Annotated in this window: 51 protein-coding genes and 1 pseudogene (1 of these 52 cut by a window edge); 28 read left to right on the plus strand and 24 right to left on the minus strand. The window is 73.4% G+C overall.

All coding sequences use genetic code 11. From position 1 onward, the window contains the following. Positions 1-105 precede the first annotated feature (105 nt). Positions 106-1,560 carry an amidase gene (locus O2V63_RS10860; protein ID WP_269167540.1) on the minus strand — a complete coding sequence of 485 codons (1,455 nt, stop codon included), beginning with the start codon at positions 1,558-1,560 and terminating at the stop codon, positions 106-108. A 47-nt stretch (positions 1,561-1,607) separates the two neighbouring features. Here O2V63_RS10860 and O2V63_RS10865 point away from each other — a divergent pair, with 47 nt between their 5' ends. Together O2V63_RS10865 and O2V63_RS10870 are read left to right on the plus strand one after the other, a co-directional pair. Next, positions 1,608-2,276: an MBL fold metallo-hydrolase gene (locus O2V63_RS10865; RefSeq protein ID WP_269167541.1), complete on the plus strand. Its 669-nt coding sequence runs from the start codon at positions 1,608-1,610 to the stop codon at positions 2,274-2,276. Between the two features lie 42 nt (positions 2,277-2,318). Further along, complete coding sequence (locus tag O2V63_RS10870) at positions 2,319-2,705, plus strand: VOC family protein (protein ID WP_269167542.1); 387 nt, start codon at positions 2,319-2,321, stop codon at positions 2,703-2,705. A 15-nt stretch (positions 2,706-2,720) separates the two neighbouring features. Here O2V63_RS10870 and O2V63_RS10875 read toward each other — a convergent pair whose 3' ends face one another. Both O2V63_RS10875 and O2V63_RS10880 read right to left on the minus strand, forming a co-directional pair. After that, on the minus strand, positions 2,721-3,737 hold the full coding sequence (locus tag O2V63_RS10875; protein WP_269167543.1) for a DUF2891 domain-containing protein: 1,017 nt from the start codon (positions 3,735-3,737) through the stop codon (positions 2,721-2,723). Further along, positions 3,734-5,782 (minus strand): S9 family peptidase, encoded by a 2,049-nt coding sequence (locus O2V63_RS10880; protein ID WP_269167544.1) that lies wholly within the window; start codon positions 5,780-5,782, stop codon positions 3,734-3,736. Before O2V63_RS10880 ends, O2V63_RS10875 begins: the two co-directional genes overlap by 4 nt. Positions 5,783-5,857: 75 nt before the next feature. Here O2V63_RS10880 and O2V63_RS10885 point away from each other — a divergent pair, with 75 nt between their 5' ends. Next, a complete protein-coding gene (locus O2V63_RS10885) occupies positions 5,858-7,102 on the plus strand; it encodes a metal-dependent hydrolase family protein (RefSeq protein ID WP_269167545.1) in 1,245 nt (414 codons plus the stop codon). Between the two features lie 40 nt (positions 7,103-7,142). Here the strand turns inward: O2V63_RS10885 and O2V63_RS10890 are convergent, their stop codons facing one another. The 3 genes from O2V63_RS10890 to uvrB all read right to left on the minus strand — a co-directional run bounded on the left by O2V63_RS10890 (position 7,143) and on the right by uvrB (position 11,867). Next, on the minus strand, positions 7,143-8,240 hold the full coding sequence (locus tag O2V63_RS10890) for a TerC family protein (protein ID WP_269167546.1): 1,098 nt from the start codon (positions 8,238-8,240) through the stop codon (positions 7,143-7,145). 112 nt (positions 8,241-8,352) lie between these two features. Further along, entirely contained in the window at positions 8,353-9,477 is a 1,125-nt protein-coding gene (locus O2V63_RS10895) for a TerC family protein (protein WP_269167547.1), read from the minus strand. Between the two features lie 257 nt (positions 9,478-9,734). Next, positions 9,735-11,867, minus strand: a complete 2,133-nt coding sequence (uvrB, locus tag O2V63_RS10900) for an excinuclease ABC subunit UvrB (protein ID WP_269167548.1) — start codon at positions 11,865-11,867, stop codon at positions 9,735-9,737. 581 nt (positions 11,868-12,448) lie between these two features. On the opposite strand from uvrB, the gene glgX reads away from it, so the two are divergent. Together glgX and treY are read left to right on the plus strand one after the other, a co-directional pair. Next, complete coding sequence (gene glgX, locus O2V63_RS10905) at positions 12,449-14,557, plus strand: glycogen debranching protein GlgX (protein WP_269167549.1); 2,109 nt, start codon at positions 12,449-12,451, stop codon at positions 14,555-14,557. Beyond that, positions 14,554-16,902, plus strand: coding sequence for a malto-oligosyltrehalose synthase (gene treY / locus O2V63_RS10910; RefSeq protein WP_269167550.1), 2,349 nt, complete (start codon positions 14,554-14,556; stop codon positions 16,900-16,902). The genes glgX and treY overlap by 4 nt, the downstream gene beginning before the upstream one ends. 47 nt (positions 16,903-16,949) lie before the next feature. Here the strand turns inward: treY and O2V63_RS10915 are convergent, their stop codons facing one another. Genes O2V63_RS10915 through O2V63_RS10925 form a run of 3 tightly spaced genes read right to left on the minus strand, consistent with a single transcriptional unit; the run spans position 16,950 to position 19,908 of the window. After that, positions 16,950-18,161 carry an ABC transporter permease gene (locus O2V63_RS10915; protein WP_269167551.1) on the minus strand — a complete coding sequence of 404 codons (1,212 nt, stop codon included), beginning with the start codon at positions 18,159-18,161 and terminating at the stop codon, positions 16,950-16,952. After that, a complete protein-coding gene (locus O2V63_RS10920) occupies positions 18,158-18,886 on the minus strand; it encodes an ABC transporter ATP-binding protein (RefSeq protein WP_269167552.1) in 729 nt (242 codons plus the stop codon). The genes O2V63_RS10915 and O2V63_RS10920 overlap by 4 nt, the downstream gene beginning before the upstream one ends. Continuing rightward, positions 18,883-19,908: an efflux RND transporter periplasmic adaptor subunit gene (locus tag O2V63_RS10925; RefSeq protein ID WP_269167553.1), complete on the minus strand. Its 1,026-nt coding sequence runs from the start codon at positions 19,906-19,908 to the stop codon at positions 18,883-18,885. The genes O2V63_RS10920 and O2V63_RS10925 overlap by 4 nt, the downstream gene beginning before the upstream one ends. 217 nt (positions 19,909-20,125) lie before the next feature. On the opposite strand from O2V63_RS10925, the gene treZ reads away from it, so the two are divergent. From treZ to O2V63_RS10965, 8 genes are all read left to right on the plus strand, one after another. Beyond that, a complete protein-coding gene (treZ, locus tag O2V63_RS10930; RefSeq protein ID WP_269167554.1) occupies positions 20,126-21,877 on the plus strand; it encodes a malto-oligosyltrehalose trehalohydrolase in 1,752 nt (583 codons plus the stop codon). 2 nt (positions 21,878-21,879) lie between these two features. Next, complete coding sequence (locus tag O2V63_RS10935) at positions 21,880-22,590, plus strand: dihydrofolate reductase family protein (RefSeq protein ID WP_269167555.1); 711 nt, start codon at positions 21,880-21,882, stop codon at positions 22,588-22,590. A 57-nt stretch (positions 22,591-22,647) separates the two neighbouring features. Continuing rightward, complete coding sequence (locus tag O2V63_RS10940) at positions 22,648-23,178, plus strand: putative immunity protein (RefSeq protein WP_269167556.1); 531 nt, start codon at positions 22,648-22,650, stop codon at positions 23,176-23,178. Between the two features lie 86 nt (positions 23,179-23,264). Next, entirely contained in the window at positions 23,265-24,812 is a 1,548-nt protein-coding gene (locus O2V63_RS10945; RefSeq protein ID WP_269167557.1) for an HNH endonuclease signature motif containing protein, read from the plus strand. 218 nt (positions 24,813-25,030) lie between these two features. Beyond that, complete coding sequence (locus O2V63_RS10950) at positions 25,031-26,104, plus strand: ATP-dependent DNA ligase (RefSeq protein ID WP_269167558.1); 1,074 nt, start codon at positions 25,031-25,033, stop codon at positions 26,102-26,104. Positions 26,105-26,226: 122 nt separating this feature from the next. Continuing rightward, positions 26,227-27,786: an alpha/beta hydrolase gene (locus O2V63_RS10955; protein WP_269167559.1), complete on the plus strand. Its 1,560-nt coding sequence runs from the start codon at positions 26,227-26,229 to the stop codon at positions 27,784-27,786. Between the two features lie 56 nt (positions 27,787-27,842). Then, entirely contained in the window at positions 27,843-28,910 is a 1,068-nt protein-coding gene (gene ligD / locus O2V63_RS10960; protein WP_269167560.1) for a non-homologous end-joining DNA ligase, read from the plus strand. Between the two features lie 30 nt (positions 28,911-28,940). Then, positions 28,941-29,753 (plus strand): hypothetical protein, encoded by an 813-nt coding sequence (locus tag O2V63_RS10965; protein ID WP_269167561.1) that lies wholly within the window; start codon positions 28,941-28,943, stop codon positions 29,751-29,753. Between the two features lie 24 nt (positions 29,754-29,777). Here the strand turns inward: O2V63_RS10965 and O2V63_RS10970 are convergent, their stop codons facing one another. Beyond that, positions 29,778-30,716 carry an EamA family transporter gene (locus tag O2V63_RS10970; protein WP_269167562.1) on the minus strand — a complete coding sequence of 313 codons (939 nt, stop codon included), beginning with the start codon at positions 30,714-30,716 and terminating at the stop codon, positions 29,778-29,780. Positions 30,717-30,784: 68 nt separating this feature from the next. Here O2V63_RS10970 and O2V63_RS10975 point away from each other — a divergent pair, with 68 nt between their 5' ends. The 3 genes and pseudogenes from O2V63_RS10975 (at position 30,785) to O2V63_RS10985 (ending at position 32,555) form a co-directional block, all read left to right on the plus strand. Next, entirely contained in the window at positions 30,785-31,639 is an 855-nt protein-coding gene (locus O2V63_RS10975; protein WP_269167563.1) for a LysR family transcriptional regulator, read from the plus strand. Between the two features lie 104 nt (positions 31,640-31,743). Beyond that, a pseudogene (locus tag O2V63_RS10980) lies at positions 31,744-32,202 on the plus strand (hypothetical protein); the annotation flags it as partial. Between the two features lie 149 nt (positions 32,203-32,351). Continuing rightward, a complete protein-coding gene (locus O2V63_RS10985) occupies positions 32,352-32,555 on the plus strand; it encodes a cold-shock protein (RefSeq protein WP_014741881.1) in 204 nt (67 codons plus the stop codon). A gap of 98 nt (positions 32,556-32,653) precedes the next feature. Here the strand turns inward: O2V63_RS10985 and O2V63_RS10990 are convergent, their stop codons facing one another. Beyond that, a complete protein-coding gene (locus O2V63_RS10990; RefSeq protein WP_036338783.1) occupies positions 32,654-33,112 on the minus strand; it encodes a hypothetical protein in 459 nt (152 codons plus the stop codon). A 221-nt stretch (positions 33,113-33,333) separates the two neighbouring features. Here O2V63_RS10990 and O2V63_RS10995 point away from each other — a divergent pair, with 221 nt between their 5' ends. Together O2V63_RS10995 and msrB are read left to right on the plus strand one after the other, a co-directional pair. After that, positions 33,334-33,888: a hypothetical protein gene (locus O2V63_RS10995; protein WP_269167564.1), complete on the plus strand. Its 555-nt coding sequence runs from the start codon at positions 33,334-33,336 to the stop codon at positions 33,886-33,888. A gap of 90 nt (positions 33,889-33,978) precedes the next feature. Further along, entirely contained in the window at positions 33,979-34,398 is a 420-nt protein-coding gene (gene msrB, locus O2V63_RS11000) for a peptide-methionine (R)-S-oxide reductase MsrB (RefSeq protein ID WP_269167565.1), read from the plus strand. Between the two features lie 265 nt (positions 34,399-34,663). Here the strand turns inward: msrB and hemQ are convergent, their stop codons facing one another. Beyond that, a complete protein-coding gene (gene hemQ, locus O2V63_RS11005; protein WP_269167566.1) occupies positions 34,664-35,380 on the minus strand; it encodes a hydrogen peroxide-dependent heme synthase in 717 nt (238 codons plus the stop codon). Positions 35,381-35,543: 163 nt separating this feature from the next. On the opposite strand from hemQ, the gene O2V63_RS11010 reads away from it, so the two are divergent. Further along, positions 35,544-36,014, plus strand: a complete 471-nt coding sequence (locus O2V63_RS11010; RefSeq protein WP_269167567.1) for a Dps family protein — start codon at positions 35,544-35,546, stop codon at positions 36,012-36,014. 76 nt (positions 36,015-36,090) lie between these two features. On the opposite strand, the gene hemG is transcribed toward O2V63_RS11010, so the two are convergent. Further along, entirely contained in the window at positions 36,091-37,464 is a 1,374-nt protein-coding gene (hemG, locus tag O2V63_RS11015; protein WP_269167568.1) for a protoporphyrinogen oxidase, read from the minus strand. Continuing rightward, complete coding sequence (hemE, locus tag O2V63_RS11020) at positions 37,461-38,507, minus strand: uroporphyrinogen decarboxylase (protein ID WP_269167569.1); 1,047 nt, start codon at positions 38,505-38,507, stop codon at positions 37,461-37,463. The genes hemG and hemE overlap by 4 nt, the downstream gene beginning before the upstream one ends. A gap of 156 nt (positions 38,508-38,663) precedes the next feature. Between hemE and O2V63_RS11025 the strand changes: the two genes are divergently transcribed. The 3 genes from O2V63_RS11025 (at position 38,664) to O2V63_RS11035 (ending at position 41,378) form a co-directional block, all read left to right on the plus strand. Then, positions 38,664-39,281, plus strand: coding sequence for a DUF3000 domain-containing protein (locus O2V63_RS11025; RefSeq protein WP_269167570.1), 618 nt, complete (start codon positions 38,664-38,666; stop codon positions 39,279-39,281). A gap of 127 nt (positions 39,282-39,408) precedes the next feature. Further along, positions 39,409-40,119 (plus strand): LuxR C-terminal-related transcriptional regulator, encoded by a 711-nt coding sequence (locus O2V63_RS11030; RefSeq protein WP_269167571.1) that lies wholly within the window; start codon positions 39,409-39,411, stop codon positions 40,117-40,119. Beyond that, the gene (locus O2V63_RS11035) at positions 40,116-41,378 is read left to right on the plus strand and encodes a ribonuclease D (protein ID WP_269167572.1); all 1,263 of its coding nucleotides are present in this window, start codon (positions 40,116-40,118) and stop codon (positions 41,376-41,378) included. Before O2V63_RS11030 ends, O2V63_RS11035 begins: the two co-directional genes overlap by 4 nt. 3 nt (positions 41,379-41,381) lie before the next feature. Here O2V63_RS11035 and O2V63_RS11040 read toward each other — a convergent pair whose 3' ends face one another. The 4 genes from O2V63_RS11040 to O2V63_RS11055 all read right to left on the minus strand — a co-directional run bounded on the left by O2V63_RS11040 (position 41,382) and on the right by O2V63_RS11055 (position 45,250). Then, a complete protein-coding gene (locus O2V63_RS11040; RefSeq protein WP_269167573.1) occupies positions 41,382-41,918 on the minus strand; it encodes a DUF1697 domain-containing protein in 537 nt (178 codons plus the stop codon). A gap of 93 nt (positions 41,919-42,011) precedes the next feature. Then, positions 42,012-43,295, minus strand: coding sequence for a sugar ABC transporter permease (locus tag O2V63_RS11045; protein ID WP_269167574.1), 1,284 nt, complete (start codon positions 43,293-43,295; stop codon positions 42,012-42,014). Between the two features lie 9 nt (positions 43,296-43,304). Then, positions 43,305-44,111 carry an ATP-binding cassette domain-containing protein gene (locus O2V63_RS11050; protein ID WP_269160459.1) on the minus strand — a complete coding sequence of 269 codons (807 nt, stop codon included), beginning with the start codon at positions 44,109-44,111 and terminating at the stop codon, positions 43,305-43,307. 71 nt (positions 44,112-44,182) lie between these two features. Continuing rightward, on the minus strand, positions 44,183-45,250 hold the full coding sequence (locus O2V63_RS11055) for a sugar ABC transporter substrate-binding protein (protein ID WP_269167575.1): 1,068 nt from the start codon (positions 45,248-45,250) through the stop codon (positions 44,183-44,185). Positions 45,251-45,515: 265 nt separating this feature from the next. Here O2V63_RS11055 and O2V63_RS11060 point away from each other — a divergent pair, with 265 nt between their 5' ends. Continuing rightward, positions 45,516-46,709: a thiolase family protein gene (locus tag O2V63_RS11060; RefSeq protein WP_269167576.1), complete on the plus strand. Its 1,194-nt coding sequence runs from the start codon at positions 45,516-45,518 to the stop codon at positions 46,707-46,709. Continuing rightward, entirely contained in the window at positions 46,706-48,784 is a 2,079-nt protein-coding gene (locus tag O2V63_RS11065) for a 3-hydroxyacyl-CoA dehydrogenase NAD-binding domain-containing protein (protein ID WP_269167577.1), read from the plus strand. Before O2V63_RS11060 ends, O2V63_RS11065 begins: the two co-directional genes overlap by 4 nt. 121 nt (positions 48,785-48,905) lie before the next feature. Here the strand turns inward: O2V63_RS11065 and O2V63_RS11070 are convergent, their stop codons facing one another. From O2V63_RS11070 to O2V63_RS11080, 3 genes are all read right to left on the minus strand, one after another. Next, positions 48,906-49,196, minus strand: a complete 291-nt coding sequence (locus O2V63_RS11070) for a thiamine-binding protein (RefSeq protein ID WP_269167578.1) — start codon at positions 49,194-49,196, stop codon at positions 48,906-48,908. Beyond that, on the minus strand, positions 49,193-51,112 hold the full coding sequence (dxs, locus tag O2V63_RS11075; protein ID WP_269167579.1) for a 1-deoxy-D-xylulose-5-phosphate synthase: 1,920 nt from the start codon (positions 51,110-51,112) through the stop codon (positions 49,193-49,195). The genes O2V63_RS11070 and dxs overlap by 4 nt, the downstream gene beginning before the upstream one ends. Before the next feature lie 103 nt (positions 51,113-51,215). Beyond that, positions 51,216-51,584 (minus strand): hypothetical protein, encoded by a 369-nt coding sequence (locus tag O2V63_RS11080; protein ID WP_269165192.1) that lies wholly within the window; start codon positions 51,582-51,584, stop codon positions 51,216-51,218. A gap of 96 nt (positions 51,585-51,680) precedes the next feature. Between O2V63_RS11080 and O2V63_RS11085 the strand changes: the two genes are divergently transcribed. Beyond that, positions 51,681-52,334 (plus strand): class I SAM-dependent DNA methyltransferase, encoded by a 654-nt coding sequence (locus tag O2V63_RS11085; protein WP_269167580.1) that lies wholly within the window; start codon positions 51,681-51,683, stop codon positions 52,332-52,334. On the opposite strand, the gene O2V63_RS11090 is transcribed toward O2V63_RS11085, so the two are convergent. After that, on the minus strand, positions 52,310-52,579 hold the full coding sequence (locus O2V63_RS11090; RefSeq protein WP_269167581.1) for a hypothetical protein: 270 nt from the start codon (positions 52,577-52,579) through the stop codon (positions 52,310-52,312). The two genes, O2V63_RS11085 and O2V63_RS11090, sit on opposite strands and share 25 nt — an antisense overlap. 209 nt (positions 52,580-52,788) lie before the next feature. Here O2V63_RS11090 and O2V63_RS11095 point away from each other — a divergent pair, with 209 nt between their 5' ends. After that, positions 52,789-52,926, plus strand: coding sequence for a hypothetical protein (locus tag O2V63_RS11095; RefSeq protein WP_269167582.1), 138 nt, complete (start codon positions 52,789-52,791; stop codon positions 52,924-52,926). A 9-nt stretch (positions 52,927-52,935) separates the two neighbouring features. Here O2V63_RS11095 and O2V63_RS11100 read toward each other — a convergent pair whose 3' ends face one another. Together O2V63_RS11100 and O2V63_RS11105 are read right to left on the minus strand one after the other, a co-directional pair. Beyond that, on the minus strand, positions 52,936-54,225 hold the full coding sequence (locus O2V63_RS11100; RefSeq protein ID WP_269167583.1) for a class I SAM-dependent RNA methyltransferase: 1,290 nt from the start codon (positions 54,223-54,225) through the stop codon (positions 52,936-52,938). After that, positions 54,218-56,248 (minus strand): APC family permease, encoded by a 2,031-nt coding sequence (locus O2V63_RS11105; RefSeq protein ID WP_269167584.1) that lies wholly within the window; start codon positions 56,246-56,248, stop codon positions 54,218-54,220. Before O2V63_RS11105 ends, O2V63_RS11100 begins: the two co-directional genes overlap by 8 nt. 190 nt (positions 56,249-56,438) lie before the next feature. Here O2V63_RS11105 and O2V63_RS11110 point away from each other — a divergent pair, with 190 nt between their 5' ends. Next, positions 56,439-57,107 carry a potassium channel family protein gene (locus O2V63_RS11110; protein ID WP_269167585.1) on the plus strand — a complete coding sequence of 223 codons (669 nt, stop codon included), beginning with the start codon at positions 56,439-56,441 and terminating at the stop codon, positions 57,105-57,107. Beyond that, positions 57,107-57,671, plus strand: partial view of a potassium channel family protein gene (locus O2V63_RS11115; RefSeq protein WP_036338825.1) — the 5' portion only. 104 nt of this gene lie beyond the right edge of the window; only the first 565 of its 669 coding nucleotides appear in the window; the start codon lies at positions 57,107-57,109; its stop codon lies off the right edge, out of view. Before O2V63_RS11110 ends, O2V63_RS11115 begins: the two co-directional genes overlap by 1 nt.

A 57,671-nucleotide genomic window follows, 5' to 3' on the forward strand; every position in this document is an offset into this window, starting at 1 on the left:
CCGGTGCGGTGCATCGGACCGTGGAACGGTGGCCCGGACGGTGCGCTTCCCGGCTCGGGTGTCGGCTGGGTCTCCCCCACCGCCGGCCGAGGCGACGCTGCCCAGTCAGCCGGCGGGGCCGCCGACTGGTCCGGCCGGGTCGAAGACCGGCGCGTGCCGGCGCCAGGGCAGCCGGCCCTCGAGCTCCCCGGCAAGCCAGAGTAGCCGCGTCTCGGCGCCGGCCGGGCCGACGAACTGGACGGAGCTGGGGAGCCCCTCCCGGCCCGGGCCGGCGGGCAGGACGAGCGCCGGCAGGCCGGCCACGTTCCACGCCGACGTCCACGGCGCCCAGCGGGCGTTGGCCGTGATGTTGGCCAGGAAACCCCGCTCGTGCCAGGGCCGCGCAGCCAGCGGCGGACCGGAGACGACCGGGCTCAGCAGGAGGTCGACGTCGGAGAAGAAGTTCGCCATCCGGGCCCGGAACGCCGCCGCCGTCTGCGGCCGGACCAGGCCGGCCCGGCGCACCCAGCGGCCCAGCCGGGCGTGGGTGCGACTACGCGGCTCCAGGGCGTGGCGGTCGAGCCCGAGGGCCTCGGCATCGGAGTCGGCGCCGGCCAGCCACCGGGTGATGGTGCCCAGCGCCGCAGCCGGGGTGATCAGCGGCTCCTTCTCGACCACGACGTGCCCGGCGCCCCGCAGTTCGGCGACCACGGCGTCCAGCGCAGCGCGGCCCGCGGCGTCCAGCCGGACGCCGGGCACGGGCGACCGGGTCGACACCGCGATCCGCAGCGGGCCGACCGGGGCCGCCGGCGGGGCCGGCTCGGTGCCGGCCAGCACGGCGAAGCCGACGGCCAGGTCGGCGACGGTGGTGGCCAGCACGCCGTTCTCCGCCATGCCGGACCAGCTGTCGGCACCGATCAGGGCCGGGACCACGCCGGAGCCGGGCTTGAGCGTGACCAGCCCGCAGGCGGCGGCGGGCAGTCGGAGGGAGCCCATGCCGTCGTTGCCCTGGGCCAGCGGGACGACGCCGGCGGCCACCGCGGCGGCGCTGCCACCGGAGGAGCCGGCGGCCGAGCGTGCGGTGTCCCACGGGTTGCGGGTGACCGTGCCCGGACCGTCGGTGGCGCAGTAGAGGCAGAGCTCGGGCACCCGGGTGATGCCGACGACGACCGCCCCCGCGGCACGCAGCCGGGCCACCACCGGGTGGTCGGCGCTCGCCGGCGCCGGCAGGTGGGCCGAGGACCCGTCGGTGGCCACCTCGCCGGCGACCGCGACGTTGTCCTTCACGGCGATCGGGACACCGGCCAGCGGCAGCCGGGCCCGGTCGGGGCGGGCGTCGACCGCGGCGGCCTCGGCCAGGGCGGCTTCGGTGCGGACCACCCGGAACGCCCCGATCCGCGCCTCCACCGCGACCAGATGCCGCAGATGGGCACGGACGACGTCGACCGCGTTGAGCTCACCGGCGCGGACCCTGGCGGCCAGCTCGGTCGCCGGCAGACCGACCACCCCGTCGAGCGTCGGCTCGCCGGACCCGGCCGCGGCCGGCGCGCCGGAGGGCCCGGAACCTGCACTAGCGTCCATGCCGACGAACCTAGACGGCGGCACCGACAGTCTCAGACGGGAGCGGGATGAGCGGGCAGACGTACACCGGGGACGTGCAGGTCGGTGGCCCCGCCGACGTCCGAGAGCTCCCGGGGCTGACCATCCGGAAGCTGGCCGTCAGCGAGATGGCGAACAACGTCTACCTGCTCACCAGCACGGCCACCGGGGAGTCGCTGCTGGTCGACGCGGCGGCCGAGCCGGCGGCGCTGCTGGAGCTGATCGGCGACGCCGACGTCCGCACGGTGGTGACCACGCACGGCCACTGGGACCACCACCGTGCGCTCCCGGAGGTGGTGCAGGCGACCGGCGCGGGGACCGTCGCGCACCCGGCCGACGCAGCCGACCTGCCGGTGCCGGTCACCCGCCCGGTCGTCCACGGCGACACCGTCCCCGTGGGCGACCAGGTCCTCGCGGTGGTGCACCTGCGCGGGCACACGCCGGGAAGCATCGCGCTGGTCTGGCGCGGCCCCGAGGGCGCCGGCACGCACGTCTTCACCGGCGACAGCCTGTTCCCGGGCGGCGTGGGCAACACCCAGTCCGACGCCGCCCGGTTCACCAGCCTGGTCGACGACGTGGAGAGCCGGTTGTTCGGCGAGCTGCCCGACGACACCTGGGTCTACCCGGGCCACGGCGCGGACACGACGATCGGCGCCGAGCGCCCGGACCTGCCGGAGTGGCGCGCCCGCGGCTGGTGAGCGCGGCCGGGACTGTCACCGGGCGGCCCTACCCTCCCGCGCATGACCACAGGGACAGCGATCACGCTGGGTGCCGTCAATGTGGAGGCCGACGACCCGCCCGCTCTGGCGCGGTTCTGGGCCGCCCTGCTCGGTACGCGCATCGCCGGCGAGGAGCAGGGGCACGTCTTCCTGGCCCCCGGCCCGGACGGCGGCTTCGCCATGTTCTTCCAGCCGCGGAGCGGGGCGCGTCCCGAACGTCAGGGGCAGCACCTCGACCTGACCGTGCCCTGGGAGACGAGGGTGGCCGAGGTGGAGCGCGCCGTGGCACTGGGCGCCGTCCACCGCTGGGACGTGCTGGACGAGGTGCCCTGGGTGCGGTGGTCGACGCTGGCCGACCCCGAGGGCAACCTCTTCTGCATCGCCGAGCACCCGCCGTCGTCGGACTAGCTGCCGCGCGGGGTCTCAGTACGCGGGGTCGAGGTACAGCAGGGCGTAGGCGGCCAGCCAGTGCTCGACCATCAGGTCGCTGCCGCTCACGTGCGGCAGCGCCGCAGCGGCGTGCTCGGCCGCGGAGTCCAGGAGCTGCCGGCGGCGGACGTCGCCGTCCGGCAGCACGGCGGCCAGCCGTCGCAGGCACCAGGCGCGACTGAGGTTGAGGCCGTGCAGGTGGGCGGTCTGCCCGTCGCCGGCGTCGCTGACGACCGCAGGGGTGAACAGCGGGCCGTCGGCCAGGCCGGGCAGGAAGCGCCACAGCCACGGCCCGACGCCGGCGGGCAGGAGCACCCTCGTCATCAGCACCGCCTCGACCAAGGAGGGCGACAGGAAGTCCGAGCCCGACGGCTCCCAGCGCACCGGCGCGTCGGCGTCCTCGGCGAACCAGCGCACGGCGGTGTCGGTCAGCACGCCGTCGACCCCGGCCCGCCGCGCTGCGGGCAGGGACATCAGCAACCCGAAGGCGCTGGACGGGTGCAGCCCCGACCGCACCGGGTAGGTCGCCAACGGCAGCCAGCGCTGCAACGCGCCGAGGAAGTGGTCGGCCAGCGGCTGCAGGGTGGCGGCCCACGCCCGCACCTCCACCGGCGCCCCCGGCTCGGCCGCCCAGGACGCCGCCTCCTCGACCAGGGTGAGCGCCCACGCCCAGCCGTACGGGCGCTCGTCCCCCGGCGAGCCGGCGAAGTGCGCGACCTCGGCGCTGATCGCCGGCGGCGTCCAGTGCTCCGTGAACACCGCCCGGATGTCGCCGGCCGGCACGGCGTCCGGCGCGATGCGCAGCAGCCGGAGCAGGACCCAGTGCATCTCGACCGAGGAGTGCCAGTCGAAGCTGCCGTAGAAGGCGGGGTGCCGGTCCCGCGGCCGGTACGGCGCCTCGCCGGGGCGCCGGTAGTGCACCCGTAGGAGATTCGGGAACTCCTCCTGCACCATGCGCAGCGCGGTCGCGGCCAGCTCCGGCGCCGCGGCGAGCAGACCCGGCGTCGTCATGACAGCCGGGTGGCCTCGACGGTCAGCGGCTCGCCCGGCGTTGACCCGACCGATGCACCGGCCGGCAGCTGGGCCACCGCCGAGGTGTTCTGCGGCGTCGGCAGCCACCGGCTCCACCAGCGCAGCACGTGCTCGAGCCGCGCGCGACGGTGCTTCGGCCGGCCCGACCGGGACAGCTCGTGCCCCTCCCCGGGGAACAGCAGCAGCTCGGTGGGGACGCCGCGGCGCTTGAGCTCGACGTAGAGCCGGGTGCCCTGCTCCAGCGGGCAGCGCCAGTCCTCCTCCGAGTGGATCACCATCGTCGGAGTGGTGATCCGGTGCGCCGAGGCCATCGGCGACTGCGCGGCGATGCGCTCGGGGTCGGTGCCCACGTACTCGTCGGGGAAGAAGAACCCGATGTCGGAGGAGCCGACGAAGCTCACCGGGTCGTTGAAGCCCCGCTCGCTGATGCCGGCGACGAACCGGTCGGTGCGGCCGAGCAGCAGCGTGGTCATGAACCCGCCGTACGAGCCGCCCATCAGCCCGACGCGGGAAGAGTCCAGCCCCGGGTCGGTCAGCGCCTCGTCGAGGAAGGCCAGCACGTCGTCGGCGTCCAGCTCACCCATGTGCTCCTTGATCACCCGGCCGTGCGCCTGGCCGTAGCCCGACGACCCGCGGGGGTTGCACATCAGGACGGCGTAGCCGGCCTCGACGTAGGCCTGGGTCTCGTCGAACAACGTCCAGCCGTACTGGCTGAACGGCCCGCCGTGCACGGTCAGCAGCACCGGGTGCGGCCCCGGCCCGGGCGGCGTGGTGACCCAGCCGTGCACCGGGTAGCCGTCCGGCGCGGTCGCCGTCGTCTCCCGCATCCGGTGCAGCCGGCCGGTGGCCTGCAGCGGCGCACCGAAGCCGGTGATCAGCCGGCGCCGTCCCGGGGTGACCGCGATGAGCTCGCCCGCCGAGCGGTCGTGCGCGACGGTGGCGACGACGACGCCACCCCCGACGGCCATCCCCCGCACCGTGTACTGCCCCTCGACCAGCACCTCGGGCTCGCCTCCGTCGAGCGGGACCCGGAGCAGCTCGACGGCGCCGCGGCGCTGGACACCGATCAGGGCGGCGCCACCGGCCACCACGGTCGCCAGGGTCTCGTCGCCGCGGTCGTGCTCCTCCGGGTCGAGCAGCGGCACCACCGGCCCACCCGCGGCGCTGACCTGCGCCAGGGTGGTGTTCCGGCCGACGAAGTCCCGGCCGAGCGGGCCCAGGTCGGGGATCGCGGAGAGGTAGATGGTGCTGCCGGCCGGATCGTCCGGGTCGTAGGCCGGGTGGCTGCACGCGGACCGGGAGTCGGTGACCCGGCGCAGCCCGCTGCCGTCGGGCCGGACGACGTACACGTCGGAGACCAGGTCCAGGTCCGCGCCCTCGTGCCGCGCGGAGACGAAGGCGAGCTCGGCGCCGTCCGGACGCCAGGCCACGTCGGTGTCGTCGACGTCGCCGGCGGTGACCTGGAACGGCGTGGGCTGCTCGACGGCGTCGTCGTCGGTGTCCGCGGGCAGGTCGACGACGAAGACGTGACTGCGGCGGTCGTTGGTGAAACCGACGTCGTCGGCCCGGTACTTCAGGCTGGTGATCAGCCGGGGAGGCTCCGCACCCGGCGACACGTCCTCGTCGGTGCCGTACCGCCCCTGCTCGGGCACCCGTGCGGTGTAGGCCAGCCGGCGGGAGTCCGGCGACCACACCGGGGTGCCGGCGCCCAGGTGGTGGTCGGTCAGCCGCCGCGCCGTGCCACCGCCGGCGGGCAGCACGTGCAGCTGCGGCCGCCCCTTCGGCTCGGCCGACAGGTAGGCCAGCCAGTGGCCGTCCGGGGAGAACACGGGTGCCGAGTCGTGGTGGCCGTGGGTGAGCGGTCGGGCCGACGCCGAGCCGTCGGTCGGGACGGTCCACAGCTGGCTGCGGTACTCGTCGGCGTCCAGGTCCAGCCGGCTGACGGCGACGACGGCGGTCGCCCCGTCCGGGGACACCGTCGGCACACCGGGCACGCGCAGCAGGGAGAGGTCGGTCGGCCGCATGCGGGGCACGCTAGCCCAGGCCACTGCCGTCCAGATGATGAGCACCGCTAACGGGTGAGGCCCTAGGGTGCGCCCATGACGCGACGTGTGTTCTCCGGCGGCCAGGTGTTCGACGGCACGGGCGGACCGGCGGCCGTCGCCGACGTCGTCGTGGAGGACGGCCGGGTCCTCGAGGTCGGTCCGGGGCTGGACGGCGACGAGGTCGTCGACTGCGCCGGCACCACCGTGCTGCCGGGCCTCTTCGACTGCCACGTGCACGTCATGCTCAGCGGCGTCGACATGCTGCGGTTGCTGCAGACGCCGTTCAGCTATGGCTTCTACGAGGCGGTGCACAACCTCCGCCGCACCCTGGCGCTGGGCATCACGTCGGTGCGGGACGCCGGCGGCGCCGACCTGGGAGTGGCCCAGGCCGTGCGCGACGGGCTGATCGCCGGGCCGCGGATGCAGATCGCGATCAGCATGCTGTCCCAGACCGGTGGGCACGGCGACGGCTGGCACGTCTGCGGCGCCGAGGTGCCGCTGATGGGGCCGCACCCCGGCCGGCCGGCCACCGTCGTGGACGGCGCCGACGAGATGCGCCGCACCGTGCGTGAACTGCTGCGCGCCGGCGCTGATGTCCTCAAGGTGGCCACCAGTGGCGGCGTCCTCTCCGCTCGGGACGACCCGCGGCACCCGCACTTCCGGCCGGCCGAGCTCGACGTGCTCGTCGAGGAGGCGGTGGCGGCCGGGGTGCACGTGATGGCGCACGCGCAGGGCGCAGAGGGGATCAAGGCCGCCGTCCGGGCCGGGATCCGCTCGATCGAGCACGGCATCTACCTCGACGACGAGGCGATCGACCTGATGCTGACCCACGGGACCTGGCTGGTGCCCACCCTCGCCGCACCCCGGGCGGTGCTCACCGCGGTCGCCGCGGGAGCGTCCCTGCCCGAGGCCGTGATCGAGAAGGCCCGTGCGGTGCAGTCGGTGCACGACGAGTCCGTCCGCCGGGCGGTCGAGGCCGGGGTGAAGGTCGCGATGGGCACCGACAGCGGGGTGGGTCCGCACGGCGACAACCTCTCCGAGCTCGGCCTGATGGCCGGCTGCGGGATGACCGCGGACCAGGCCTGGCACGCCGCAACGCTTTCGGCCGCCGAACTGCTGGGTGTCGACGGCGAGCTGGGCAGCCTGCAGCCCGGCAAGCGGGGCGACCTGGTGGTGCTGGACGGCGACGCGGGCGACCTCACCGGCCTGGCCGGGCGGGTGCGCGAGGTGTGGCGGGACGGCGTCCTGGTCGCCGCCGGCGGCTCGACCGTCGAGCCGGGGACGATCCCGCCCCGCTGACCGCTCGGCGGCGGCCCGGGAGGCCGGGCCGCCGCCGCACTCAGCTGGTGCGGTGCGGGTCCTCGCCGGTGGCGGCGCGGGCGCGCTGCTCGTCCTCGGTCAGCGCGGCGGGCCGGCCGGGCTCACCGGTGTCGGTGCCGGCCGGGTCGATCGCGGCGCCCTCGGTGTCCGGCACCTCACCGCGGGTCTTGACCAGGCTGGCCACGGTGGCGACCAGCAGGACCACCAGGATGACCGTCAGGGACAGCCAGGTCGGGATCGCCGGGATGCTCTCCAGCGGCTCGCGCTCGCCGGCGAAGGGGTACTGGTTCTCGTGCAGCGCCTCGAGGATCAGCTTGACGCCGATGAAGGCCAGGATGACGGCCAGCCCCAGGGACAGGTAGACCAGTCGCTTGAGCAGGCCGCCGAGCAGGAAGTACAGCTGGCGCAGGCCCATCAGCGCGAAGATGTTCGCGGTGAAGACGATGAACGGCTCGCGGGTCAGCCCGAAGATCGCCGGGATGCTGTCCAGCGCGAACAGCAGGTCGGTCGTGCCCAGTGCCAGGAACACCACGATCATCGGCGTCCACAGCTTCTTGCCGTCCTGGACGACGCGGATCTTGCTCTCGTGGAAGTCCTGGGTCATCGGCAGGACCTTGCGCATCCGCCGGATGAGGCCGTTCTCCTCGTAGTCCTCGTCCTCCTCGCGGTGCCGGACCAGGTTGATCGCGGTGTAGACGAGGAACGCACCGAAGAGGAAGAAGACCCAGATGAACCGCTCGATGACGGCGGCGCCGGCGAGGATGAACAGGCCGCGCAGCACCAGCGCGATGATGATCCCGACCATCAGGACCTCTTGCTGGAGCTTCCTGGGCACCCGGAAGCGGGCCATGATGATCACGAAGACGAACAGGTTGTCGACCGAGAGCGAGTACTCGGTCAACCAGCCGGCGTAGAACTCGGTGGCGAACTGCCCGTTGGTCACGGCCAGCACGATCCCGCCGAAGGCCAGCGCCAGGGCCACGTAGAAGACCACCCACGCGGTCGCCTCCTTGACGGAGGGTTCGTGCGGGCGACGGACGACGAGGGCGAGGTCGGCGAGCAGCAGGACGGTGAGCCCCACGAACGTCGAGATCTCGAACCAGACGGGGAGCTCCACGTGCCGGCACTCTACGGGTTCGTTGCTCCGTGCATCGGTTGACCAGCGGTGTCCCCGACCGCTGTGGCGCGGGGCCAGGGGCGACGCTCGTCACCCCTGGCCCGCGGCGTGCTCAGTCGGTGCGCGACTCCGGCCGGCTCACCGGCACCTCGCGCGGGTCGGCCGGCGCGGCGGCGGTGTCCGCGCCCGGGTCGCCCGGCGCCCCGATGTGCCGCCCGGCGCTGTCGGCCCCCGGGTCACCGGCGCCGCGCTGCTCGCGCCGCTGGGCGTCCTTCTTGTTCTTCCGCAGGCTGGCCCAGGTGGTCACCAGCAGGGTCACCAGGATGACCAGCAGCGACAGCCAGGTCGGGATCTCCGGGACCAGGGTGACGTGCTCGCCGCCGTTGATGAACGGCAGCTCGTTCTCGTGCAGCGCGTGGATCACCAGCTTGATGCCGATGAAGCCCAGGATCACGGCCAGGCCGTAGGCCAGGTACACCAGCTTGTCGAGCAGCCCGTCGAGCAGGAAGAACAGCTGACGCAGGCCCAGCAGCGCGAAGGCGTTGGCGGTGAAGACCAGGTAGGTCTCCTGGGTGAGGCCGAAGATCGCCGGGATCGAGTCGACGGCGAAGAGGATGTCCGCGCTGCCGATGGCGATCAGCGCGATGGCCAGCGGGGTGATGTGCCGCTTGCCGTCCAGCTTCGTGGTGAGCCGGTCGGAGTGGTACTCCCCGGTCGTCGGGACCAGCTTGCGGGTGAGCCGCAGGACCGAGTTCTCCTTGAACTCCTCGTTCTCGTCGTGCCCGCCGCTCCTGGCCTGGGCCCAGGCGGTGTAGATCAGGAACCCGCCGAAGACGTAGAAGATCCAGCTGAAGTTCGCGATGAACGCCGCGCCGACGAAGATGAAGATCGTCCGCAGCACCAGGGCGAAGGCGATGCCGAAGAGCAGCACCTTCTGCTGCAGCTCCCGGGGCACCGCGAAGCTGGCCATGATCAGCACGAAGACGAACAGGTTGTCGACCGAGAGGCTCTTCTCGGTCACCCACCCGGCGAAGTACTCACCCGCGTAGGTACCGCCCCAGAACACCAGCACGATCAGGCCGAACAGCACGGCGATGCCGACGTAGATCGCCGACCACTTGGCTGATTCCTTCAGGGTCGGCGCGTGCGGCGTGCGCACGTGGCCGTAGAAGTCGAAGACGAGCATCCCGATGATCGCGGCCACCGTGATGCCCCACACCCACAGGGGGACGTCCATGCAGTTCCTCCGGTCGTCTGGCTCATGTCAGCACCGGAGGTCTCTCCCACCGACCCGCCAGGCAGGTCGGCCGGCAGCGCCGGGGACCGTGGGATCCCGTGTTGACGACACTGCCGCGGGCGGGATACTCCCCTCCACGTGAGGCCTGCCCGGTCCGGCGCGACAACGCACCGACCCCGGCGGTCCAGGTCCCAGGGTCCCCTACGAACGACCGCCCCGCAGAGTTCCCGTTGGACGGCGACGACGTGCGACCCGGTTCAGGCGTGTGCGGCGTCGAACTGCCGCAGTTCCTTCTTCAGCTCGGTCAGCTCGTCGCGCAGCCGGGCCGCCACCTCGAACTGCAGCTCGCGGGCCGCCGCCAGCATCTGCTCGTTCATCGAGGTGATCATGTCGGCGAGCTCGTTGCGCGGCAGACCCTGGACGTCGATCGACCCGGCCTTCGCCCGGCTCTTCGACGACAGCCCCGGCACCGGCGACTTGCCGCGCGACTGCTGACGCCCCGAGCCGCCCAGCAGCTCGGTCGTGGCCCCGCCGGTGACCTCCTCGGTGTCCTCGGCGGCCTTGTAGATGCCGTCGAGGATGTCGACGATCTTCTTGCGCAGCGGTTGCGGGTCGACACCGTGCTCGGTGTTGTAGGCGATCTGCTTCTCCCGCCGCCGGTTGGTCTCATCGATCGCCTGGGCCATCGACGGGGTGATCTTGTCGGCGTACATGTGCACCTGGCCGGAGACGTTGCGCGCCGCCCGGCCGATGGTCTGGATCAGCGAGGTGCCCGAGCGGAGGAAGCCCTCCTTGTCCGCGTCGAGGATCGCCACCAGCGACACCTCGGGCAGGTCGAGCCCCTCGCGCAGCAGGTTGATGCCGACCAGCACGTCGTACTCACCCTGGCGGAGCTCCCGCAACAGCTCGACACGACGCAGGGTGTCGACCTCCGAGTGCAGGTAGCGCACCTTGATGCCGAGCTCGAGCAGGTAGTCGGTGAGGTCCTCGGACATCTTCTTGGTCAGCGTGGTGACCAGGACCCGCTCGTCCTTCTCCGTGCGCAGCCGGATCTCGTGGACCAGGTCGTCGATCTGGCCCTTGGTCGGCTTGACCACGACCTCCGGGTCGATCAGCCCGGTCGGGCGGATCACCTGCTCCACGACGTCACCCTGGACCCGGCCGAGTTCGTAGTGACCCGGGGTCGCCGACAGGTAGACGGTCTGGTGGATGCGGTCGGTGAACTCCTCCCAGCGCAGCGGGCGGTTGTCCATCGCCGAGGGCAACCGGAAGCCGTGCTCGACCAGCGTGCGCTTGCGGCTCATGTCGCCCTCGTACATGCCGCCGATCTGCGGCACCGTGACGTGCGACTCGTCGATGACGAGCAGGAAGTCGTCGGGGAAGTAGTCGATCAGGCAGGCGCCGGCGCTGCCGGGTGACCGGCCGTCGATGTGCCGGGAGTAGTTCTCGATGCCCGAGCAGAACCCGACCTGGCGCATCATCTCGATGTCGTAGGTGGTGCGCATGCGCAACCGCTGCGCCTCCAGCAACTTGCCCTGCTTGTCGAGCTCGGCCAGCCGCTGCTCCAGCTCGGCCTCGATGCCACCGATGGCCCGCTCCATGCGCTCGGGGCCGGCCACGTAGTGCGTGGCGGGGAAGACGAAGAGCTCGTCGACCTCGCGGATGACCTCGCCGGTGAGCGGGTGCAGGTAGTACAGCCGCTCGATCTCGTCGCCGAACATCTCGATCCGGCAGGCGAGCTCCTCGTAGACCGGGAAGATCTCGATCGTGTCGCCGCGGACCCGGAACGTGCCGCGGGTGAAGGCCAGGTCGTTGCGGGTGTACTGCTCGGTGACCAGGGTGCGCAGCAGTTCCTCCTGGGAGCGCTGCTCCCCCACCTTCACCTTGAGTGCGCGCTCCACGTACTCCTGCGGCGTGCCCAGGCCGTAGATGCAGGACACGGTCGAGACGACGATGACGTCGCGCCGGGTGAGCAGGCTGTTGGTCGCCGAGTGCCGCAGTCGCTCGACCTCCTCGTTGACCGAGGAGTCCTTCTCGATGTAAGTGTCGGTCTGCGGGACGTAGGCCTCGGGCTGGTAGTAGTCGTAGTAGGAGACGAAGTACTCGACCGCGGCGTCGGGCATCAGCTCCTTGAACTCGTTGGCCAACTGCGCGGCCAGCGTCTTGTTCGGCGCCATCACCAGGGTGGGGCGCTGCACCTGCTCGATCAGCCAGGCGGTGGTGGCCGACTTCCCGGTGCCGGTGGCGCCGAGCAGGACGGTGTCCTGGTCACCGGCGTTGACCCGCTCCGCGAGGGCCTTGATCGCCGTGGGCTGGTCGCCGGAGGGCTCGAACTCGCTGACGACACGGAACCGCCCCTGGGCGGGCCGGATGTCGGTGGATGCGCGCACGCCGACGACGGTACGACGGGCCTGTGACAGAAGTGACCGGCGCGTCTCCCGGGCGGGCGACCCCGTCCCGGTGAGCCGCATGGGACGCGTGGGACGGCAGATCGGGCCACCGTCGCCGTGGGGCCTTGTCGACCCGCCGACGGACCCCTACCGTCAGCGCCCGCAGGAGCGAGCAGCACCGGTCGCCGCCAGTGCCACCCGGGTCACCGGGCGAGGTCGGCGGCGCCCGGGCTGCCGCTCCCGGCCCGGCCCGGCGCAGACACTGCCGCAGCCGGGCGCCGACGCCCTCCCCGGTCCGCCGCGGAGGGCGTCGCCGTCCCCGGACGCAGCCCGCGTCGTCGTCCCCCGACGGAGCCCCCTGGAGCCGGCGGGCCGGTACGGCGCGGGCGTGCGGATCGCGCTTGGCAGACTCCCTCCGAGGACCGCCCGCGCTCGTCCTCCGGACGTCGCCCGTGTCTCATCGCCACAGGTGTGCGGAGGCCGCTCAGCGGGCATCCGACGACGAACCCCTCGGTTCAGCCGTGACGACCCGCGCCCCTGCCCCGAGCCCAGGGGCGACCAGCTCAGGAGGACGACCTTTCATGACCACCCAGGTGTGGCCCGGTTCCGCATATCCCCTCGGGGCGACCTATGACGGCACCGGCACCAACTTCGCGATCTACAGCGAGGTGGCCGAGAAGATCGAGCTGTGCCTGTTCGACGAGGCGGGCAACGAGGAGCGCATCCGCCTCCCCGAGATGGACGCCTACGTCTGGCACGCCTTCCTCCCGGGCATCCAGGCCGGACAGCGGTACGGCTACCGCGTCTACGGCCCGCACGACCCCGCCCAGGGGCACCGCTGCAACCCCCACAAGCTGCTGCTCGACCCCTACGCCAAGGCGATCGACGGCCAGGTCGACTGGGACGAGTCGGTGTTCGGCTACCACTTCGCCACCGGCACGAAGAACGACGACGACTCGGCGGCGCACATGCCCAAGTCCGTCGTGGTGAGCCCGTTCTTCGACTGGGGCATGGACCGCCCGCCGCGGACCCCCTACAACAAGACGGTCATCTACGAGGCGCACGTCAAGGGCCTGACGATGACCCACCCGCGCATCCCCGAGGACCTGCGCGGCACCTACGCCGGCGTCGCCCACCCGGCGATCATCGAGCACCTGCTGGAGCTCGGGATCACCGCGATCGAACTGATGCCGGTGCACCAGTTCGTGCAGGACGACACGTTGCAGCAGAAGGGCCTGCGCAACTACTGGGGCTACAACACGATCGGCTTCTTCGCCCCGCACAACGAGTACGCCCAGTACACCGACGGCCAGCAGGTGCAGGAGTTCAAGGGCATGGTCCGGGCCATGCACGAGGCGGGCATCGAGGTCATCCTCGACGTCGTCTACAACCACACCGCCGAGGGCAACCACATGGGTCCGACGCTGTCGTTCAAGGGCATCGACAACTCGGCGTACTACCGCCTGGTCGAGGACGACAAGCAGTACTACATGGACACCACGGGCACCGGGAACTCGCTCAACGTCCGCACCCCGCAGTCGCTCCAGCTCATCATGGACTCGCTGCGGTACTGGGTGACCGAGATGCACGTCGACGGCTTCCGCTTCGACCTGGCCTCCACCCTGGCCCGCCAGTTCCACGAGGTCGACCGGCTGTCGGCCTTCTTCGACCTGGTCCACCAGGACCCGATCGTCAGCCAGGTGAAGCTGATCGCCGAGCCCTGGGACATCGGCGACGGCGGTTACCAGGTCGGCAACTTCCCGGCGCTGTGGACGGAGTGGAACGGCAAGTACCGCGACACCGTCCGCGACTTCTGGCGGGGCGAGAACGCCACGATCGGCGAGTTCGCCAGCCGGATCACCGGCTCGGCCGACCTCTACCAGCACTCCGGCCGGCGTCCGGTGGCCAGCATCAACTTCGTCACCGCGCACGACGGTTTCACGATCAACGACCTGGTCTCGTACAACGAGAAGCACAACGAGGCCAACGGCGAGGACAACAACGACGGCGAGAGCCACAACCGCAGCTGGAACTTCGGCGTCGAGGGCGAGACCGACGACCCCGAGATCCTGGCGTTGCGGGCCCAGCAGCGGCGCAACTTCATCACCACGCTGATGCTCTCCCAGGGCGTCCCCATGCTGCTGCACGGCGACGAGCTCGGCCGAACCCAGGGCGGCAACAACAACGGCTACTGCCAGGACTCCCCGATCACCTGGATCGACTGGGAGAACGTCGACGAGGGCCTGCTCGAGTTCACCAAGCTGGTCACCAAGCTGCGCACCGACCACCCGACGTTCCGCCGCCGGCGGTTCTTCCACGGCCGCCCGGTGCGCCGCGCGGAGGGCGACCCGGTCCAGGACGTCGCCTGGTTCACCCACGCCGGTGAGCTGATGAGCGAAGAGGACTGGGACGCCCACTACGCCAAGTCGATCGGCGTCTACCTGAACGGCCACGGGATCCGCTCCACGGACGAGCGGGGTGAGCCGGTCGTCGACGACTGCTTCTACCTGGTGTTCAACGCCTGGCACGAGGACATCGAGTTCACCCTGCCCAGCAGCGAGTACGCGGAGGGCTGGACCGTCGTGGTGGACACCGCGGAGATGAGCGAGGTCGAACCGGTCGTGGTCAAGGCCGGGGACACGTTGACCGTCGCCGCCCGCGCCACCGTCGTCCTGCAGTCCGCCTCGTGAGCCAGCCGGCCGGGGGCCAGCCGGACGAGAGCCGCCGCCGGGAGGTGCCCGCGGGCACCTACCGGCTGCAGGTGACCGCCGACTTCACCCTCGACGACGCCGCGTCGGTGGCCGGCTACCTGGCCGACCTCGGCGTGACCCACGCGTACTCCTCCCCGCTGCTGCGCTCGGCGGCCGGGAGCACGCACGGGTACGACACCGTCGACCACGCGCACATCGACGAGGCGCGCGGCGGCCGGGCCGGGCTGCAGCGCCTCGTCGACGCACTCCACGAGCAGGGGCTCGGACTGGTGCTGGACCTGGTGCCCAACCACATGGGCGTCAGCGACCCGGCCGAGTCCGTCTGGTGGTGGGACCTGCTGCAGCACGGGCGGGAGTCCGACCACGCCGACGCCTTCGACGTCGACTGGGAGTTCGGCGGCGGACGGATCCGCATCCCCGTGCTGGGCAGCGCGGACGACGCCTCCCAGCTGGAGGTGGTGGAGACCGACGACGGCCCCGAGCTGCGCTACTACGACAACCGCTTCCCGATCGCCCCGGGCACCGAGGCGGGCACGCCGCAGGAGGTGCACGACCGGCAGCACTACGAGCTGGTCGACTGGCGGCGCGCGGACGACCAGCTGAACTACCGGCGGTTCTTCGCGATCAACACCCTCGCCGGACTGCGGGTCGAGGACCGGGACGTCTTCCGGGCCACGCACGCGCTCGTCGTCCAGCTGGTGGAGAACGGCTCGGTCGACGCGCTCCGGATCGACCACCCCGACGGGCTCGCCGACCCGAAGGGCTACCTGGACCTGCTCGCCGAGGCGACCGGTGACCGGTGGACCGTGGTGGAGAAGATCCTCGAGCCCGGCGAGGAGCTCCCCGAGAACTGGAAGACGGCCGGGACGACGGGGTACGACGCGCTCGCCGAGGTCGACGACGTGCTGATCGACCCGGCCGGCGAGGCGGCGATCACCGCGCTGGACACCGAGCTGGCCGGCGGCCCGGTCGACTACGCCCAGCTCGTGCACGACTGCAAGCGCGAGGTCACCGACGGCATGCTCGGGTCGGAGGTGGCGCGCCTGCACCGGATCGTCGGCGAGCTGCCCGGTGTGCCCCCCGAGCAGGTGACCGAGGGGCTGGCCGAGCTGCTGGCCGGCTTCCCGGTCTACCGCAGCTACCTGCCCGACGGCCGCGAGCACCTGGACGCGACGGTGGCCGCCGTGAAGCTCCGCCGTCCCGACCTCACCGCCGCCGTCGACGCACTGCACCCGCTGCTGGGGTCGGCCGGCACCGAGCTGGCCACCCGGTTCGAGCAGACCTCGGGTCCGGTGATGGCCAAGGGCGTGGAGGACAGCGCCTACTACCGGTGGTCGCGCTTCGTCGCACTCAACGAGGTGGGCGGCGACCCGGCCCGGTTCGGGACGACGGTCGAGCAGTTCCACGCGGCGCAGCAGCACCGTCAGGAGGTCAAGCCGGCCTCGATGACGACGCTGTCCACGCACGACACCAAGCGCAGCGAGGACGTCCGGGCCCGGCTGGCCGTGCTGGCCGAGGTCCCGTCCGAGTGGGCCGGCCTGGTCCGCGGCTGGCTGGACCGGCACCCGCTGGCCGACCGCCCGCTGGCCCACCTGGTGTGGCAGAACCTCGTCGGCGCGTGGCCGCTGTCCCGGGAGCGGGCGCACGCCTACGTGGAGAAGGCGGCCCGCGAGGCGGGCACCTCGACCACCTGGACCAACCCGGTGCAGGAGTTCGAGGACCAGTTGCACGCCCTGGTGGACGCAGCGTTCGACGACGCCACCACGCACGCGGAGATCGAGCGGTTCGTGCAGCGGATCGCGCCCTTCGGCTGGTCGAACTCGCTGTCGCAGAAGCTGCTGCAGCTGACTGTCCCCGGTGTCCCGGACGTGTACCAGGGCACCGAGCTGTGGGACTTCTCGCTGGTCGACCCGGACAACCGGCGTCCGGTCGACTACGGGGTGCGGCAGGAGCTGCTGGCCCGCCTCGACGAGGGCTGGGTGCCACCGGTCGACGAGACCGGTGCGGCCAAGCTGCTGGTGGTCTCCCGCACGCTGCGGCACCGACGTGACGCCCCGGAGGCGTGGTCGGGGTACACCCCGGTGCCGGCCCGCGGTCCGGCGGCCGACTCCGTCGTCGCGTTCGACCGCGGCGGCGTCGTCACCGTGGCGACCCGGCGGCCGGTCCACCGGGCCGAGACCGGGTGGGGCGACACCGCGGTCGGCTCGCGGACCGGGGCGTGGCGGGACCTGCTCACCGGCCGGCGGCTGGTCTCCGACTCCGGCGGCATCCGGTTGAGCGACCTGTGCGCGCAGCTGCCGGTCGCCCTGCTCGTCCGCGACTGAACCCGGTCGGTCCCCGCCACCAGGATCTGGTGGCGGGGACCGGACCGTCAGAACCGGATCGCGTCGATCACCTTCACCCGGACCGCGATCAGCGCGGGCACCAGACCGGCCAGCGCGCCGACCGCCGTCGCCGCGACCAGCCCCTCGACCGCCGCGGAGACGGGGAACCCGGGAGCGTCGACCAGTGGGACGCCGCCGGCCAGCCACCGCTCCAGCGGCAGGTTCCGGACGATCGCCACCGACAGGGCCACGGCGGCCAGCCCCGCCAGCGCGGTGGCCACGACGCTCTCCAGCACGACCGCTGCGAAGACCCGGGCCGAGGTCGCCCCGAAGCTCCGCCGGACGCCGATCTCACGGATCCGCTGGCGCACGGTGACCAGTCCGATGTTCAGCACGCCGAGCCCACCGAGGGCCAGCACCACCAGCCCGGCGGCGCGCACCGCGAGCCGGAGCTTGGCGATGGTGTCCTCCAGGTTCTCCGGGTCTTGCCGGTAGGCCTGCACTTCCGCCCCGGGCAGCAGCCGCGCCAGGTCGGTCTGCACCGCCGCCACCACCGCGTCCGCCTGGTCGGAGGGCACCCAGAGCTCCAACGTGGGCGACGCCCCGAACCCCGGGCCCCCAGCTGCGGTCGCGGCGTCGCCGGCCGAGGAGTCGATCCGGTAGGCGCTCGGCCAGCCCTCGTTCCAGGCGAGCACCCCGACGATCGTGGCCAGCACCGGCTGGGAGCCGCCGATCACCACGGTCGGGCGGGTGCTGAGGTCGGTCACGCCGAGCAGCGTCAGGAAGTCCCGGTTGACGACCAGCGCGGGCGACATGCTCTGCCGGTCACCGGCGCGGAACCAGCGGCCCTCGACCGGCTGGATGCGGTGCAGCGGCCCGTAGGACGGCGAGACGCGCCGGGTCTCGACGGACTGGGTGCCCCCGGGGAACCGGTACAGCGCGTTCTCCTGGGCGAGGGTGGCGACCGCCTGCTCTGGGAGGCCGTACCGGGCGACCAGCGCCTCGACCCCGGCGTCCCACTCCTGCCGGGGCACGTTCCCGGTCATCGGGTCGTACGCCGAGACCCCGATGGTCGCCGTCCGGCCGCCGCTGGCCTCGGCCTGCTCCTGCTGCACCTGGGCGGCGATCTGGCCCAGCGCGGTCACCGTGGTCATCGCCAGCACGGCCAGGAAGACCCCGACCAGGGACAGCAGGACCCGCGCCTTGTGCACCCGGACCTCTCCCCACGCCTCGCTGAGGGTGCCCAGCAGCCCGGTCATGCGTCGGTCCGGTCGCTGGTCGCCGCGGCGAGGGCGTCCCCCGTCGCCACCGGGGTGAGCCGGCCGGCGTCCAGCCGGAATCGGCGCCCGGCCAGCGCGGCCACCGAGAGGTCGTGGGTGATCGTCACCAGGGCGGCGCCGTTCTCGGCGGTCACCTCGGCCAGCAGCGCCATCACGGCGGCACCGGTCTCGACGTCCAGCGCGCCGGTCGGCTCGTCGGCGAGCACCACCCGCGGCCCACGGACCAGTGCCCGGGCGATCGCCACCCGCTGCTGCTCACCGCCGGAGAGCTTCTCCGGCACCGAGAGCGCGCGGGCGCTCAGCCCCACCCGGTCGAGCATGGCCCGGGCCGCGCGGTTGCGGGTGAGGAAGTCCCGGCCGCGGGCGTAGAGCAGCGGGGCGGCGACGTTCTCCTCCGCGGTGCGCCGCGGCAGCAGGTTGAACTGCTGGAAGACGAAGCCGAAGGTCTCCCCCCGCAGCCGGGACCGCCGCCGTCCGCCGAGGGAGTCGGTCGGCTGCCCGTCGAGCAGGTAGCTGCCTGCGGTCGGGCTGTCCAGCAGCCCCAGCACGTTGAGCAGGGTGGACTTCCCCGATCCGGACCGGCCCACGATCGACACGTGCTCGCCGGCCGCGACGCTCAGGTCGACGCCGGCCAGCACCGGCAGCAGGCTCCCGTCGGGGAGCCGCACGTCCCGGCCGATCCCGGAGAGCTCCAGCAGTCTCACCCGTACGGCCCGCCCATGCCGTGGGGGTCGGCGGCCGCGTCGTCGGGCACCGGCACGAACTCCAGCACCGACTCGCCCTCGGTCAGGCCGCCGGTGATCTCCACCTGCTGACCGTCGGTGAGCCCCAGGGTGACCGGCCGCTCCTCGGGGGCGCCGTCGGCACCGGGCACCCACACCATGCCGTTCTGCACCGAGCCCTGCACCGCGGTCACCGGCAGCACCAGCGCGTCGGCGACCTCACCGGCCTGGATGGCGACGGTCGCCGCCATCCCGGCGAAGACGGTCACCCCGGCCGGGACGGCGCACCGGGCGGTCGTGGTCGCGGCGATCGGCATGCCGGTCATCGGGTCGACGCCGGCGTCGGCCTGGTCGCCCTCGCCCGGCGGGGCGCCGAGGGTGAGCCCGGTGCAGGTGAACGGCGCCGGACCGCCGGTGACGGTGACCTCGGCCGTGCTCGGCGGGCTCAGCAGGCGGAACTGGTCGGCCTGCGACAGCGACGCGGTCACCGAGAGGGTGCCCGGGGAGATGGTGCCGACCGCGTCCCCGACGGCGACGACCTGGTCCTTGAGGACGTCGAGGGTGGCCAGCCGGCCGGCCGCCGGGGCGGTGACGGTCACCACCTTGACCAGCGGGTCGCGCGGCGTCGAGGTCGGGTTGCCCTCGGCGTCCGTCCCGACGACCGGGTCGCGCTCCTCCTCGTACCGGACGTCGAGCAGCTTGTCGCCGGCCGCCACCGGCGCCCCGGCGCCGACGTGCAGCCGGCTCACCGTCCCGGCGGCGGTGGCCTTGACCGGCACCGCAGGGTCGGCGGCGATGGCGCCCTGCACGGAGACGGTGTTGGTCACGGTGCCGCGGGCGACGGGGATCGAGGGTGACCCCAGGTCCACGCCGGGGGCACTGGTGGCGCCGGCCGGCCCGGTGTCGCCGCTGCCGCGGAAGGCGAGGACGACCAGGGCCACCGCGATCACCGCCCAGATCATGATCCTGAGCACGGGCAGGACCCAGGTCCGGACCACCGTCATGTCGGCTCTCTTCGTCTCTCGGAACGGGATCGCCGCAGAACCTAGCGGCGCCGTGCCCTCATCGGGGTCATCCCGGCGACCGAAACGCCGTCCTGACCAGGTCGTGCCGCAGGCTGAGCCCGTCTGGCGCGAGACGTGGGCGCCGGCGACGGTTGACCGCCGGGCGCCCGGGCATGATCGACCTGCCCGTCCCCCGCACCGCCCTGGAGGCCCCCGCATGTCCGAGCCCGTCGACTTCGCCGTCTGGGCGCCGCTGCCCGAGCGGGTCCGCCTGCAGGTGGACGGCGGGGTGCACGACATGCAGCGGGACGACGCCGGCTGGTGGCGCGCCACGGTCGACGCCTCCCCGGAGGCCGACTACGGGTACCTGCTCGACGACAACCCGACGCCGCGCCCCGACCCGCGCTCCCGGCGGCAGCCCGACGGCGTGCACGGGCTCTCCCGCCGCTTCGACCCGTCGGGGTACCGCTGGGGTGACACTGCCTGGACCGGGCGCCCGCTCGCCGGTGGGGTGGTCTACGAGCTGCACATCGGCACCTTCACCCGCGAGGGCACCTTCGACGCGGCGGTCCGGAACCTGGACCACCTGGTCGACCTGGGCATCGACTTCGTCGAGCTGCTGCCGGTGAACGGCTTCAACGGCACGCACAACTGGGGCTACGACGGCGTCGCCTGGTACGCGGTTCAGGAGACCTACGGCGGCCCCGCGGGCTACCAGCGCTTCGTCGACGCCTGCCACCAGCGAGGGCTGGGCGTCATCCAGGACGTCGTCTACAACCACCTGGGCCCGTCGGGCAACTACCTCCCGGAGTTCTTCCCGGTCTTCGCCGAGGGCGCGAACACCTGGGGCAACTCGATCAACCTCTCCGGCCCGGACTCCGACGAGGTGCGGCGCTACGTCTTGGACAACGCCCTGATGTGGCTGCGCGACATGCACGCCGACGGCCTGCGGCTGGACGCGGTGCACGCGCTGGTCGACGAGCGGGCCACGCACGTGCTCGAGGAGATGGCCGGCGAGGTCGCCAAGCTCTCGGTCGCCGAGGGCCGCCCGCTGACGCTGATCGCGGAGAGCGACCTCAACGACCCGCGGATGGTCACGCCCCGGGTGGCCGGGGGCACCGGCCTGGACGCGCAGTGGAGCGACGACTTCCACCACTCGCTGCACACCCAGCTGACCGGCGAGGGGCAGGGCTACTACGCCGACTTCGAGGCGGCCGGGCTCGGCGGGCTGGCGAAGGTGCTCACCGGCGCCTTCTTCCACGCCGGGGACTGGTCCAGCTTCCGCAGGCGGCACCACGGCCGCCCGGTCGACACCGCGGCCCTGCCGGGCTGGAAGTTCCTGGCCTACCTGCAGGACCACGACCAGATCGGCAACCGGGCGGTCGGTGACCGGATCTCCGCCTCGCTCTCCCCCAGCCTGCTCGGCGTCGGCGCCACCCTGGTGCTGACCAGCCCGTTCACCCCGATGCTCTTCATGGGCGAGGAGTGGGGTGCCTCCACCCCGTGGCAGTTCTTCACCAGCCACCCGGAGCCCGAGCTGGGGCGGGCCACGGCCGAGGGCCGGATCGGCGAGTTCGCTGAGCACGGCTGGGACGCCGCCGTGGTCCCCGACCCACAGGACCCGGAGACCTTCACCCGCTCGAAGCTGGACTGGTCGGAGCTGGACCAGGAGCCGCACACGCACGTGCTCGCGGTGCACAAGGCGCTGCTCGCGCTGCGCCGCCGGCACCCGGAGCTGGTCGACCCCGACCTGTCCGCGGTACAGGTGCACTGGGACGACGCCGACCGGTGGCTGGTCGTGCACCGCGGCTCGCTGCGGGTGGTCGCCAACCTGTCCGACCAGCCGCGGGAGATCGACCTGGACACCCCGGCCACCCAGGTGCTGTTCGCCAGCGGGGAGCTGCCCGAGCTGGACGGGGCGCAGGTGACGGTGCCGGCGGAGAGCGCCGTCGTCCTCGCCACCCACTGAGCGTGGACCGGCTCCCCCGGGACCCAGCCGAGCTGGCCGACGCCTACCGGGTGCCGGCCGGTCGGCACCTGAGGGTCGACTTCGTCGCCTCGCTGGACGGCGCCGTCAGCGTCGACGGTCGCAGCGGCGGGCTGGGCTCGGACGGCGACCGGCGGGTGTTCCGCACGCTGCGGGCGCTCTCCGACGCGGTGCTGGTGGGCGCCGGGACGGCGGCGGCCGAGGGCTACCGGCCGGTGCTCCCCGACTCCCCCGTCGGCCGGCTGCGCGCCCAGCTCGGCCGCCCGTCGATGGTTCCGGTCGTGATCGTGTCCCGGCGGGCCTCGCTGGCCCCCGACGACCAACTGGTCACCGATGCGGTGACGCCGACCCTCCTGGTCACCTGCGCCGCGGCCGATGTCGACCGGCGGGCGGCGCTCGCGTCGGCCGGCGTCGAGGTGCTGGTCTGCGGCGACGACGCCGTGGACCTGCCGACCGCACTGGACGCCCTGGCCGGACGGGGCCTGGAACAGGTGCTGTGCGAGGGCGGTCCGGCGCTGTTCGCCGCCGCCCTGGCCGCGGGAGTGGTCGACGAGCTGGACCTGTCGATCGCCCCGCTGCTGGTCGGCGGCGGTCCCGGCCTGTTGCCGTCCGCGCTCCCGACGCCGCTCCGGGCCGAGCTCGTGCAGGCGCTCACCGAGGACGACGTCCTCTTCACCCGCTACTCCCTGCGCTGAGACACCGGCCTCCGGAGGCCGGGTGGCTCCGGTCGGTGAGTGGGCCAGGATGACGCCGTGGCGGAGACCGGGACGGCGCTCAGCATGCCGGAAATCCGTGCGGTGACCAGGTACGCCGCGGAGAGCGCGCAGGAGGTGCTCGAGGTCTTCGAGCGCGCTCGGCCGGCAGACCGCAGGCCGCGCGAAGCCATCGACGCCGCCTGGACGTTCGCCCGTGGCGGCGAGCGCGGGAAGCGCCTGCGGGACACCGGCTGGGCCGCCCACCGAGCTGCCCGCGACGCCGGTACCGGAGCCGCCGGCGACGCGGCACGGGCAGCGATGCACGCAGCGTCAGCCGCGTACCTGCACCCGCTGGCCGACGCCCACCAGGTCAAGCACGTCCTCGGGGCCGCGGCACACGCGGCGAGGGTGGCCGAGCTCATCGCCGGCGACGACCACGAGGTGGGTGCCCACCAGCTCGAGCGAGCGCGCCACCGCGCGACGCCCGTCGTCGTGGAGGTGCTCAGCCGCTACCCCGCGGCCCCTCCTGGTGGGGGCCGCGTCGGGGAACTGCTCCGCGAGCTGGACGCCGCGCTCCGCCTTGCTTGAGAGCCCTGCGGGTGCCCGCCGCCGGCGGCCGATCACCATGTCGACCGGCGCCGGAACTGTCAGACCCCGTACGTATGTTCGAGTGCATGACGACGACGGCGCTGCCACCGGGTTTCTGGGGTGTGGCGGTCGACGTCTTCTTCACCGGGGGCGCGCACGGCGCGCGGGACGCGGCCTGCTCCGATGAGCAGCTGGCTGCGCGGTTGCGGTCGGTGCAGCGCCAGCGGGCGATGGACGCCGCGGAGGAGGCCGAGCTGATCCTGCAGCTGGCCGGCCGGCGGCCGGCCACCTTCGACCCGCCGCCGGGCAGCCCGGGTGCCCGGCGGACCGGCTGGGCCGCCGAGGTCGATGGTGCGGAGATCAGTGAGTTCTTCGTGGCGGAGCTGTCCGCGGTGCTGAACCTGGGGCGTGGGACGGCGGCGGTGCGGTTGCGGCGGGCACTGACCTGGTCGGAGAAGCTGCCGCTCACCTTCGCCGCCCTGGCCGCCGGGCAGCTGGACGAACGCCGGGCCCAGGTGCTCGCCGACGTCCTCGAGCACACCCCGGCCGAGGTCGCCGGGCAGGTCGAGACCGCCCTACTGGATGAAGCGACCGAGCTGTCGGTGGCCCGACTGGAGAAGCGGGCCACCGAGGAACTGCTCCGCCTCGACGACGCCGCAGCCGACGAACGCCGGGAAGCCGCCGCCAAGAACGCCGACGTGCGCGTGTACCCCTCCCCCACCGACGGGCGCTCCACCCTGGCCGCGGACCTGCCCACCGATGAGGCCGTGGAGTGCCACGACCTGGTCGACCAGCTCGCCAGGATGCTCAAGGCCGACGGCGACCACCGCCCGATCGGGGCACTCCGCGCGCACGTCCTGTCCGCGTTGATCCGCCGCCCCGCTGACTCCGGGCTGCCCGCCGTGGCCGCCAACGTCACCATCACCGCCGACCTGCACGCGTTGACCGGTGCGAGCAGTGCCCCGGGTGAGGTGAACGGGCTGCCGATCACCGCCGCCCACCTGCGTGAACTGCTCGCCCGGGTCGGCGCCCTCGGGCTCACCACCCCCGACGGCGGTGCCCTGACCTACGCGCTCACCGGCCCCGACGGGGAACTGCTGGCCACGATCACCCCCGCCGAACTGGCCCGCCTGGCCCGCCGCGGCTGCCCGCACCATCCCGACCGTGGCAGCGACCGCAGTGGCAGCGGCAGCGGCAGCGGCAGCAGCAGCCAGCCGTGCGGCTGCCCGGTGCTCGGCCCGCCGCCGGCCACCACCGCCTACACCCCCACCGCACGCCAGCGGTCGTTCGTGGTCACCCGCGACCGGCGCTGCCGGTTCCCCAACTGCGGCCAACGCGTCGGCTGGACCGACCTCGACCACGTCACCGCCCACGCCTGCGGCGGCCCCACCGACTGCACCAACCTCTGCTGCCTGTGCCGCTCCCACCACCGACTCAAGACCTTCGCCCCCGGCTGGCAGTACCGCCTCGACCGGAACGGCACCCTGCACGTCACCACCCCCTCCGGCGTCACCCGCACCACCCGCCCACCCGGCCAGCGACCACCCGACTCCCGACCACCGGACACCCCGACCCGACAGGCCGGACCACCACCGGGAGCACCACCACCGGCCGACGACCCACCGCCCTTCTGATCAGTGGACGAGGCCGGGCTGCGCAGCGGACCTGCGCAGCCCGGTCATGCCGTCGATGCCTGCCGCCGGCTCACGCGCCCTGCCGGCTCACGCGCCCAGCCGGCTGACGCGCCCTGCCTGGCCAGCCCTCGCGCCATCTCGGGCCCGCCCCCCGCGGGCCCTGGCCGACAGCGCGGACCGGCTGCCTCGGCGTCGTCCCGACTGCTTGACTGGCCGGCATGGACCTGCCCGTGAACCCCCCGGTCAAGCCGATGCTCGCCAAGCCGGTGGCCAAGCTGCCCACCGGCGACGGCTGGTTCTACGAGCCGAAGTGGGACGGGTTCCGGTGCATCGTCTTCCGGGACGGCGACGAGGTCGAGCTGGGCAGCCGCAACGAGCGCCCGCTGACCCGCTACTTCCCCGACGTCGTCGAGGCGGTGAAGGCCCAGCTGCCCGAGCGCTGCGTGGTCGACGGGGAGATCATCGTCCCGCGGGGGGACCGGCTGGACTTCGAGTCCCTGCTGCAGCGGATCCACCCGGCCGCCTCGCGGGTGACCCGGCTGGCCGAGGAGACCCCGGCGTCCTTCGTCGCCTTCGACCTGCTCGCCCTGGGGGACGACTCGCTCATGGAGTTCCCGTATGCCGAGCGGCAGGCCCGGCTGCGCGAGGCGCTGGCCGGCGCGCAGGCGCCGGTGTACGTCACCACGGTCACCTCGGACGCCGAGGTGGGGCAACGCTGGTTCGCCGAGTTCGAGGGCGCGGGCCTGGACGGCGTCATCGCCAAGCGGGGCGACCAGCCCTACTCCCCCGACCAGCGGGTGATGACCAAGGTGAAGCACGTCCGGACGGCGGACTGCGTCGTGGCCGGCTTCCGCTGGCACAAGAGCGGGCCGGTGGTCGGCTCGCTGCTGCTCGGCCTCTACGACGACGCCGGCACGCTGCAGCACATCGGCGTCGCGGCGTCCTTCACCATGAAGCGCCGGGCCGAGCTCGTCGACGAGCTCGCCCCCTACCGGGCCGAGGCGCTGGACGGACACCCGTGGCAGGACTGGGCCAACGCCCAGACGGGTGAGGACGGCGAACACCGGATGCCGGGGGCGACCAGCCGCTGGAACGCCGGCAAGGACCTCTCCTGGGTGCCGCTACGACCGGAGCTGGTGGTGGAGATCAAGTACGACCAGCTGGAGGGCAGCCGGCTGCGGCACACCGGCCACTTCCTGCGCTGGCGGACCGACCGGGACGCCCGGTCGTGCACCTACGAGCAGCTGGAGATCCCGGTCCGCTACGACCTCGCCGAGGTCCTGGGCGGCTGAGCACCGGCGGGCTGAGCACCGGTGAGGTGAGCAGCGGGGCGGCGGGGTCCGCGGCGCGCTGAGCGGTTCCTCACGCCGTACCTGGCTGTCACTCCCAGGTTCGCCTCCTACCCTTGCCGATCATGACCGCGCACCGCCGCCTGGCCGCCACCGGAGGAGCGTTCCTCTCCCTCGCCCTGACCCTCGCCGGGTGCACCTCCTCCGACGAGGGCGAGACGGCCGCGGCCAGCGCTGCCCCGGAGACGCCGGCAGAGCCGGAGCCGGAGCCGATCGACTGGACCGACTGCGACAGCGAGATCGACCCGATCATCGCCGGGCGACCCGGTTCGGAGCGCGACCTCGTCTTCTCCTGCGGGACGACGACGGTGCCGGTCAGCTACGACGACCCCGAGGGCGGCACCCTGCAGCTGTTCCTGGTGCGGGCCAGTCTCGCCGGGCAGACCGACCCGATCGGCTCGCTGATGGTCAACCCCGGTGGTCCCGGGCAGTCCGCGGCCGACGCGGCCATCCAAGCGGCCCTGACCCTGCCCGACGCGGTCGTCAACCGGTTCGACGTCGTCGGCCTCGACCCGCGCGGGACGGGCCTGTCCACCCCCGTCGAGTGCATCTCCGACGACCAGAAGGACGAGGTCTTCGCGGCCGACCCGCGGGCCACCGACGCCGCCTCGCAGGACGCCCTGTTCAGCCAGGTCGAGGAGGTCGCCGCCGGCTGCGCCGAGGAGTACCAGGAGGCGCTGGGCGCCTTCGGCACGGTCGACGCGGCCCGTGACATGGACCTGGTCCGGCAGTCCCTCGGTGACGACCAGCTCAACTACCTGGGTTACTCGTACGGCACCACGCTGGGCTCCACCTACGCCGAGCTGTTCCCCGAGCAGGTGCGCGCGATGGTGCTCGACGGCGCGGTCGACCCCGACGCCACCGCCCAGGAGGCGGCCGAGGCGCAGGCGCAGGGCTTCGAGGCCGCGTACGACGCCTTCGCCGCCAACTGCCTGTCGCTGATCAGCGGCTGCCCGCTCGGCCCCGACCCGCGCGCGTTCCTCAACGACCTGCTCACCCAGGCCGCAGCGGCCCCGGTCCCCAGCAGCCGGGAGGACGAGACCCGGCAGGCGACGCCCGGCCTGATCCTGGGTGGCGTCCGCTCGGCGCTCTACCAGCCCTCGGCCTGGCCGCAGCTGGCCCAGTCGCTGGCCGCCGCCCGCAACGGTGACGCCGCCGGCATCCTGACCCTGGCCGACACCTACACCGGCCGCAACGACGACGGCACCTACAGCAACGTGGTCGACGCCAACCTGGCGGTGAGCTGCGCTGACACCGACGAGGAGTACGCGGCTACCGACGTCCAGACCGTGGTGGCGGACTGGAACGCCCGGTACCCGCTCTTCGGCGCCGACGCCGCCCTGGGTCTCTACACCTGCTCGGCCTGGGAAGCCCCGCGCACGCCCCTGCCGGAGCGGGACGCCGCGGGCAGCGCGCCCATCCTGGTCATCGGCACGCAGGGCGACCCGGTGACCCCGCTGGCCGGCGCGGTCGACCTCGCGGAGGACCTGGAGAACGGGGTGCTGCTCACCTGGCAGGGCAACCGGCACACTGCCTACCCGGAGACCGAGTGCGTGACGGCGGCCGTGAACGCCTACCTGATCGACCTGGCCGTCCCGCAGGACGGGCTGACCTGCCCCGCGTGACCGGCTCCGGCAAGATCGGCCTCCCACCCGGTCCTGCCTGACCCGAACGGAGCCCCATGGCCAGCAGCAAGGACGCCGTCGTCCTGGAGCTCGACGGCCACGAGGTGCGGGTGAGCAACCCGGAGAAGCCGTACTTCGGGGACAAGGGCATCCGCAAGATCGACGTCGTCGAGTACTTCGTCGCCGTCGGTGAGGGCGTCCTGTTCGCGCTGCGCGACCGGCCGACGACGCTGGAGCGCTGGCCGGGCGGGGTGTTCGAGGGCGCCCGGCTCTCCACCCGGGTCGACAACACCGGCGACGCGTTCTACCAGAAGCGGGTGCCGAAGAACGCCCCCGAGTGGGTGCCGACGGCGCACATCACCTTCCCCAGCGGGCGGACGGCCGACGAGATCGCCCCGGACTCGGTCGCCGTCGTCGCGTGGTGCGCCAACCTCGGGACGCTGACGTTCCACCCCTGGCCGGTGTCCAAGGGCGACGTCGAGTCCCCCGACCAGATCCGGATCGACCTCGACCCGCAGCCGGGCACCGACTTCTCCGACGCCGTCTGGGTGGCCCCGCACGTGCGCGAGCTGTTGCACGAGTTCGGCATGGAGGGGTGGCCGAAGACGTCCGGCGGCCGGGGCGTGCACGTCTACGTGCCGATCCAGCCGCGCTGGACCTTCCCCGAGGTGCGCCGGGCGGTGATCGCCTTCGGCCGCGAGCTGGAACGGCGCATCCCCGACCGGGTCACGATGAACTGGTGGAAGGAGGAGCGCGGCGAGAAGATCTTCATCGACTACAACCAGATGGCCCGGGACCGCACGATCGCCAGCGCCTACTCGATCCGGGCCAAGGCGCACGCGCCGGTGAGCGCCCCGGTCGACTGGGACGAGCTGCCCGACGTCTCGCCCTTCGACTTCGACGTGCTCACCATGCCGGCCCGGTTCGCCGCCGTCGGTGACAAGCACGCCGGCCTCGCCGACCACGCCTTCGACATCACGCCGCTGGTTGAGCTGGCCGACCAGCAGGAGCGCGACCTCGGGCTGGGTGAGATGCCCTATCCGCCGGACTACCCCAAGATGCCCGGCGAGCCGATGCGGGTGCAGCCCAGCCGCGCGAAGAAGGTCCCCGCCGCGGAGGAGTGAGCCGAGGGCTCGCCGCGCTAGCGTCGCACCGTGGCTGATCATCCGACGCAGGCCTGGGACCTGGTGGTGGAGGGGCGCCGGCACCGGGTGGAGACGACCGGTTCCGTCTCGCGGACGGTGCGGTGGCGCGTCGACGGGCAGGTGGTGGCCGCCAAGAAGTCCAGCGAGGACACCGTGCGGCTCAAACCGGGTGACCGGCTCAAGGGCGAGGACGACGTCAGCCCGGACGACCAGTCGGCCGAGGTGGAGCCGGACGTCGGCTCGGTCACGGTGCAGTACACCGGCCTCGGGAAGCCGAAGCGGGCCACCTGGTACCCGCCCGCAGACGGCGCCACCGTGCGCGCGGCGCTCGGCACCGGCGGGATCGACCTGGAACCGGAGACGGGGTCCCCGGCCGCGCTCCGGGAGGAGCGGATCCGTCAGCACCCCCGCCGGTACGCCCTGGTCGCCACGGCCGGAGGCGTGGCCAAGGTGGTCCTCCCCCTCCTGCTCGGGCTGCTCGCCGTCCGACTGACCGTCGCACTCCCCTGGCCCGACTGGGACCTGCCGTCGATCCCGTGGCCGGACGTCGACCTGCCGTCGATCCCCTGGCCCGACGTGGACCTGCCCGACGTGGACCTGCCGGACTGGCAGGCCCCGGCCTGGGTCCGGTGGGTCGCCGACAAGGCCCAGTTCGTCTGGCCCGTCCTGCTGGCCGCCTACCTGGCCCGTCGGGAGATCCGCCGCCGGCGCGAGCAGGATGCCCTGCGGGCGCAGCGCCGGGCGGAGCAGCAGGCCCGAGCCGGCAGCGAGGACAGCCATGAGGTCGGCCGCGAGGACGACGACCGGCCGCCGTCGCACTGACGGGCGCACCGACGCCGGTGGGGCTCAGCCGGCGGGGCGACGGGCGGGCAGCCGGCCGGCGACGTTGGCGCCGACGATCGCGGCGATGGCCAGCCAGGCGTCCCAGGACTGCCCCTGCCCCAGCACGACCAGGCCGACGACGGTGGCGATCACCGGGTGGATGCTCATGAAGACCCCGTAGGCGCCGGCGGGCACCCGGCGCAACGCCAGCAGGTCGACGAACAGCGGGACGGCGGAGGCCAGCACCCCCGCGGTGACCGCGTACCCCGCGACCACCAGCGACGGCGGATGCGCGACCAGCACTGCGATCCCGACGGGGAGGAACAGCAGCGCCGACAGCCCCGCCGCGGTGGCCGGGCCGGTGCCACCGGGCACCCGGGCACCGAGCTGCCGGTTGACCAGGATGTAGCCGGCCCAGCAGGCGGCAGCCAGCAGCCCCAGGGCGATCCCGGTGTGGTCGGTCGTCGGCTGCGGCCGGCTGAGCACGACCACGCCCGCGAGGGCCACCAGCGCGCAGACCAGGTCGCGCCGCCGCCGGGAGGCAGCCAGCGCCACGCCGAGCGGACCGAGGAACTCCAGCGTCACCGCCAGGCCCAGGCCGACCCGCTCGATCGCCGCGTACAGCGACAGGTTCATCGTCGCGAACACCACCGCCAGCAGCAGGACCGGCCGCCACTGGGCCGCGGTGAGCCGCCACGGCCGCGGCCGGACGACGCCCACCAGCACGATCCCGGCCACCCACTGCCGCACAGCGACGACGCCGACCGCGCCGATCACCGGGAACGCCAGTGCTCCGACCGCCGCGCCGACCTGGTTGGCCAGCGCGCTGCCCAGCATCAGCGCCACACCGGCGCCCGCCCCTGGGGTGACGCCGGGCAGACGTCCTGCCCGCTGGTCGGCTGCGGCCTGGTCGGCTGCGGCCTGGTCGGGTGCGGTCTGGTCGATCGGCTGGGCGACGGTCACCGGTCGACCCTGACCCGCACGGGTGCATGCGCAAAATGCAATCAAGGTCGGATGAATACGCTGGACGCATGACCGTCGAGCTGCGGCACCTGCGGTGCCTGGTCGCGATCGTGGAGACCGGCTCCTTCACCGACGCCGCCATCGAGCTCGGCGTCTCGCAGGCCGCCGTGTCCCGCGGCCTCGCCGCCCTCGAGGGCGAGCTCGGCACCCGGCTGCTGCGGCGCTCCGCACGCGAGGTCAGGCTCACCACGGCGGGACAGCGGGTGCTCGACCGGGCCCGGCGGGTCCTCGCCGAGGTCGGCCAGCTGGTCGAGGAGGCCGGCGGTACCGCGACCCGGCTGCGGATCGGGCACGCCTGGTCGGCGATGGGCCGGCACACCCTGGACTTCCAGCGCCGCTGGGCGGTCCAGCAGCCGGGCACCGAACTGCGCCTGGTGCGCACCAACTCCCCCACCGCCGGCCTGGCCGACGGGGCCTGCGACGTGGCCGTCCTCCGGGTCCCGCCGGACCCGCAGCGCTTCGACAGCGCGCTGGTCGGGGTGGAGCGGCGGGTGTGCGCGGTCGCCACCGACGACCCCTGGGCCCGCCGCCGTTCGCTGCGGATGGCCGAGATCGCCGAACGGACCCTGCTGGTCGACCGCCGGACCGGCACGACGACGCCGGAGCTGTGGCCCGAGGGGGCGCGCCCGGCGATCGCGCACACGCAGGACGTCGACGACTGGCTCACCGTGATCGCCACCGGCCGCTGCGTCGGGGTCACCGCGGAGGCGACCGCCGCCCAGTACCAACGTCCCGGGGTCACCTACCGGCCGATCCGGGACGCCGAGCCGGTCGCCGTCCGGCTGGCCTGGTGGCGGGACGACCCGCACCCGGCGTCACCGGCCGCCGTCACCCTGCTCACCGAGCTCTACCGGCGCAGCTGACGACGGCTCCCTCACCCACAGGGGTGACCGAGCCGGACAGCGCTGTCGCGCGGGGCGCTTCCTGTCGTTGAGGAAGGCGTTCGGTCCCACGGTCAGACAGGCGGAGGAGCAGGGTCATGCGGGTCGCGCTCTTGGTGTACGGCGTGCTGTACGTCGTCATCGAGGTCGTCGGGTACCAGCTGGAGCAGGTCAGCTGGCCCGAGCTGACGCCCCTGGACGTCGCCACCGCGCTGACCAACGCCTTCCTGGCCGTTGCCGTGCTCGTCGCCGTGCTGGTGGGGATCGACCTCGCCGGAGACCGCTGGCGCCGCCACCGGCGGACGGTCGCGCTGGAACGGGCCCGGCTGGCGCTCGAGGAGTGGGCGGCCCCCGAGCCGCTGACCGTGCAGGCCTGGCGGCCCGGGCCGCTCGCGCTGCCCGCTGCCCCACCCCGTCCGACAGGGAGGACCAGGACCGGACCGGCTCAGGAGAACTGCACGTCAGATGCCTGCGCACCGAACGCCTACGCGCGCCAGGCCTGGTCCGAGGACGCCGCCCGGGACGCCTCCGGACGCTTGCTCTGACCCTCCGCGCCACGGCCCGGAACGGCTCGCCGGGGATCTTCTTGCCCCTGACCTCCCACAGATCGCCGGAACCCGCTAGGGTCGTACTCGTCGGGAAGGCCCTGCGCATTGGCAGGACCCCGACGCACGACCTCAGCTAGGAGCGAGCAATGCCCGAAGGAACAGTGAAGTGGTTCAACGCAGAGAAGGGGTTTGGCTTCGCCACCCCGGACGGCGGCGGCCCGGACGTCTTCGTCCACTACTCGGCCATCCAGACCAGCGGGTACCGCTCGCTCGATGAGGGCCAGCGCATCTCGTTCGACATCGAGCAGGGCCAGAAGGGCCCGCAGGCGGCGAACGTCAACCCGGTCTGATCTCCAGACCGAGGAGCTGAACGCAGCCCTCTCGAACCACCGACAGTGCCCCCGCCCGGGAAACCGGACGGGGGCACTGTCGCGTCCGGCCCCGGTGGTCAGCGCGCCCGGGGCACGTACCCGCCGATCAGGGCGGACATCAGCAACGCCCCGTCGTCGGGCCCGATCGCAGCCGCGGCGTCGGCGAAGGCCCGCCAGCGCTCCCGCTCCACGTCGGTCATCGCGCTGGCAGCCCGGGCGCCGGCCTGCTCCAGCAGGCGGTCCCACTCGCTCTGCGGCGTGGGCCACAGACCGGTGAGCCGGCGGGCCTCCCCCGAGACGGCGGTGAACCGGACGATCTCGCCGGCGTGGTTGGTGAGCGCCTCGGCGTAGCCGGCGGTGACCAGCGCGTTGGCCGCCGAGACGACCTGCGGCTTGGGCAGGCCGCTGGCCGGCACGACCGCGCCGAGGTAGGGGGCACTGCCGTGCGGCGGTTCGTCGATCAGCCGGACGATCGCCCGCAGCACGGGGAGATCGCGGGTGAACCAGGTGTCGGCCAGGGGCTGCGGGGTGCTCATGGGTCCTCTCGGCGGACGGCGGCGCCACCGGACGCGGCGCCGCGCCCACGGTACGAGCACCGGACCAGGGAAGCGCAGCCGCACATCACCGGTCACCCGACCGCTGCTTAGCCGGGCGAACTTCGTTACCGGATGTTGATCGACCCTTGCGCTGGGCGATGACAGGATCGAGGTGTCCACCGCCCCGCACGCGAGCTCGCGCCGCCCGCTCGAGGAGACCCGTGTCCCGACGCAGCACGCCCCGCGCCGTCGTCCTCGGCCCGGTCCTCGGCTCCCTCCTCGGTCTGGCCCTCGTGGCGTCACCCGTCGGGCCGGCCGGCGCCGCGTCCACCTCGGGCGCCGACCCGCTGCCCGTGGTCATCTCCTCGACGGCGACCGACGGGCTGAGCGGTCCCGGCAACCTCGCGGCCGACCCGCTCGCCACGGTCGCCGACCCGGGCTCGGCGGTCGCCGCCGACGCCGGACCCGCCGCGACGGTCAGCGACCCGTGGCCACTGCGGGAGGAGGAGGTGACCGTTCTCGGGACGGGGTTCTCGCCGGAGGAGAAGGTCACCGCCGAGCTGCCCGCGCGCCTCCGGGGCCAGCTCGGCACTGCGGTGGTCGGCCCGGACGGCACCGTCGCCATCCCCGTGCGGGCGCCGATGGCGCTGCAGGCCGGCGCGCACGAGGTGCTCCTGCGTGGCACCTCGGGTGCCACGGCGAGCACGAGCATCCAGCTCCGTCCGGTGGTCGAGGACCAGCTCACCCGGCTCGCCCGCTGGTGGCCGCGCGGCTGACCGCAGCACCTCCGGTGCCTGACCAGGGCGCCGCTGACCAGGGCGGCACGGGCCCCGGCACGGGTGGCGGAGCCGCCGTACCGTGGGGTCATGACCACTTCCGCCCACCAGCCCCAGGTCGTCAAGAGCGACGAGGAGTGGCGCGCCCAGCTGTCGCCGGAGGAGTACGCCGTGCTCCGCCAGGCGGGTACCGAGCGGCCGTGGACCGGTGAGTACGTCGACACCAAGGCGGTCGGCACCTACTCCTGCCGGGCCTGCGGTGCCGAGCTCTTCCGCTCCGAGACCAAGTTCGACTCGCACTGCGGCTGGCCGTCGTTCTACGAGCCGTCCGAGCAGGACAACGTCGTCCTCCGGGACGACAGCACCCTCGGCATGCGACGCACCGAGGTCCTCTGCGGCAGCTGCCACAGCCACCTCGGCCACGTCTTCGCCGACGCCCCCCAGACCCCCACCGGCGACCGCTACTGCATCAACTCCGTCAGCATCAAGCTGGACCCCAGCAAGGACTGACACCGAGCACGACAGAGAGGCCCGTACCCCAGCCGGGGTACGGGCCTCTCTGCGTGACCGGGAACCAGTACGGCCCCGCCGCTGTGTCGCGCCAGCGACCCCGCGGGACCCGGCGCGGGCCCGGAGGGTCCCGCCGGGAACCGCGGCCAGCGGCTCTGCGTCCCTGTCGCGGGGCCCGGAGGGTCCCCGACAGAGACGCAGGAAACGGCTCAACGCCAGCCGGGCACGCCTCCTGGCCGCGGTGTCGTCCGGAGGACGACCATCATCACGGCAGGTCCGCCACCAGCTCTGCGATCTCCTTGCGGGTGCCGGTGTAGAACGGCACCTCCTCGCGCACGTGCCGGCGGGCACGGCTGGCGCGCAGGTCGCGCATCAGGTCGACGATGCGGTGCAGTTCGTCGGCCTCGAAGGCGAGCATCCACTCGTAGTCGCCGAGCCCGAACGAGGAGACGGTGTTGGCCCGTACGTCGGGGTAGGGCCGGGCCTGCATGCCGTGCTCCTTGAGCATGTCCCGGCGCTCCTCCTCGGGGAGCAGGTACCACTCGTAGGAGCGCACGAACGGGTAGACGCAGACGTAGCGGCGCGGCTCCTCATCGGCGAGGAACGCCGGCACGTGGCTCCGGTTGAACTCGGCGGGGCGGTGCAGCGCCATCTGCGACCAGACCGGCTCGAGGCGGCGGCCCAGCGTCGTCCGGCGGAACCGGCCGTAGGCCTCCTGCAGCGCCTCCGGGCTCTCGGCGTGCCACCAGATCATCAGGTCGGCGTCGGCGCGCAGGCCGGCGACGTCGTAGACGCCGCGGACGACGACGTCCTTGCCGGCCAGCTCCTCGAAGAGCGCGGTGACCTCGTCGGCGGCGGCGTTGCGCTGGTCGTCGTCGAGGGGGCGGGCCAGCTTGAACACCGACCACATCGTGTAGCGGATGAGGGCGTTGAGGTCGTTCGCCCGCTTGCCGATGCTGCGCTCTTCGGTGTGCTCGCTCATGTCCTCATTGTGGACCGCCGGTCCGCGGGTCGGTGCGGGACGTTGGTCCACCTGCAGCGTGAGGCACGACACGGGCGTGCATGTCCTCCCGGGGACCGGGAACACGAGTCTCCGTCTGGATCTTGTACCGGACGTACACCTTCCCGACCGTAGGAGGAACAGCATGGCCATGATCGAGAGCCCGTTGTCCGAGGACGTCCAGAAGGTCACCGGCGAGGCGCTGCAGGGTGCCGTCGTCGACCTGATCGACCTGAGCCTGATCGGCAAGCAGGTGCACTGGACGCTGGTGGGCCGCAACTTCCGCAGCATCCACCTGCAGCTGGACGACGTCGTCGCCACTGCCCGCGAGTACCAGGACACCGCCGCCGAGCGGGCCGCCGCGATCGGCGTGCTGCCCGACGGCCGCGCCGGCACCGTGCAGGCCAGCGGCATCCCGCAGCCGGCGGTGGAGTGGGTGCACGCCGACGACGCGATCCGCTACTTCGTCGAGGTGTTCGGCGTGATCGTGGCCCGGATGCGTGACCGCATCGAGGCCACCGAGGTCGACGAGGTCACCCAGGACCTGATCATCGAGATCACCGGCGCGCTGGAGAAGCACCACTGGATGTGGCAGGCCGAGGCAGCGCAGAACTGAGCCCGCTGCACTCCCACCGGAGGCCGGCACCCCGATCGGGGTGCCGGCCTCCGGTGCGTCCAGCCAGGGCGGTGCGTCAGCCCAGTGCCTGGACCGCCCGGCGAGCGTCGCGGATGCAGGCCGGCACCCCGACCCCGCCGTAGGCCGCCCCGGCCACGGCGAGCCCAGGGACGGCGTCGACCGCGGACCGGATCGCGGCGACCCGCTGCGGGTGCCCGACCAGGTACTGCGGGAGCCCGTCGACCCAGCGGACCAGCTCGGTCTGCACCGGCTCGGGCCGCTCGAGGTCGAGCAGCTCGGCGACGTCGGCGACCACGGCGGCGGTGAGCTCGGCGTCGTCCCACTGCAGGGCGGCGTCGTCGCCGAAGCGGCCCACCGACGACCGGACCCGCAGCACCGGTGCACCTTCGGGGCCGGACAGGTGCGGCCACTTCGACGAGGAGACCGTGACGCCCTTCACCAGCCGGCCGGTCACCGGCGGCACGAGCAGCCCCGAGCCGGCCGCGACCGGCTGGTCGGCGAAGGCCATGGCGACCACGGCCATCGACGCGTACGGGATCCCCTGCAGCGGCTGTACGGCATCGGGGGCGACGTCGGCGAGCAGCCGGGCGGCCGGGCCGGCCGGGGTGGCCAGCACGACGGCGTCGGCGGTCAGCGTCCCGCCGCCGTCGACGTCCAGCTCGAACCCGGCGGGGGTGCGGCGCAGCGCCGTGACCCGGGTCTGCAGCCGCACCTCGGCGCCCGAGGCACGCACCAGGGCGTCGGGCATCGAGCCGATGCCCTCGCGGACCGTGACGAACACCGGGCCGTCGACGTCGCCGCGGCTGCGGGCTCCGGCGTCCCGGGCGGCGACGGCGGCCCCCAGCAGGGAGGTGGCAGCCGGCAGCTCGGCGGCGAGCGCGGGCATGGTGGCGGCGAGGGAGAGGTCGTCGGGGCGGCCGGCGTAGACGCCGCCGAGCAGCGGCTCGACGAGCCGGTCGACGACCTCGTCGCCGAGCCGCTCCCGCAGCAGGCCGCCGACGGAGACGTCGCCGTCCAGCTGCAGCGGGGGCAGTTCCGCCTCGGCCCGCACCCGGGCGACCCCGGCCGGGGTCAGCACACCGTCCAGGCCGTCGGCGGTCGTCGGCACGCCCTGGAGCGTGCCGGCCGGGAGCGGGAAGCGGCCCTCGGGCAGCACGATGGCGGCCTGGGTCGTCTGCGCCGGCACCACCTGGTCGGCCAGGCCGAGCTGCTCGATCAGCTCGACGGCCTCGGGCACGCGGGCGAGCACCGCCTCGGGGCCGGTGTCGTACCAGCGACCGGCGAGCTCGACCCGGTCCAGCTTGCCGCCGATGCGGTCGCCGGCCTCCAGCACGACGACCTCCCCGTCGGGGTGGGCGCGGTGCCACTCGAACGCCGCGGTGAGCCCGGTGATCCCGGCGCCGACGACGACCAGCCGGCGGGTGCTCATCTCGCGGTCAGCTCGTGCACCAGCTCCACGACGTGGGTGAGCACGCCGGGGTCGGTGTCGGGCAGCACGCCGTGGCCGAGGTTGAACACGTGCCCACGGGCGGCCCGCCCCTGCTCGACGATGCGGCGCACCTCGCGGTCGACGGTCTCCCGGTCGGCCAGCAGGACGGCGGGGTCGAGATTGCCCTGCAGGGAGTACCCGGGGCCGACGCGGCGGGCGGCCTCGTCCAGCGGGACCCGCCAGTCGACGCCCACGACGTCGGCACCGGCGTCGCCGATCAGCGGCAGCAGCTCCCCCGTGCCCACGCCGAAGTGCACCTTGGGCACCTCCGGGCGGGCCAGCCCGTCGAAGACGGCACGCGAGTGCGGCAGCACCCGGCCGGCGTAGTCGGCCGCGGACAGGACCCCCGCCCACGAGTCGAAGAGCTGCACCGCGCTGGCGCCGGCGTCGACCTGCACGCGCAGGAACGTCGCGGCGCTGACCGCGAGCCGTTCCAGCAGCCGCTGCCAGGCCGCCGGCTCGGCGTACATGAACGCCTTCGTGCGGGCGTGCTCCTTGGAGGGGCCACCCTCGATCAGGTAGGTCGCGAGAGTGAACGGCGCCCCGGCGAAGCCGATCAGCGGCGTGGCGCCCAGCTCGGCGACCAGCCGCTGGACGGCGGTGGCCAGGAACTCCAGCCGGTCGGGCTCCAGGGCGGGGAGCGCGTCGACGTCGGCGACGGTCCGCAACGGCGAGGCGATCACGGGCCCGACGCCCGGCTTGATCTCGATGTCGACCCCGGCCACCACCAGGGGCAGGACGATGTCGGAGAAGAGGATGGCCGCGTCGACGCCGTGCCGACGGACCGGCTGCATCGTGATCTCGGTGACCAGGTCCGGGTCCTGGCAGGCCTGCAGCATCGCGGTGCCCTCGCGCAGCGCGCGGTACTCGGGCAGCGACCGGCCGGCCTGGCGCATGAACCAGACCGGCGTGCGCGAGACCGGCAGGCCCCGGGTCGCTCGGACGAGATCGGAGTCGGCGGCCGGTCCTGCAGCTGTTCCCACGGACGCCGATCCTCCCAGACGTCACCGTGGCCGGCTCCGCCCCTCCACCGGCCCCTCCACCGGGCCGGGCCCAGCGGAGGTCACGGCTGTGCGTCGGCTGGGCGGGGCGGCGCGTCGGGGCGGTCACTCCGGTCGTGGGCGACCTACCCTGCGCACGTGGCCCAGCAGCGCAAACGCCTCGACGACGGCGCCCCGCCGCCGGAGCGGCCGGCCTCGTTCCAGGCCGCCCTGGAAGCACTGGCCACGGTGCGCCCCCGGCCGGAGGTCGTCGTCGAGCAGATCCCGGCGCCGCAACGACTCGCCCCGTGGTCCTCCGCGATCGGCGTGCGGGTCGCCCACCCCGAGGACGAGGAGGAGGAGCTGGCCAGCGGCCGGTTCATCCTGCTGTACGACCCGGAGGGGCACGACGCCTGGCAGGGCACCACCCGCTGCGTCGGCTACGTCTCGGCCAGCACCGACTCCGACATGGTCGACGACAGCATGTTCTCCGAGGTCGCCTGGAGCTGGCTGACCGACGCGCTGGCCGAGTCCGGGGCCGCCCACCACTCCGTCGGCGGCACGGTCACCCGCACCGCCTCCACCCGCTTCGGTTCGATCGCCGCCCCGGAGCACTCGGTCGACGTCGAGATCCGCGCCTCCTGGACGGCGGAGGGCACCGACCTCGACCGGCACCTCACCGCCTTCCTCGAGGTGCTGGGCACGGCCGCCGGCCTGCCCCCACCGGGGATCCGGCTGCTCGCCGCTACCGAGCAGACCGGCCCCGACGACGCCTAGACTCGGCGTCCGTACTCCACTCGGCGTAATCGGACGTCGGCCGAGTGCGCGGACACGCCGGGCCGTTCGCCAGGTGATCACCCGTTGATCACCTGGTCGTCGGCCCGGTCCGACGACGGGAGGGTCGATGCCCCAGGACCAGCCGTGGTCCGACGGCGTCCTCTTCGGCCCGCACGCCAGCGCCCTGGTCGTCGACCCCTTCCCGCTCGTCCGGGAGGCCCTGGCCGGCCGGCTGCGCACGCTGGGCGCCCGGGACGTCGAGGAGGCCGCCTCCCTGGAGGAGGCGCGGGTCCGCGCGCACGTCTCCGGCCCGCGGGCACTGTGCGTGCTGGAGATCGACCTGCCCGAGGTCGAGCCGGAGGCCGCCGGCCGTGGCGGGGACCACGGGCGCGGACTGGAACTGCTCCCCACCCTCCGCACCGAGGGCTGGCCGGTGACCGTCGTACTGACCTCGGTCACCGACCCGGCCGTCGTCCGGGCGGCCTTCCTGGCCGGGGTGCAGGGCTACCTGCTCAAGACCAGCCCGCTGGCCACGGTGACCGGAGGGCTGCGTGCGTCGCTGTCCGGGGAGGTCTTCGCCGACCCCGGGATCGCCACCAGCCTGGCCCGGGGGCTCACCCGGAGCGGGGTGGAGGAAGCTGTCGGGGAGTTGTCCGCCCGGGAACGGGACATCCTGCGGCTCGTCGCCGACGGGCACACGAACAAGGAGATCGGCGAGAAGGTGGACCTGTCCGCACTGACCGTGAAGAGCCACCTGGCGCGCATCGCGCGCAAGCTGGGCACCGGCGACCGGGCGCACATGGTGGCGCTGGGCCTGCGCTCGGGGGTCATCGAGTGACCACCGACCCGGGCACCGAGGTGCCCACCGACCCCGGGGTGGAGCCCTCCGTCGACGAGGGCCCGCCCGCGACCCCGCTGCTCGCCCCGCGCGACGGGCTGCCCCCGGTCGTCGAGACCTCCACCGCACTGGTCGCCTACGCCGACGCACTGGCCGCCGGCAGCGGCCCGGTCGCCGTGGACGCCGAACGCGCCTCCGGCTACCGCTACGGCCAGAGCGCCTACCTGGTGCAGATCCGGCGGGCCGGCGCCGGCACCGGCCTGATCGACCCCGTGCCGCTGCCGGACCTCACGGCCGTGCAGACCGCGATCGGTGACGCCGAGTGGGTGCTGCACGCGGCCAACCAGGACCTGCCCTGCCTGGCCGAGCTCGGTCTGGTGCCGGCCCGGCTGTTCGACACCGAGCTCGCCGCCCGGCTGGCCGGGCTGCCCCGAGTGGGGCTGGGCGCCGTCGTCGAGTCGTTGCTGGGCCTCTCGCTGCAGAAGGGGCACTCGGCGGCCGACTGGAGCACCCGCCCGCTGCCCGAGGACTGGCTCGTCTACGCCGCGCTGGACGTCGAGGTGCTGGTGGAGCTCCGGGACGCCCTGGCGGAGATCCTGGAGGAGCAGGGCAAGACCGAGTGGGCCCGGCAGGAGTTCGCGGCGATCCTGGCCGCCGGTCCCCCGGCGCCCAAGGTCGACCCGTGGCGGAAGACCTCCGGGATGCACGGCCTGCGCAACCGCCGCCAGCTGGGCATGCTGCGGGCACTGTGGCAGGCCCGGGACGACCTCGCCCGGCGGCGCGACATCGCACCCGGCCGGGTGCTGCCCGACGCCGCCATCGTCTCCGCAGTGCAGGCCGACCCGAAGACCGAGGGCGCGCTGCTGGAGCTCCCGGTGTTCCGGGGCCGGGCGAACCGGAAGCTGGTGAACACCTGGTTCGGCGCGCTGAACCGGGGCCGCGAGCTGCCGGAGGACCAGCTGCCGCCGCACAGCCGCCCCGGTGACGGGCCGCCGCCGGTGAACCGCTGGGGCGACCGCGACCCCGCCGCCGCCGCCCGGCTCAAGGCCGCCCGGGCCGCGCTGGCCCAGGTCTCGGAGCAGTGGTCGGTACCGGTGGAGAACCTGCTCGCCCCCGACCTGGTCCGGCGGCTGATGTGGGCGCCGCCCGGGCCGGCCGACGCGGCGGCCGTGGCCGAGGTGCTGCGCGCCGGCGGTGCGCGGGAGTGGCAGGTCGAGCTCACCGGCGACCTGCTCACCGAGGCGATCGCCGCCGGCTGACGGTCAGCCCCGGAGCAGGTCGGCCAGCCTCAGCACGGTCCGCCAGTTGCGGGTCGTGCTCACCGGCCCGCCACCCCGACGAGCCAGGGCTGCGGCGAGCGGGCTGGCCAGCTGGCCGTGCGGGCACCACAGGAACAGCTCGCGGCCGTGCACCGCGAAGGCGTCGTCCCCCGGGTCGACCGTGCGCAGCCACTCCCCCAGCTCGACCGGCAGCTCGGCGGCGGCGAAGGCGACGACGTAGCGAGTCGGGTCGGTCACCACGGCGCCGAGGGGGTCACGGGTGACGACGTCGAGGAACTCCTCGGCGGTGCGGACGACGACCGGGACCGGGAAGCCGAACCGGCGTTCCAGTGCCTGCTCCACCGACCCGCTCAGCTCCTCGGCCGGCGCGGCCGCCTCGAGCACGACGTTCCCGCTCTGCAGCAGCGTGCGCACCTCCCGGTGCCCCGCGGCGACGAGCAGCTCGCGTAGGTCCGCCATCCCGACCCGGTGGGTGCGGCCGAGGTTGATCCCCCGCAGCAGCAGCACGTACCTGTTCACGTTGTCGGGCTCCGCCGCACCGTCAGCTCGTGCACCACGGGCACGGCGCGCGCCATTGCGCGCCGTGCCCGTGGCCGGCCCGTCGTCACGGCATCAGCGTGCGGTGGCCGCCCGGCGGCGGGCCAGCGCGTCGACCGATGCGGCCAGCAGCAGCACCCCGCCGGTGATGACGAAGTTCAGGTACGCCGCCACCCCGAGCAGCCCCAGCCCGTTGGCGATGATCGCGATGACCAGGCCACCGAGCAGCGCGTCGCGGGCCCGCCCCCGCCCGCCGAAGAGGCTGGTGCCACCGATGACCGCGGCCCCGACCGCGTACAGCAGCGTGTTGCCCGCACCGGCGTCCGGCGTCACCGAGCTCAGCCGCGAGGTGGCGAGGATGCCACTGATCGCGGCCAGGCTGGAGGAGATGACGAACGCCATCACCCGGATCCGGGTCACGTTGATGCCCGCCCGGCGAGCCGCCTCGGCGTTGCCGCCGACCGCGTACATGTGCCGGCCGAAGCTGGTGCGGGACAGCACGAAGGTGACCACCAGCAGCAGCAGGATGACCAACGGGATGGCGTAGGGGATGCCGGCCAGGTCGACCGCCGCCGACAGCGCCCGGTCCTCGCTGAGGATCGCGGTCACGCCCAGCACCACCACGGCCATGAGCACGACGCGGAGGACGACCAGCACCAGCGGCTGGTGGGCCAGGTCACGGGCCCGCTTGGCCCGCCAGCGCCAGAGCTCGATCGCGGCGTAGCCGACCGCCACCAGCACGGCCAGCGCCCAGCCGACCGCCAGCGGCAGGTTCTCGTTGGCCAGTGCGCGGATCACCGGTTCCCGCACGGGCACGGTGCCGCCCTGGCCGATCAGCCGCAGGGTCACGCCCTGCCAGCCCAGGAACAGCGCCAGGGTCACCACGAACGACGGGATGCCGACCATGCCGACCAGGCTGCCGGTGAACATCCCGATCACCGCACCGGTGACGATCGCGGCGAGGACGGCGACCGGCCAGCCGAACCCGCTCTGCACCAGCACCTGGGCCAGGACCGCCGAGCAGACCCCGCTGACCACGCCGGCCGACAGGTCGATCTCGCCCAGGAGCAGGACGAAGACCAGGCCCATCGCGAGCACGATGATCGGGGTGGCCTGCACCGCGAGGTTGGCCAGGTTCAGCGGGGTCAGGAAGGTGCCCGGCCGCAGCACCGTGAACAGGATGCCGAGGGTGATGATGCCCAGGACGGCCGGGAGCGCCCCCAGGTCACCGCCGCGCAGCTTGTCCAGGTAACCCCGGACGGCGCCGCCGAGGGTGTTGTCCTGCCGGTCGCCCTCGAAGCCCGCCGCGGGCTTCTGCGGACCGCTCGCCTCGGCGGCGGTCAATGTGTTGCTCGACATGACGTCCTCTCAGTCCTCGAGGTCTTCGGCCGAGAGGCCCAGGTCACCGGATCGGCCGGAGGTGATGAGCTCGATGACCTGGGTGCGGTCGACCTGGTCGATCGGGACGTCGGCGGCCACCCGGCCCAGGTAGAGCGCCGCAACCCGGTCGGCGACCTCGAACACGTCGACCATGTTGTGCGTGATGAAGACGACGGCGTGGCCGGCGTCGGCCAGCCGGCGGACCAGGTCCAGCACCTGCCGGGTCTGCGCCACGCCCAGTGCCGCGGTCGGCTCGTCGAGGATGACGAGCTTGGACTCCCACAGCACGGCCTTGGCGATGGCCACGGTCTGCCGCTGTCCGCCGGAGAGGCTGGACACCAGCTGCCGGACGGACTTCAGGGTGCGGACAGACAGCTTGGCCAGCGTCTCCCGGGCCGCCACCTCCATCGACTGCTCATCGAGCAGAACGCCGCGCTTGCGCTCCCGCCCCAGGAACATGTTCTGGACGACGTCGAGGTTGTCGGCCAGCGCGAGGTCCTGGTAGACCACCTCGATCCCGAGCTTGGCGGCGTCCCGGGGGCTGTGCAGCGTGACTCGCTCGCCCTCGAACTCCACCTCGCCCGAGTCGAACGGGTGGATGCCCGCGATGCCCTTGATCAGCGTGCTCTTGCCCGCTCCGTTGTCACCGACCAGTGCGGTGACCTTCCCGGGGTAGACGGTGAGGTGGACGTCGTGCAGCACCTGGACGGCGCCGAAGCTCTTGTCCACCCCCCGCAGTTCGAGGGTGGGCCGGCCGACGGCCGTGGTGCCGTGATCGCGCTCTGGAGCGGACACGTGGGTCCCTTCTCGGCTGGACAGGCCGACAGGGGCGCCCCCCGGAGAGGGCGCCCCTGCTGGCAGGTGGACTACTGGATGCCGAGCTCGGTGCAGGCGGCGGCGTACTCACCGGTGCACAGGTCGGCGGCGTCGACGTAGCCGTCGTCGACGACCTCCTTGACGTTGTCCCGGAAGACCGAGACCGGGTCCAGCAGCACGGCCGGGACGGTGCGGTCGCCCTCGACGTCCTCCACCTCGCCGTCGACCTCCGGGGTCTCACCGTTGACCAGGGCCACCGCGAGCTCGGCCAGCGCGGTGGCCTCTGCCTCGATCGGCTTGTAGACGGTCATGCACTGGTTGCCGGCCAGGATGTTCTGCAGGCCCTCGGTGGTGGCGTCCTGCCCGGTCACCGGCACGGTGCCGGCGACGTTGTTGCGGCCCAGGATGGAGATGACCGCGTTGGCGAGGCCGTCGTTGGCGGCCAGCACGCCCTGGATGTCACCGCCGGCCTGGGTGTACATCTGCTCGAAGATCGTCGCGGCCTGCTGGTTGTCCCACTCGGGCACGGCCTGCTCGGCGACCTGCGTGTACTGGGTCATCGGATCGAGGACCTCGTGCGCGCCCTCGGAGAACAGCGTGGCGTTGTTGTCGTCCGGCGACCCGTTGAGGAACGCGATGTTCGCCGACTCGTCGCCGAGGCACTGGGCCAGGCCCTCGCCCTGCAGGCGGCCGACCTCGGTGTTGTCGAAGGAGACGTAGTAGTCGGACTCCCCACCGAGGGTGAGCCGGTCGTAGTCGATCGTCTGGACGCCCTGCTGCTCGGCCTGCCGCTGGATGGCGGCGCCGGAGGCGGAGTCCAGGTTGACGATCGCCAGGACGGTGACCCCACCGGTGATCATCTGCTCGGCGATCGTCGCCATCCGCTGGGCATCGCCCTGCGCGTTCTGGATGTCGGCCTCGACGCCGGCCTCCTCGAAGGCGGCCTCCAGCAGCGGGGCGTCCGCGCTCGCCCAGCGCGCCGAGGACGCGGTGTCGGGGAGGATCACCCCCACCTTGCCGGCGGCCTCGGCGGCGTCGCCGCCACCGCCACCGCCGCCGGAGTCGTCGCTGCCGCAGGCGGCCATCGAGAAGACGAGTGAGGCTGCGAGAGCAGTCATCAGGGTGCGCTGTCGCGCCATGTTCGACCTGCCGTTCCTTCATTGGATCCGGGAGATTTCCGGAAGTGATCGTTTACTGCCGTTCGTGTGACCGCAAGCACATGCCAGCACTGTTGCCGGACCGTGATGCGGAACGAGCCGGTAACCCCGGCGGGTGTGGAGCCTTCGGTTACCAGCGGGTAACTTCGAGTCGCCGCCCTGGCCGGGGCGGCGCCGAGCTCATCGCGGAGGTCCTGTGTCATCTGGAGAACGACGACCACGCTCGTTGCGTGAGGTCGTCTTCGTCGACGGTGTCCGCACTCCCTTCGGCAAGGCGGGCCCCACGGGCATCTACGCCGAGACCCGCGCCGACGACCTGGTCGTGCGCTGCATCCGCGAGCTGCTGCGCCGCAACCCGTCGCTGCCGGCCGAGCGGGTGGACGAGGTGGCCATCGCCGCCACCACCCAGATCGGCGACCAGGGCCTGACCATCGGTCGCACCGCCGCGCTGCTGGCCGGGCTGCCGAAGAGCGTGCCCGGCTACGCGATCGACCGGATGTGCGCCGGGGCGATGACCGCCGTGACCACCACCGCGTCGGGCATCGCCTTCGGCGCCTACGACGTCGCGATCGCCGGCGGCGTCGAGCACATGGGCCACCACCCGATGGGCGAGGGCGTCGACCCGAACCCACGGTTCGTCAGCGAGAAGATCGTCGACGACTCGGCGCTGGTGATGGGCTCGACCGCGGAGAACCTGCACGACCGGTTCCCGCACCTCACCAAGGAGCGGGCCGACGCGTTCGCGCTGGCCAGCCAGCAGAAGTACGCCGCAGCGGTGACCGCGGGCCAGATCGGCCCGGAGCTGGTGCCCGTGGCGACCCGCTCGGCCGAGGCCGGCTGGGGCCTGGCCACCGTCGACGAGCCGCCGCGGCCGAACACCACGCTCGCGGGCCTGTCGACGCTGAAGACGCCGTTCCGCCCGCACGGTCACGTCACCGCCGGCAACGCCGCCGGGCTGAACGACGGCGCCACCGGGTGCCTGCTCGCCGCCGAGGAGGTCGCCGAGGAGCTGGGGCTCGACGTCGGCATGCGGCTGGTCGGCTTCGGCTTCGCCGGGGTCGAGCCCGAGGTGATGGGCGTCGGGCCGATCCCGTCGACGGAGAAGGCGCTGGCCCGCACCGGGCTGTCGATCACCGACATCGGCCTGTTCGAGCTGAACGAGGCCTTCGCCGTCCAGGTGCTGGCGTTCCTGGACCACTTCGGCATCGCCGACGACGACGCACGGGTCAACCCGTGGGGCGGCGCGATCGCCGTGGGTCACCCGCTGGCCTCCTCGGGCGTGCGGCTGATGACGCAGCTGTCCCGGCAGTTCGCCCAGCGGCCCGACGTCCGCTACGGCCTGACCGCGATGTGCATCGGCATCGGCATGGGCGGCACCGTGATCTGGGAGAACCCGAACTGGGAAGGGGCTGCGGCATGAGCGCCGTCTTCGCCGACGAGGTCGTCACCCGGGCGCTGGTCCGGTACCTGAGGGTGCCCGGGCTGGCCGGGGAGATCGCGCTGATCACCCTGGACAACGGGCACGACCACACCCGGCCCTCCACGTTCGGGCCCGGCGGGCTGGCCTCGCTGGACGCTGCCCTGGACGAGATCGCCGCCCACTCCCCCGCCCCCGCGGCGATCGCCGTCACCGGGAAGCCGTTCATCTTCGCCGTCGGCGCCGACCTCTCCGGCGTCCCGTCGATCACCTCGGCCGCCGAGGCCCGGGAGATCGCCGAGACCGGGCACCGGGTGTTCCGCCGCTTCAAGGAGTCGACGATCCCGACGTTCGCGTTCGTCAACGGCGCGGCCCTCGGCGGCGGCCTGGAGCTGGCGCTGCACTGCCACCACCGGACGATCGCCAGCACCGCCGTCGTCGCCTTCCCCGAGGTCTTCCTCGGCCTGGTGCCCGGCTGGGGCGGCACCCAGCTGCTCCCGCAGCTGATCGGCATCGACGCCGCGGTCACCGTGATCGTGGAGAACGCGCTGGCGCAGAACAAGGTGACCCCGGCGCCGAAGGCCGCGAAGCTGGGCATGGCCGACGCGGTGTTCGAGCCGGCCGACTTCCTGGAGCGCTCGCTGGAATGGGCGGCCGGGGTGCTCAGCGGGGACGTCGCCGTCCGCCGTCCCGAGGTCGACCGGACGGCCTGGGACGACGCGATCTCCCGCGCCCGGCAGCTCGTCGCTGCCCGCACCCGCAACGCCTCCCCCGGGGCGCTGCGCGCGGTCGAGCTGCTGGACCTGGCCCGGGCAGGCGACGCCGGCTTCACCACCGGGACGGCGGCCGAGGACGACGCGCTCACCGACCTGCTGATGAGCGACGAGCTGCGGGCCGGCCTGTACGCCTTCGACCTGGTCAACAAGCGGGCCAAGCGCCCCGCGGGTGCGCCGGACCGGAAACTGGCCAGGAAGGTGACGAAGGTCGGCGTCGTCGGCGCGGGGTTGATGGCCTCCCAGCTGGCGCTGCTGTTCCTGCGCCGGCTCGAGGTGCCCGTCGTGCTCACCGACGTCGACCAGGCCCGCGTCGACAAGGGCGTCGGCTACGTGCACGGCGAACTGGAGAAGCTGGCCGGCCGCGGGCGGCTCTCCCCCGACGCGCTGAACCGGCTCAAGGGCCTGGTCACCGGCTCGCTGGACAAGGCCGCCTTCGCCGACGCCGACCTGGTGATCGAGGCGGTGTTCGAGGAGCTGTCGGTCAAGCAGCAGGTGTTCGCCGAGGTGGAGGCGGTGGTGCGGCCTGAGTGCGTGCTGGCCACCAACACCTCGGCACTGTCGGTGACCGAGATGGCTGCGCGACTGCAGCACCCCGAGCGGGTCGTCGGCCTGCACTTCTTCAACCCGGTCGCCGTGCTGCCGCTGCTGGAGGTGGTGCGCGCCGAGCGCACCGACGACGCCACGCTGGCCACCGCGTTCGCCGTCGGCAAGGCGCTGGGGAAGTCCTGCGTGCTGGTCGCCGACGCCCCGGCGTTCGTGGTCAACCGGCTGCTCACCCGGTTCCTCGGCGAGGTCACCGCAGCCGTGGACGCCGGCACGCCGGTGTCCGTCGCGGAGACGGCGCTGGAGCCGCTGGGCCTGCCCATGACGCCGTTCGAGCTGCTCACGCTGGTCGGTCCGCCGGTTGCGCTGCACGTGGCGGAGCGGATGCACGAGGCGTTCCCCGACCGCTTCGGCGTCGGCGCGGGGCTGCGTCGGATGGTCGAGCTGGGCAAGACCTCGGTCTTCACCGAGCCCGGCGTCATCGACCCGGAGCTGGCCGGCATCGACGCGGGTGACTCGCCGCTGACCGCCGACGAGCTGCGCTCGCGGGCCGAGCGGGCGCTGGCCGAGGAGATCGGGCTGATGCTGGAGGAGGGCGTCGTCCAGGCCGTGCAGGACATCGACCTGGCGATGCTGCTCGGCGCCGGCTGGCCGTTCTGGCTGGGCGGGATCTCCGCCCACCTGGACCGCGCCGGGGTGTCGGAGGCCGTCACCGGTTCGCGGTTCCTCCCGAGGGGCGCGGCCTCGCTCCCCGCCTGAGGTCGGACCCCCTGGGATCAGGTCACCTGGTCCCAGGGGCGCCTACCTGGTGGCAGACCGCGCGGTAGCTGCCCACCCGACCAGGTCACCTGATCCCGGGGGGTGCCGCCGCAGGAGGCAGTCAGCGGAACTTGGAGGTGAGGCTGTCCATCGTGCGGCCCACCGAGGCGATCTTCACGTGCGAGATGCCGCCCGTCGCGCCGGCGGCGACCATCGCCTCGTGCGCGGCCCGCAGGGTCGCCCAGACCGTGTCGGCGTCGCCCTCCAGCGTGGTGCCCAGTGCGCCGACCTCGGAGCGCAGCCCGGAGGCCTGGATCACCCGGATCGCCGCCTCGACGAAGGCGTGCGGGTCGTCCGCGGTGCCGGGCGGCGCCGGCGCCACCTGGATCTCGGCGATCACGGTGCCGCTCACTGCTGGCCCTCGACCTCTGCCGGCTCGGTCGGGGCGGCGGCGCGGTCGGCGACCCGGGCGGCCCACTCGACGATGCGGCGGGCGACGTCCTGCTCGGTGAGGCCGACGTCGGCCAGCACCTGACCGCGGCTGCCGTGCTCGAAGAACTGCTGCGGCAGGCCGAGCGTGCGCACCGGCACGTCGCAGTCGGCGTCCTGCAGCGCCTGGGAGAGCAGGGTGCCGACGCCGCCGGCCCGGCCGCCGTCCTCGACGGTGACGACCAGCCGGTGCTCCCCGGCCAGCGCGACCAGCTCGTCGGCGACCGGCATCACCCAGCGCGGGTCGACGACGGTGACCTCGATGCCGTGGTCCGCGGCGCGCTCGGCGACCGCCAGGCACATCGGCACCAGTGAGCCGACGGCGACCAGCAGGACCTCGGGGGCCGCACCGCGGCGCAGCACGTCGACCCGCCCGCGCCGCTCGATCGCCGGCACCTCCGGCGGCAGCGCGCCCTTCGGGAAGCGGACGACGGTGGGCCCGTCGGAGACCTGCACCGACTCGCGGAGCGCCTCGCGCATCGTCGGCTCGTCGCGCGGCGCCGCCAGCTGCAGCCCCGGGACGATCGAGCAGATCGACATGTCCCACATGCCGTTGTGCGACGCGCCGTCGGAGCCGGTCACGCCGGCCCGGTCCAGCACCAGGGTGACCGGCTGGCCGTGCAGCGCGACGTCCATCAGCAGCTGGTCGAAGGCGCGGTTCAGGAACGTGGAGTAGATGGCGACGACGGGGTGCAGGCCGCCCATGGCCAGCCCCGCGGCCGAGGTGAGCGCGTGCTGCTCGGCGATGCCGACGTCGTAGGTGCGCTCCGGGAAGCGCTCGGCGAACGGCGCGAGCCCGGTCGGGTGCAGCATCGCCGCGGTGATCGCCACGACGTCGGAGCGCTCGGTGCCGATCCGCACCAGCTCGTCGGCGAAGACGTCGGTCCACTCCGGGCCCTTCGCGGCCGAGGAGAGCCCGCTGTCGGGCTCGAAGACCCCGGTGGAGTGCCAGGCGTCGATCGTGTCGGTCTCCGCCGGCGGGTAGCCGAAGCCCTTGGTGGTGACGGCGTGCACGATGACCGGCCCACCGAAGGAGCGGGCCCGGCGCAGCGCCGACTCCATCATCTCCACGTCGTGGCCGTCGACCGGGCCCACGTACTTCATGCCGAGGTCCTCGAACATGCCCTGCGGGGCCAGGACGTCCTTGAGCCCCTTCTTGATCGCGTGCAGGGCGTCGTAGAGCTTCGTGCCGACGACCGGTGCGCGGTGCAGGGCCTGCCGGACGGCGGCCAGCGCCTCCTCGTACCCGGGGCGCAGCCGCAGCGTGGCGAGTGCGTCGGCCACCCCACCGATCGTCGGGGAGTAGGAGCGGCCGTTGTCGTTGACCACGATGACGACGGGGCGGTCCTGCGCGGCGGCGATGTTGTTCAGCGCCTCCCAGGCCATGCCACCGGTGAGCGCGCCGTCGCCGATCACCGCGACCACGGGGCGGACGTCACCGCGGACGGCGAAGGCCTTGGCCAGCCCGTCGGCGTAGGACAGCGACGTCGAGGCGTGGCTGTTCTCCACCCAGTCGTGCTCGCTCTCGGCCCGGCTGGGGTAGCCGGACAGCCCGTCGCGCTGGCGGAGCTGGGCGAAGCCGTCGAGCCGGCCGGTGAGCAGCTTGTGCACGTAGGCCTGGTGCCCGGTGTCGAAGACGATCGGCTCGCGCGGGGACTCGAAGACCCGGTGGACGGCGATGGTCAGCTCGACCGCACCGAGGTTCGGGCCCAGGTGGCCACCGGTCTTGGCGACCGCGGCCACGAGCGCGTCGCGGATCTCGCCGGCCAGGACCGGCAGCTGGTCGGGGCGCAGTGCCCGGAGGTCGGCGGGCCCGGTCAACGAGCTGAGCAACGACACGACGGGGCAGGGTCCTCTCGACGACGACGGCACCCGGTGGGGCACTGCCGGTGGAAACCCAACTGTAACTGCGAACCGGTGACCTGCCCGGTGAGCAGCGAGCTCAGAGCCGGGGCACCCAGCGCTCACCCCGCAGTGCCCCGGCGACCACCTCGACCCCGCGCGCGGCCCGGGTGAGCCGGGCACCCTCCCGCTCGTAGGCGCTGATCGCCGCCTCCATCGCCTCCGGCGGGAGCTGGTCGGCGAGCTCCACCCGGACGGTGCGCCAGCCGGCCCGCGCCGCCTCCAGCCCCGCGGCGACGTGGTCACCGGCGAACCGGGCCAGCAGCACCGGGTAGCGGCGCAGCACCTCGTGGGACCGGTAGTCCGGTGGCACCAGGTCGAACAGCCAGCTGACCGCGGTCCGCTCCCAGTCCGGGGCGCCGGGCGGCCGGACCTCGTCCGGCCAGCCCGGGGGCAGTGCGACGTCCACCCGCTCAGTGTGCGCCGCGGCGCCGTCCGCCTCGACCGCGGATCGCACACGTGTTCGAAGCGTGACCTGTCGGTGTCGCGCCGTACGGTGCCCCGCGTGACCGAACCCAGCGACGTCGCAGAGACCCGTGCCGCCTACGACACCGTCGCCGCCAGCTACGAGGAGCTGGCCCGGTCGTTGCTGGCGGAGAGCGCGATGGACCGCGCCGTGCTCGGGGTCTTCGCCGAGCAGGTGCTGGCCGACGGCGGAGGCCCGGTCGGCGACCTCGGGTGCGGCCCGGGCCGGATCACCACCCACCTGGACTCCCTGGGGCTGGACTCGTTCGGCATCGACCTCTCCCCCGGCATGGTCGAGGTGGCCCGCCGGCGGCACCCGCACCTGCGCTTCGAGGTCGGGTCGTTGATCGCCCTCGACCTGACGGACGGCGGGCTGGCCGGTGCGCTCGCCTGGTACTCGGTGATCCACATCCCGCCGGAGCGGCAGCCGGCGGTGTTCGGCGAGCTGGCCCGGGTGCTGCGGCCCGGCGCACCGCTGCTGCTCGCCTTCCAGGCCGGCGCCGACGAGCCGGTGCACCACCGGCAGGGCTACGGCCACGAGATCTCGCTGCACGGCTGGCGGCTCGATCCCGACCGGGTCGCGCGGCAGCTGGCCGACGCCGGCCTCGGCGTGCGGGCCCGGGTGCTCCGTGAGCCCGACGGCTCGCCGTACGAGAAGAGCCGCCAGGCCTACCTGCTGGCCGTGCGGGTCTGACCCGACGACGGCCGGTCCTCACCGGTCCCGCGCAGGGCCCACAGCCGGGAGCCGGCGACCCCGGCGAGCAGGACACCGAACACCGCCGACAGCCAGTTGCCGTCGGCCGCGTTGGCGACGGCGGTCCCGACGAGGAAGACCGCTGCCACGGCCCAGAACCCGCGACTCACCGGGCGCAGCAACAGCCAGGTGTGCGCCGAACGCGCCCGGTCGGCCAGCCGTTCGCCACTCGCCGGATCCGCCACGGCCCCAGCGTAGGCACAGCGACCTGACCGTTCAGACCGACCGACAGGCCCTGCAGCTACCACGCCCGAGTGAGAGCGGACCTGATCGCGGTACGGGAGACGGTCGCAGCCGCCGATACCAGTCGTGACCCAGGACACACGGATCGACCGACGGGCCGGCCTGGGGACCGCCTGGCCCGCACGCACTCGGCAGCACTGGAGGCTCTGACGTGACCACCTACCGCAACGTCCGTGACCTGCTCACCGAGGCCGTCCACGAGGCGTTCCTGCTCGCCGACTTCCTCATCCGCAAGGCCGACGACCGGTGGGTCCTGCCGCGCGAGGACGCCGGTCGCAGCTCGCTCTGACCGGCCCTCCTACGCCCTGACCAGCAGGGCGACGCACTCCACGTGCGCGGTCATCGGGAAGCAGTCGAAGGCCCGCAGCTCCGCCAGCCGGTAGCCCCCCTGTGCGAACGCGGCGACGTCGCGGGCCAGGGACGCCGGGTCGCAGGCCACGTAGACCACGGCGCGGGCACCGGCACCGGCGAGCACCCGGCTCACGTCCTGCCCGGCACCGGCCCGCGGCGGGTCCAGCACGACGACGTCCGGCCGGCCGAGGTCACCGAGCAGCTCGGTGAGCCCGGGAGCGTCCACGTCCCCCTGCCAGACCTCGGCCTGCGGCAGGTCGGCCAGGTTCGCGTCGGCAGCGGCGCAGGCCGCGACGTCGGACTCCACGCAGACCACCCGGCCCCCGGCACCCACCCCGGGCGCCAGCGCCCCACCGAACAGGCCGGCACCGGCGTAGAGGTCCAGCACCGTCTCCCCCGGCTGCACCGCGGCGAAGCCCAGGACGGCGCCCACCAGTGCGTCGGCGGCGGCGGGGTGCACCTGCCAGAAGCCGGTGCCCTCGACCTCCCAGTCCCGGCCACCGGCGGTCCGCTGCGCCCGCCCGGCCGGCTCCTCGGGCACCTCGGCGCCGGGCCGCAGCACCTGGGTCTCCAGCGGCCGGCCGCGGCGGTCCAGCGTCGTCGTCGTCACCACACCGGCCGAGTCGAGGGCGACGTCCACGGCACCGGCGTCCAGCCAGCGCCGGGCCAGCACCGCCTGGGCGGCGGGCTCGGCGGTGATCGGGCAGTCGTCGAGCGGGACGACGTCGTGCGAGCGGTGCCGGCGCAGCCCGGGCGAGCCGGTGCGGTCGACGGCGAACCGCGCCCGGGACCGCCAGCGCAGCGGCCCCCCGGGCAGCGCCTCGACGGTGACGTCGACGTCCAGCCCGGCGAGCCGGGACAGCTGCTCACGGACGACCTCGGCCTTGAGCCCGAGCTGCCCGGCATGGCTGACGTGCTGCCAGTCGCAGCCCCCGCACCGCCCGGGGCCGCTGTACGGGCACGGTCGCTCCACCCGGTCCGGCGCCGGCTCCAGCACCTCGACGGCGTCGCCGCGACAGAAGCCCTTGTGCCGGTCCTCGGTCACCTCGACGACCACCCGCTCCCCGGGCAGCGTGTGCCGCACGAAGACCACCCGGCCCTCGTGCCGGGCCACGCAGTGCCCGCCGTGCGCCACCGGGCCGACGGTCACCTCGAAACGGCGACCCACCCAACCGTCGGCCTTGTCGGGCGCCTGCCGCTGCGGGCGGGCGGCAGGGCGTCGACGCCGCTCAGCCATACGGGGTCTGCTCGGTCTCGGACGTCAGCCCGCGCCGCAGGTCGCCGGGGACCGGGCCGCCGCCGTTCCCGCCGTCCCGGTCCACCGAGCTCTCCAGCTGCCACGGCACGCTGGTGATCATCACGCCCGGCAGGAACTGCAACCGGGTGCGCAGCCGCAGCGCGCTCTGGTTGTGCAACAGGTTCTCCCACCAGTGACCCACCACGTACTGCGGCACGAACACCACGACCAGCTCGCGCGGGCTGGAGCGCCGGATGTCCTTGACGAAGTCCAGGACGGGGCGGGTGATCTCCCGGAAAGGCGACTCGAGCACGGTCAGCGGCAGCGGGATGTCGTAGCGCTCCCAGTCCCGCTGGAGCGCGCGGGTGTCCGCGTCGTCCACGTTCACCGTCAGGGCGGTCAGCACGTCGGGCCGGGTGGCCCGGGCGAAGGCGAGCGCACGCAGCGTCGGCTTGTGGACCTTGGACACCAGGACGACCGCGTGCACCTTGCTGGGCTTGGTCCGCGCGTCGCTGTCGGGCACCAGCTGGGCGGCCACGTGCGAGTAGTGCCGGTTGATCGCCCGCATCAGCAGGAAGATCACCGGCATCGCGGCGAGCACGATCCACGCTCCGCCGGCGAACTTGGTGACCACGACGATGAACAGGACGACGCTGGTCAGCGTGCCGCCGACGGCGTTGATCAGCCGGGAGCGCTGCATGCGACCGCGGGCGGCGGGCTCGGTCTCGTTGCGCAGCTCGCGGTTCCAGTGCCGCACCATGCCCCACTGGCCGATCGAGAAGCTGGTGAAGACGCCCACGATGTACATCTGGATCAGCTGGGTGGAGTCGGCCTCGAAGACGATCAGCAGCAGGATCGCGAAGCCGGCGAGCAGCAGGATCCCGTTGCTGTAGACCAGCTTGTCGCCGCGGGTGTGCAGCTGGCGGGGCATGAACCGGTCCTGCGCGAGCACCGAGCCCAGCAGCGGGAAGCCGTTGAACGCCGTGTTCGCCGCCAGGATCAGCACCAGCGCCGTCGCCCCCTGGACGAGGTAGAAGCCGAGGGAGTCCGCGCCGCCGAAGGTCGCCGCCGCCACCTGCGCGATCACGGTCCGCTGCGGCTGGTTCGCGCAGTCGAAGCCCACCAGGTCGCAGGCGTTCTCCACGTACTTCACGTCCGCCAGCAGGGCCATCGCCGTGACGCCGGCGAACATCGTGGCCGCGATGCCGCCCATCAGCGCCAGCGTGGTCGCCGCGTTCCGGCTCTTCGGTGGGCGGAACGCCGGCACGCCGTTGGCGATCGCCTCCACCCCGGTGAGCGCCGTGCACCCGGAGGCGAAGGCCCGCAGCACGAAGAAGATCAGCGCCAGGCCGGTCACCTGCTCGTAGCCCGGTTCGGGCTGGATCGCGTAGCCGGCGCTCTCGGCCACCACGTCGCCGCCGGTGACGAGCTCCCGGATCAGCCCGGTGCCGATCATCACCAGGATGCAGGCGATGAACGCGTAGGTCGGGAAGGCGAAGGTCTTCCCCGACTCCCGCACCCCGCGCAGGTTCACGGCCACGAGCAGGGCCACCAGCCCGACGGAGATGAGGACGCGGTGCTCGGCGAGCTCCGGGAACGCGGAGATGATGTTGTCCGTGCCGGAGCTGACCGACACCGCGACGGTGAGCACGTAGTCGACGAGCAACGCGCTGGCGACGACCAGGCCGGCGAACTGGCCGTGGTTCTTCATCGCCACCTCGTAGTCGCCACCACCCGAGGGGTAGGCGTGCACCACCTGGCGGTAGGAGAGGACGACGACGGCCAGCAGCACCACCACGAGCGCGGCGAGCCACGGGGTGAGGAACAGGAACGTCGTCCCGGCCAGCGTCAGGAAGATGAGGATCTCCTGCGTCGCGTAGGCGACGGAGGAGAGCGGGTCGCTGGCGAAGATCGGCAGTGCGAGGTGCTTGGGCAGCAACGACTCACCGGCGCGGTCGCTGCGGACCGGCCGGCCGAGGACGAGTCGTTTCGGGAGTTGTCCGAGGTCGGACAGGCTTGGCACGGCGGCGATGGTACGGACGCTCAGCCCGCCGTTGGGGCGTGACGGGGCGACCTCACTCACACGGGCTGCCCACCCGGCGATCCGGCCCCCGCTGTGCCACGACGGGCCCGCTTCGGGTGTACGTTCGCGCGCTGTACGCCCCGGCGGTCCGCAGGGGCGGCACGGATGCAGCAGACGGGGTGGGACACAGGTGCACGTGGTCGTGATGGGCTGCGGCCGCGTCGGCTCGGCGATCGCCCGGCGACTCGAGGTGATCGGCCACAGCGTCGCGGTGATCGACCAGGACCCCGAGTCCTTCCGCCGGCTCGGCCCCGAGTTCGGTGGCCGCCAGGTCACCGGGCTCGGCTTCGACCGGCAGACCCTGCTGGACGCCGGCATCGACTCCGCCGGGGCGTTCGCCGCCGTGAGCAGCGGGGACAACTCCAACATCATCAGCGCCCGCGTCGCCCGCGAGACGTTCGGTGTCGAGCACGTCGTCGCCCGGATCTACGACTCGAAGCGGGCCGAGGTCTACGAGCGGATGGGCATCCCCAGCGTCGCCACCGTGCCGTGGACGGTCAGCCGGCTGATGCGGGAGCTGCTCTCGGTGAAGGTGACCGAGATCTGGCGCGAACCCACCGGCACCGTCCTGCTGATGCGGATCACCGTCACCGACGGCTGGGTCGGCCGGCCGCTGGCCGAGCTGGAGAACGCCTCCGGCGCCCGGGCGGCCTGGTTGGTGCGCTTCGGTGAGGCCCAGCTCATCACCCCGACCACGGTGCTGCAGACCGGCGACCACCTCGTCGTCGCCGCCACCGACGAGCTCACCGAGCGGGTGCACCAGGCCGTCGAGCAGGGTCCCGCAGGGGGGCAGCGCTGATGCGCGTCGCCATCGTGGGGGCCGGCGCGGTCGGCCGGTCCATCGCCACCGAACTGCTGGGCAACGGCCACGCCGTGATGCTCATCGAGAAGAACGGCTCCCGGGTCAAGCCCCGGGCGGTGCCGGGCGCCGAGTGGGTCCAGGCCGATGCCTGTGAGGTCTCCTCCCTGGAGGAGGCCCAGCTGGCCACCTGCGACGTGGTCATCGCCGCCACCGGTGACGACAAGGCCAACCTGGTCGTCTCGCTGCTGGCCAAGACCGAGTTCGCGGTGGCCCGCGTGGTGGCCCGGGTCAAGGACCCACGCAACGAGTGGCTCTACACCGAGTCGTGGGGCGTGGACGTCGCCGTCTCGACCCCCCGCGTGCTCGCCGCCCTGGTGGAGGAGGCGGTCACGGTGGGCGACGTCGTCCGGCTGATGAGCTTCCGCAAGGGCGCGGCGAACCTGGTGGAGATCACCCTCGCCGACGACACCCCGTGGGTGGGCCGGCCGGTGCGCGAGGTGCCGCTGCCCCGGGAGACCGTGCTCACCACCATCCTGCGTGGGGACCGGGTGATCGCCCCCG

This window comes from Modestobacter sp. VKM Ac-2977 (assembly GCF_026968045.1).
Classification (GTDB): Bacteria; Actinomycetota; Actinomycetes; order Mycobacteriales; family Geodermatophilaceae; genus Modestobacter.

Coding starts and splice junctions, on each gene's coding strand:
- O2V63_RS10860 (WP_269167540.1), bottom strand. CDS start 1,560: ATGGACGCTAGTGCAGGTTCCGGGCCCTCCGGCGCGCCGGCCGCGGCC.
- O2V63_RS10865 (WP_269167541.1), top strand. CDS start 1,608: ATGAGCGGGCAGACGTACACCGGGGACGTGCAGGTCGGTGGCCCCGCC.
- O2V63_RS10870 (WP_269167542.1), top strand. CDS start 2,319: ATGACCACAGGGACAGCGATCACGCTGGGTGCCGTCAATGTGGAGGCC.
- O2V63_RS10875 (WP_269167543.1), bottom strand. CDS start 3,737: ATGACGACGCCGGGTCTGCTCGCCGCGGCGCCGGAGCTGGCCGCGACC.
- O2V63_RS10880 (WP_269167544.1), bottom strand. CDS start 5,782: ATGCGGCCGACCGACCTCTCCCTGCTGCGCGTGCCCGGTGTGCCGACG.
- O2V63_RS10885 (WP_269167545.1), top strand. CDS start 5,858: ATGACGCGACGTGTGTTCTCCGGCGGCCAGGTGTTCGACGGCACGGGC.
- O2V63_RS10895 (WP_269167547.1), bottom strand. CDS start 9,477: ATGGACGTCCCCCTGTGGGTGTGGGGCATCACGGTGGCCGCGATCATC.
- glgX (WP_269167549.1), top strand. CDS start 12,449: ATGACCACCCAGGTGTGGCCCGGTTCCGCATATCCCCTCGGGGCGACC.
- O2V63_RS10915 (WP_269167551.1), bottom strand. CDS start 18,161: ATGACCGGGCTGCTGGGCACCCTCAGCGAGGCGTGGGGAGAGGTCCGG.
- O2V63_RS10925 (WP_269167553.1), bottom strand. CDS start 19,908: ATGACGGTGGTCCGGACCTGGGTCCTGCCCGTGCTCAGGATCATGATC.
- treZ (WP_269167554.1), top strand. CDS start 20,126: ATGTCCGAGCCCGTCGACTTCGCCGTCTGGGCGCCGCTGCCCGAGCGG.
- O2V63_RS10945 (WP_269167557.1), top strand. CDS start 23,265: ATGACGACGACGGCGCTGCCACCGGGTTTCTGGGGTGTGGCGGTCGAC.
- O2V63_RS10950 (WP_269167558.1), top strand. CDS start 25,031: ATGGACCTGCCCGTGAACCCCCCGGTCAAGCCGATGCTCGCCAAGCCG.
- O2V63_RS10955 (WP_269167559.1), top strand. CDS start 26,227: ATGACCGCGCACCGCCGCCTGGCCGCCACCGGAGGAGCGTTCCTCTCC.
- ligD (WP_269167560.1), top strand. CDS start 27,843: ATGGCCAGCAGCAAGGACGCCGTCGTCCTGGAGCTCGACGGCCACGAG.
- O2V63_RS10975 (WP_269167563.1), top strand. CDS start 30,785: ATGACCGTCGAGCTGCGGCACCTGCGGTGCCTGGTCGCGATCGTGGAG.
- O2V63_RS10985 (WP_014741881.1), top strand. CDS start 32,352: ATGCCCGAAGGAACAGTGAAGTGGTTCAACGCAGAGAAGGGGTTTGGC.
- O2V63_RS10990 (WP_036338783.1), bottom strand. CDS start 33,112: ATGAGCACCCCGCAGCCCCTGGCCGACACCTGGTTCACCCGCGATCTC.
- msrB (WP_269167565.1), top strand. CDS start 33,979: ATGACCACTTCCGCCCACCAGCCCCAGGTCGTCAAGAGCGACGAGGAG.
- hemQ (WP_269167566.1), bottom strand. CDS start 35,380: ATGAGCGAGCACACCGAAGAGCGCAGCATCGGCAAGCGGGCGAACGAC.
- O2V63_RS11010 (WP_269167567.1), top strand. CDS start 35,544: ATGGCCATGATCGAGAGCCCGTTGTCCGAGGACGTCCAGAAGGTCACC.
- hemG (WP_269167568.1), bottom strand. CDS start 37,464: ATGAGCACCCGCCGGCTGGTCGTCGTCGGCGCCGGGATCACCGGGCTC.
- O2V63_RS11030 (WP_269167571.1), top strand. CDS start 39,409: ATGCCCCAGGACCAGCCGTGGTCCGACGGCGTCCTCTTCGGCCCGCAC.
- O2V63_RS11045 (WP_269167574.1), bottom strand. CDS start 43,295: ATGTCGAGCAACACATTGACCGCCGCCGAGGCGAGCGGTCCGCAGAAG.
- O2V63_RS11055 (WP_269167575.1), bottom strand. CDS start 45,250: ATGACTGCTCTCGCAGCCTCACTCGTCTTCTCGATGGCCGCCTGCGGC.
- O2V63_RS11065 (WP_269167577.1), top strand. CDS start 46,706: ATGAGCGCCGTCTTCGCCGACGAGGTCGTCACCCGGGCGCTGGTCCGG.
- O2V63_RS11100 (WP_269167583.1), bottom strand. CDS start 54,225: ATGGCTGAGCGGCGTCGACGCCCTGCCGCCCGCCCGCAGCGGCAGGCG.